We start from the raw sequence: 57671 nt of genomic DNA on the forward strand, positions 1-57671 counted from the left end.
GCAAAGATGTTACGGTTTCAGATTTAATTATATTTTGCTTAAGTAATGTATGCATCCATTTCTGGAAACGGAAATGGTAGCTCAGCTGTTCTTCTTCGCTCTCAGGATGCTTCAGGGCAATTAGCTTGCGCAGCACTGCAAGTGTACGAACAAAAGGAGCAATGGTAATTTTGCTATTCGCGAAAGGATGCCGCATATCTTTGTCAGGCAGAGCAGAAATGATGTCAAAGGTTACACCAAAATAATGCATGTCTTTCTTTTCTACAGCTGAACTGACGATAAGCTTATCGCCAGGAGAGACTGCATAACAATCACCAGTGACAGCATGGTAACAATTGTCGTCTATATATATGCTGCCTGAACCTTTAGATACAACAATCAGCCTGTAACTCAGACTAACGTCGGGAAGTAGCTGATGCGTAGTGTTAATTGTTACGGATTCAATATCAACAAACCTAAAAAAATAGGAATGAAAGGCAGTAGGAGGGTGGGGGGAGTTGCTATGCGCAGTACGATTGTTCATGAAGTCACAGATTCCTCCTGCATACAATGAGAATTATTATCATTATATTAAATGACAAAGAAGAAGCTAGTCAACCATCAGGTGAGCTAGCTTCTTCTTTGTCATTGGTTATTAGTCAGGAATGATCGCCTTCATGACATCTTGCATTTTCTTCTCATAAGCGAGTGGACCATTTGTGATCCATACATCACCACGGACTTCATAGACATGACCTTGTTTAACCGCGGGGATTGTCTTCCATAACTTGCTTTCTTTAAGCTCCGTAGCCTGTTCTTCTCGTCCTTCATCTACAGCGAGGAAAATATAGTCTGCATCGATCTGTGGAATAGTTTCCATCGAGATGGCTTGAATATCCATATCCTCTCCCCATGCCAACTTGCGTACAATCGGGGCAGGCTCTAATCCAAAGTCGCCATATAATGCTGTGCCTACTTGACCTCCGGGACCTCCATATAATCGCATTTCTTTACTGGCATGAATGCGAATCATAGCTGCTGTTTTGCCTTTAGCGGCGACCTGTAATTGCTCCTTGGCAAGCTTCGTTTCTGCTTCACGCTTTTTGATTACGTCTTGTGCTCGTTCTGTCTTTCCGAGTAGATCAGCTACAGTAAGCAAGTTCTTTTTCCAGTTCTGCGGGTATTGAATTTCACTACCTGTAAATACATAGGTGGGAGCAATTTTAGACAATTTCTCATACGTACCGCCATCTGCCCAACCTTGGAAGCCCAGAATAATGAGATCTGGCTGCGCCGCCATGATTGCTTCAAAGTTAAATGCAGCTGTGTCGAGCTTCGGTACATCTTTTAAATAATCCTCAAGATAGGTCTGGTAATAGGTTCCGCTTGAGTATTGCATGATTGGTTTAACACCAAGAGCACTCATCTCGTCTTCGACGAATAATCCAAGAACGCGCTGAGGCTCAGCAGGTACTTCGATTTTCCCAAGGATATGCTCCACAGTACGCGGCCCCCTAGGTGTATCTTCAGATGATGCCGGTGTTTGTTCTGTCTGTACCGCCCCAGCCTCTTCCTTCACAGTTCCCCCGCCGCATGCAGTAAGTACGAAGATAAGCACAAAGATCATGCTAATTATAGAAAAGCCTTTTCTAGTAAATGTCATTCATCTGCCACTCCTTCTACTGATATCTATTCTCATTTAGGTGCTTTGCTTATCTTAAGTAGCAGGACGGATTAATTCAATGGACTTTTGAGTAAAAATGATCCTTTTTCGAAATATGTCTTAAATGTACATTTAACAAGAGACGGTTCGTTAATGAATTAAAAAAGCATATTTCCTTTAGTTTAAACTCGATAAAATGGTACTATTAACCAATGATCGTTGTGCTGACATTCTCATAGTGGAAGACTGAGAGAGCTCAAGAGGCAAAATAGGAGGGAATGTAGTGAAGATTAGCACCTTAGAAACCAAATTAGCTTCAAGATACAATGAGTTCGATCCTGAACAGGATGGGAATAAAAATACGAAGTTCTCTGACATTATTATTGATGGTACATCGCTCTATCAAAGGCTTCTTATTGATTATTTTTTACTTAAGAAATCACATGAATCCATGTATTATAGATATCCCATTTTAGTGTGTCCTTGGTGTGGGGATGAAGAGTGTGGATTTATTTCTGTAAAGATTGATAGGGAAGAGGATATTGTGATCTGGAGAGATTTCATATTGAACGACAAGAACCTACAGGTAGGCCCGTTTTATTTTGGTTGGGAAAATTATAAACAGGCCATCGAAAATACTTTTGGTACGGCAGGAATTCAGTAAGGAAAAAGGAGGATGAAGGAAATAGAGATGGAATGGACCACCAGTACGTTTGGTTATTTATCTACTCCCGTATTTGTCGTGGGCTTTGCATGTTACTTCTTTCCTGATTTTCTATACAAAATATTTGTCCTGATGAGATATCGAGAAATTAAACCGAATTACGAGTTTGAAGATAACCCACCTAATAGTGATATCCCTAAACATATCGAAATAATATTAAAAGTACTAGGCACCATAATGGTTATATTAGGGATGATATGGTTTTGGTTTTCGAAAGAGTTTTATGACTTATTATTTTGACAGCAAGGAGTTGGACACCATTTTTGAATTTATCTGGACTGTAGTGATCTCAATTATAAGTTTAATTGTCGTTCTTATCTTTGCTGCAATTGTACGTTATGCGATAGATTCATCCAAGACATCGCAAAAGCTGGATGTATTAATCAAAGAAGTACACTATCTGAAAACTGAAATTAAAAAATTGCAACACCATAAGCAGCAAGATGGTAGCAAGCATATTATTGACGAGAAAGTATAGATGAACGACAAGACTTGAAATTTTTCTGAGAAGGGAACGGACCTTGATGAAACCACAGGGGAACGTACAAGCTGTTTTTATAGACAGAGATGGAACAATTGGTGGTACAGGTCATTTTATTCATCCGAGAGTTTTCAGATTATACCCCAATGCTCAAGAAGCAATTATGCATTTAAAGCGAGAAGGAATTATGGTACTGGCTTTTACGAATCAATATCGAATCTCACGTGGAGAAGCAAGTGTTGAGGATTTTGAAGAGCAATTTCGTGAGTATGGATTCGATCACTCCTATATATGTCCGCATGAGCAAGAATGCAGTTGCAGAAAGCCTAAACCCGGAATGTTATTACAGGCCTCCGAGGAACACGGTCTGGATTTATCCAAATGCATAGTTATTGGAGATGTAGGAGATACAGACATGCTTGCTGCCCATGCCGTAGGAGCGACCAAGATTATGGTGAGAACAGGGTGGGGGGAATCTTCACTAACCAAATTCAGAGACAAATGGACGGAGACCGAACCTGATTATATCGCAGAGGATATTTGGGATGCCGTACAATGGATCATTCATGGAAGAGAATTCAGAGAATAATTTTTAGCTCCAACCAAGAAGAACGAGCCCATTTTGAAAGATAATTCAACCCACTGTGCAACTGGAATTCAAACACATCTTATGTTCACCAAATGAATTCAGATCCTAGTTATTATGAGGAGAACCATATGTTAATTAATCCAACGATTAATGAGATCAATGACTTATTCAAGATGCATTCTATCAACGAAGAAATATCTGAAATTCAAAGTTTGTCAGGTACCACAGCTGGACGTATTTATCGGTTGAGTACAAGTCTGAATAAGCACTATATTTTGAAATCAGATGAACCCGAACAGATTCACATCGCCCAGAAGTTTTTGGATACGTATAAGAATTCTTCGTTACTGCCTGAAGTTTTGTTGACGGATCCGGATAACACTTATTTCATTTATACGTATATGGAAGGTACGACCCATTTCAACCGGGGCCTGAAGAGAGACTGGTTAACTCGTCTGGTGAAAGAGTTATTCAATACATATGTGCGTTCTACAGATACGAAATCATGGGGCAGAATAGAGTTCCCACAGAGGACATGGAAAGAATTCAATCAGATTAGTATTCATGAAGCAAAGATGAATATCGGAAGTGTTTTAACGACAGATGATTATAATCTGGTTCAATCCAAAGTGGATCGTCTTTTTCATGAGGAAGAAGAAAAGTTTCTTTTACATGGCGATACGGGGGTTCATAATTTTGTATATGATCAAAATGAACTCATCGGCGTTATTGACCCATCTCCAATGGTTGGACCTATCCTCTATGATTTCTTGTATGCTTTTAGCTCTTCGCCGGATGATATCAACACCGAAACATTATTTGCTACGTTCGAACTTTTAGAGCAAGTAGATATGGATAAATCCAGATTGATAGAGGAAGCTCTGGTCCATCTATATTGCCGAATTGGGCTGAGTAACAAGCATCATCCTGATGATCTGCCTGAGTATTTGAAGGCTTGGCATGAATGGAAGCGATTATGTCAGGAACTTTGAACTAACAAACTTTTTACAGCTATCGCAAGTGCCTTAGTTCAGACTATACAAGACAGGAGAGATATCACAAGTTGGATAACAAAAGGTTTTTGAATCGTCCGAATTCTTGGACGACCTCCGAGATGCTTCATGGCGACTTACTTGCCAGTAAAGAACTTATCTATGACAAGTGTGGCTTTGTATGCTCACAACCACATGAAGAAACACAAAATGCTGAATATGGTGCATATGTGTTCACCATAAATGCTCTCTCCATTCGATTTCGCGTCGCCAAAACCACGCCAACCAAGATCGGACAATTTGTTACCCTATGGCAGCGGAGTGAGGATGGAACGACACAGCCATATGATGGATCAGATCCAGCAGATGTGTATGTCATTAGTACGCACACAGGCAGCCACTTTGGGCAATTTGTATTTCCGAAGCATGTATTGTTACAGCGAGATATCCTATCGGATCAAGGCAAAGGTGGCAAGCGCGCAATACGTGTATATCCGCCTTGGGACAAACCAACAAGTAAACAGGCTCTAAAAACGCAGCAATGGCAGCTGGAATACTTCGTGGAAGTACCTTTTACCGAACCATTGAACTGTGATCAAGCCCGGGTACTTTATGGCACCAAACGATTGAAGTAAGTGATAAAGTAGCCCAGCATCTCCAAACTCTTCTCCTCTGAATATCAGCTTGTCACCGATCTTTTCGTCATATCTCCTCTAATCGTTATTTCCCAGTACTGAAGCATGTGTTATGTCCTCCATTTGTTAGAATAGTGAACGTCAGTTCAGTTGATTTTTTTGAAATTTGTGCTTGCCTTAATGTGAACATTAAGCCTTAGGATGTAAAAAAACCGGCCAAATGCATCCAAAAATGAATATAAAGGTGGAGTCAGCAGTATGGCTTTCTCGATAAAAGAAGCTTCGGAGCAGCTGGGTTGTCCTGCACATAAAATTCGTTACTACGAGAAGGAGGGAATGCTCCCTTACATTCAACGGGATCAACATAGAAATCGGATGTTCGAGGAAGAACATCTGGATTGGATGAGACTGATGTCCTGTTTCAGGGCAACGGGTATGAAAGTATCTACACTGAAACAGATGGTTAGTCTGGCACTGGACGGGGATTCAACGATTCCACAACGGAAAGCGATCCTTCACGAATATAAGCGCCATAATTATGAATTGTATGGCGTTTTTTGGCATTTTCGGCTGGGAAAACAAAAAACGCATGTTCAGAATCGGTTCAGAATCGTTTGTTATAATTCACGTGAAGTTTCAAATTTTAAATGTAAATGAGGAGGAACATGATTTGAAGGGGAGCATAGGGGGCAAAAAGATGGCATCTTTCAAACGAGGGCTAGTGATTATGCTGGCATTTTTGATAATGGTGGCATTCATGACACAAAATTCTGCGCAAGCTGTTTCTGGCGAATGGGAACAGGTGAGTCCATTCCCTACGGCTAATTCGATTAGTGCTGTAGCCTATGGCAACAATAAATTTGTCGCTGTGGGACGAAATCAAGTAATTATCACTTCCACTGATAGTAAGAATTGGATAGTCTCGGACCATCCACAAGCAGTGAATTCCAATCTAGCAAGTATCATCTACGGTAATGGCAGATTTGTCGCAGTTGGATCAAGTGGTTTGATAGTAACCCTAGTAGACGGTGAAACTCAATGGAAAATTCAGAGACAGAATATCACCTCTTACGCTATAACTAGCGTTGTATTTGCCAACGGGAAGTTCGTAGCAGTAGGGGCCAATGGAATTGTTATGACATCCACAGACGGGATAACTTGGACGGGGCAGCCAGTAACCAGTACATATCATATGGGTGTTACTTACGGCAAGAATAAGTTTGTTGGTGTCGGGCAAAGAGGATCTGTGATCCAATCTGCCGATGGAACTACTTGGAGCACAGCAACAGTCAACAATACCTATATGTTTAATGGAGTAACTTATGGCAATAACAAATTTGTAGCTGTTGGTCAAGGTGGTTTGATTGCCACATCCAGTGATGGTAACAGTTGGACAACCGCAATCAGCAATTCCACGGTCACGTTTAACACAGTGACTTATGACAACCTTAATAACTTATATGTAGCAGTCGGTGGAGGAGGCACCATTGTGACCTCAGCTAACGGAACGAACTGGACAGTTCAAACCACAGGTACTATAAAGGATCTTAATGGTGTTTTTGCTAGGGATGGTCTCATTTTTGCTGTTGGTTACAGTGGTGTGATCTTAACCTCTAATAATGGAATGACTTGGACAGATCAGTTGAGGGGAACAGCTGCAGGTCTTGAAAGCCTGACTTATGGCAATGGCATATTTGTTGCAGCTGGTTATGAAATGATAGGATCGACGAGTCTGATAGGTGCAATTTACACATCTGAAGATGGACAAAATTGGGTAAACCGAAAAAAGGCAGTTTTTCCGTATAAACGAGATTATATCAGTAGTGTTAGCTATGGTAACGGCAAATTCATAGCCGTAGGGTATAAAGAACTTTCCGGACTCTCCAATACTGGGCTTATTATGACCTCATCTAACGGAGTATCTTGGACAGAGCAATTATTAGATGAAGGGACACTCTTGGATAGCGTATATGGTGATCATCAATATGTGACTGTAGGGGCTTTTGGCAAAATAATGACTTCACCGGATGGTGAAACTTGGACGAGCCGAACAAGTGGAGTGTCAGTTCCGCTTACTGACATTAGTTATGGAAATGGTTTATATGTTGCCGTAGGCGGGAGTACAGTTGTGACATCGCCTGATGGGGTTACATGGAAGGAACAACCGAGTGACTCTTCAAGGTATATATATGATATCGCATACGGTAACGGTTTGTTTATTGCCGTTGGACCAAGTGGAAAAATCATCACTTCTTCCAACGGGGAAAACTGGAGTACTGTAACGAGTACGGTAAATAATGTGCTTCAAGGTATACATTATGACATGAATGGATTTAAGGCTACTGGTAACTCTGGAGTCCTGCTTACTTCACCGGATGGTATCACTTGGACCAAGCAAATAAGCGGGACAAAGGTTGATCTGCGCGGCAGCATCTCAAGCGGAAGCGAGGATGTAGTGATAGGTTTGGATGGACTTATTTTGCGGAAATCGGTTATGAACAGCACGATCGATCCTACAACCGCTTCTTTTGACAAAAACAGTTCATCTGCAGATTACAAGGATATTGAAACAGAAGTCGTCTTAAATGGGAATGAATTCACTGGAATTGAAAATGGAGCCGAGAAGCTCGTATTGGACAGCGATTACAAGATGGTTGCGGGTACTGTGACGATCCGTAAGGAGTATTTGGTCAAACAAGCAGAAGGAACAATAGACCTGAACTTTACCTTTAGTACAGGGGCTACACAGAAGCTGGTAGTTACAATTAATAACACTACACCAAAGGTCGTGACGGTTAGCTACTTACAAGGAGAGCATGGGACAATCGACGGCACGAGCGAGCAGGTAGAGATTGGCGGACATCCAGTAAACGTGCCTACAGTCACGCCTGCTAAGGGGTACCATTTTGCAGGATGGAGCAGCGATGGTGGCATCACTAAGCTTAGTAGTCATGAAGTAGGTACATCCACAGTAACAGCTAATGTAACGTATACTGCACAATACACGGTGTTTGTCATGGGAGATGCAGATGGCGACGGTAAAGTGACTGCTGCTGATGCACTTTTGTTAACCAAATACATGAAAGGCAAGATTACACTTACGCCGGAGCAATTGCACGCGCTTGATATGAATGGTGATGGGAAATGGGACGATGAGGATGTCAAAGCGATTCTTGCCATCGCCATAGGAAAGGGTTGATATGATGGCTTGGAAAAAATGGATTTCAATAATGATGGCGGTCGTTGTATTTTTAACTTTTGGAACAATGGGTTATGCCGAATCTAGTTCAGATGTAGCTTCAAACTCGATTAAGGTAAGCAGCGAACAAGGATATCCTGGAGATTTCGTTGACATTTCGGTACATTTGACACCGGAGGATCTGATCAATCACTATGACATTTCGATTGGATTTGATGAATCTACGTTGGCGTTGGTACCTGGAAATGAAGTGACAGATGAGTTGGGGGTCATTTCTGATGAAGGGGGTTTTGAATCGGATTTTTCTAGTAATGGGACGATCAATATCAAGGCTAATCCAGTATTCATTACAGAAGCAGATACAAAGGCATTCACTCTTCATTTCAAAATCACGGACTCTGCAGAGCCTGGAGACTGGGATTTTAATGTGATAAAACATGACCTCTACGAGGGTGATGAACTCGCTTCCACCTCAGTTGAGTCTGGGAAGGTAACGGTAAAGACAAAAAGTACGATTAAGCATACTGTGACATTCGACTCACAGGGAGGCAGTGTTGTAGAGAGTGTGACCAACGTGGACAGCGGCAAGACGATCAGTGCTCCTCCAGCGCCGACGAAGGCGGGCTACTCGTTTGCAGGCTGGTACAAGGATGCGTCCGTTGCGGATGCATGGAACTTTGAAGAAGACGCGGTAACGTCTGATATGATGTTGTATGCGAAATGGACGCGGCACGCGGTGCAGATTCAGGTTGGCTCGGTGAGCGGAATGCCTGGCTCCACGGTGGACGTACCAGTCACAGTGACCGACTTAACTTATGGAATAGCAGCCTATAGCGTACAGCTTGATTTTGACACAGAAGATTTGGAAGTAACGGGAGTTACGGGAAACGTTGGAGATTACTTCGACTCCAATTACGATAACGATGCAGGCTGGCTCAAAACAGTATGGGTAGATAATGATGGGGGAGATACACCGATCCTTGCCGGAGAGAGAATGTTTACTGTTAGCTTCAAAGTGAAGAGCGAGGCAGTGTTAGGCGAGAAGGCGCTGACAGTGCAGACAGAAGATTCCGCTCTATTCTCCATCATGGATGAATCAGGGATAGAGATGAACAAAACGCTTACCCCTGGCAAGGTAACCGTAATCGAGGGACCAGTGCAACATATGGTTACATTTAACTCGCAGGGAGGTAGCGAGGTTTCCAGTATCTCCAATGTGAATAGTGGCACGACAATCAGTGCTCCGACAGCACCGACGAGAGCCGGTTACACATTTGCAGGTTGGTACCAAGAAGCAGCGGGTACAAATGCTTGGAACTATGCAACGGATATAGTCACCTCGGATATGACATTGTATGCGAAGTGGACAAGCAATGGTTCGAACAATTCGAACAACTCAAATAACTCAAATAACTCAAATAACTCAAATAACTCAAATAACTCTGGCATGCTATCCGTTCCAAGTACGTCGTCCGACGATAAACCAGTCGGTTTTCAAGTCATTGTTGACGGTATTGTGAAAGACCAAATTGCTACAGGATCGACGGCTATAGAGAACGGAAAATCGGTGCTGAAGGCTACAATTGATTCATTCAAACTAGCTGATCAACTTAAGAAGGCTGCTGACAAATCCACCGTGGTCATTCCTGTGACCGCCAAAACAGACAAAGTATTAGTGGTTTTGACCGGTGAAGCAGTGAAAAGTATGGAAATTAAACAATCGATCTTGGAGGTACAAACGACAAACGGTACCTATAAGCTGCCTGCTGGGCAAATTAACATCGATGATATTTCCTCTAAACTGGGCGAACAAGTTAAACTTTCTGACATTGTCGTTCAGGTGGAGATTGCTAAGAGCGATGAGGATACAGCTGTTCTCGCCAAGACTGCTTCTGCGCAAGGAGGCTTTGAGGTTGCAGCCCCGCCGGTCACTTTTAATGTAACAGCTTCTTACAATGGTAAAATAGTAGCTGTTGAGCAGTTTAGCAGCTACGTGGAACGTGAAATTCCGCTTCCCGCTGGTATCGATGTGAGCAAGGTGACGACGGCAGCCGTGCTGAATTCAGATGGCCGTGTACGCCACGTACCAACCTATCTCACGACTCGTGAAGGGAAGAATTATGCGACCGTGAACAGTCTCACCAACAGCGATTACTTCCTGATCTGGAATCCAAAGACCTTTGCGGATGTGGAAAGTCACTGGTCAAAGCAGGCCGTTAATGATATGGCTTCCCGATTGATTATCAAAGGTAAAGATGAGAATCATTATGAACCGAATGCTGTCATCACTAGAGCAGAACTTACAGCCATTATGGTTCGTGCGTTGGGCTTGTCTGACACTGGCACCGAGAGTGCATTCAATGATGTCTTGTCCAGTGATTGGTACGCAGGCTCTATCGCTAAGGCTGTGGAGTATGGCTTGATTGAAGGCTATGAGAACCGGACCTTTGCTCCTAACCAAGCTATTACTCGGCAGGAAGCATTGGTGATCATAAACCGGGCGATGAGACTGGCGGGTATAGCAGCTGACGGAGCCTCTCCAGACTCTCTGCTTTCTCCATTCGCAGACCAAACAATGGTTGCATTATGGGCAAAGCAGGCCATGGCTGCAGCTGTGAAGAACAGACTTGTAGAAGGATCGAATGAAGGCTTGATGCCTACAAAGAACCTTACCCGAGGTGAAACTGCAGCAATAGTGCAAAGGTTTTTGATAGAGACCAATCTAATTGATAACCCGAATGACTGATGGGATAATTTACTGATGTACAAAACTAGGCTCTATGTTTTTAATAGAGCCTGGTTTTTTTGTTGTTAATTGATGATGAGCAGGGAACATACATGCTAGGGCTCTTTAAAATATCGGTATTGTTATATATACTAATGATAGTTTAACCCTACATAGAGAAGATCACGGAGAGGAGCGGTTTTTATTATGCCGACCTACTACTACCTTGCAGCAGTTTTATTAGTTGTAACAGCCTATTTGGTTCGACGTAAGCTCAAGATTTTCCGTCCAGCAGCAGGAAGACGCAGAAAACAGATGAAAGTTACGTACAGACGAAAAAAAGCACCATTGAATCTTGGACTTCGAGAAGAAGTCTCCTATCAGCAAACCATTCTTCAATTGGAGAAGAGTTACAATAAGCATTTTGCCAACAAACTCAAGATCCGAATTCAACAGGAATATCCTCACATGAAAACGCTGGAGTATCGGTGGAAATTGATAGAACTTAAGCGATATTTCATTATGGCTTCATTACTTAAGCAGGTGCCCATGTTCAGTGATGAAGTTGATGATTTGTGGCATGAGATGCTGATGTTTACGAAATCTTACGCTGATTTTTGTGCAGAATTAATGGGTTCCACGGTACACCATGAGCCGGCAATCACCCGCCGCGAAACGCCAGGAGCACGTGCATGGTTTGACTGGGTGTACTGTCAATTATTTGAGTTCACCCCCTACAGTGCTGCAATCTGGGGTGATTTTTTCACTTACCCATTATCCAGTGATGTACAGAAGCTGATCGCACAGGGAGATCAATTCGAACTGGTAAATGAACTGTTTCATGCCAGACGCATGCAGGAGGATCCTGAAGCTGCTCAGGTGATTATCTACTTGATTGATCAACTACGTAGATGCGCAACTCTAAGTAAAGACGAGCTATCTCCAGCGTCTTCCGGAAGTAGCGATGTAGCTCTCGTCATGGCTAGCGCCATGGTGTATTACTCCATGCATAACGTGGCGACATATGGGCTACACATGGGCCGGCTGGAGCAGGAAATTCTTCCACAGGAAAAGGCAGCCTATGGTTCCTCGTCAAGCAGTGGCTGCACGAGCAGTTCCAGCTGTTATGCGGATCAATGTACCGACAGCAGTAGTTCCTCGGGAGGATCTGGATCATCCTCGGGATCATCTTCCGATTCTTCTTGCAGCTCATCCAGCTGTTCATCTTGTGGTGGTGGCGGAGATTAATGAGATTGAGTATTTGGGCTACAGTGAATTTGCAATCTTGAATGAAACAGTCACTAGACAAATGGAGATTGCCGGAAGGGAAGAGCACATGCGAAGCAACAAATTCACACCGTATTTAAGTTTTATAGGTTTTGGTTTAGTCGTTTTGACCTTGAGTGTGAATGTAAGCTTTAAGCTAGGAATTGAGAAAGGCTTGGATGAAGTCCAAGCTGGAACGCGGAAAAATGAACAAAGAAGATTTCTTGGATCAGATCAAGAAAGTTAAGACCAGTTTGGGAATCAACATCATTTATATTGTTATCCTGCTGTTTCAACTTGGATACGTCATAGTGAACTGGGACGAGGTTAATATTTAGTGTTCTGACCTGCCTTTCCTGATTTTGATAGAAACATACATAACCTTTAGGAGGAATAATCTTGAAAGCATTATCGATCGTCAGTCTTATTTGGTACGTACTTAATTTTTTGTTAATAGCAGTTTTTTTAGATGGTTCGCAAGAAGGTGCGGAGGTAGCGGCAGTTTTGGGACTTCTGGGTGGACTGTATGGTCTGCTTTTCTCAATCCTAGCTTTGATCGTATCAAGCAAGAGAAAAAAGACCCCTGTAAATGTTCATGAACAACTGCTTCAGCTAGGTGACTTAAAAGAGAAAAATATCATATCAGAATATGAATTCGATCAGAAGAAAGAGAAGTTACTCTCCAGATACAAGTAGTCCAGAGGCCGCTACGGTTAGGTAAAGGCTATTCTGTTTTCTACTCATACCAAAAAGCTGGACTTAGGAAAATAAAAACAGGGCGTTCCCTTCACCGGAGAATCTGCCCTGTTTTCATTTAGAAGCAACTAATATTTGTTACCCATCTCAATGGTGATGATGCGCATGGGCATCTGGTGCGTCGCCTTTGACGGTACATAACACCGAGGTGTCATGCAGATGTTTTTCGGACTCCACTTGGAGCGTCACATGTTTGATTTCTTTATGTTCCAGCATATGTTCAATCTTCTGAACCAGGATCTCGGATGCATAGACATCCATCGTTCCATCCACCACGATATGAGCGGTCAGCGCGTTCAAGTTACTGGTAATGGACCAGACATGCACATCATGAACGCCTTTGACGCCATCGACTTGTTTGATGGTCTGCACCAGTTCATTCACATCGACATTGGCTGGGGTGCCTTCCATCAAGATATGCAGGGATGATTTGGTGACATAGAACCCACTACGCAATACCAGTGCCGCGACAATTACACTCGCCAGTGGATCGGCCCAACCCCAGCCAAAGAACATCATGAGCAGTGCTGCCGCAATGGCCCCAACCGATCCCAGCATGTCGCTAATGACATGGAGATAAGCACCGCGCATATTCAGATTATTTTCCGTATCACTACCTCGCATCATGATCCAGGCCACCAGAATATTGATGAGCAACCCAATGACGCTGATGATCAACATGCCTACGGTTGCAACTTCCGGGGGATTGATGAAACGCCCAATCGCTTCGTAGAAAATGTAGAGTGCAATGGCGATTAACGTAATTCCGTTTAACGTAGCGGCCAAAATTTCAAATCTTCTGTATCCGTACGTTTTGCCAGTATTCACCGCTTTTTCACCAAAGGTGAACGCCAGCAAAGCGATCCCGAGCGCAATGGAATCGGACAACATATGACCTGCATCCGAGATAAGCGCGAGACTGTTGGTGATGAATCCACCAACGGCTTCAACGATCATATAGATGGTAATAATAATGAAGGAAAATAACAGCACTTTCTTATTATTGGTTGTGTGAGCGTGGTTGTGTCCATGATCGTGCCCATGGTTCTGATCGTGATGATGTCCGGACATTTAAATCCTCTCCTTTGGAGCCTTGCTCCGTTATGTAATATGATTTCTAGTGTGGAATATAGATGATTCTTGGCAATGGTTGATCGTCTACAAATGAATATATGAGCGATTGTTCATATGTTATGATTTTATTATAGTTGCGCCTCATAGTAGTGTCAACCAGATTTAAGGAAATATAAACATGACCGGTGTGTCTCAGCGCGTATGTACTAGCTAATGCGTTTGTTTTTATGCTACCATCTGTGCAGAATCAAAGTGAGATGTACTTGTTACATAGAAGGGCGGACAACGATATGAAACATCTGCTGCTGGCAGACGATGATGCCAATATTCGAGCACTCCTGCGGCATGTCATGACCAAGGAAGGGTATCGGGTACATGAAGCGCAGGATGGATTGGAAGCGGTCAAACTGATGCAAGAAACACCGATCGATCTGGCAATCCTCGATGTGATGATGCCCGGCATGGACGGACTGGAGTTATGTGATTTCATTCGGCAGCATTACGACATTCCAATCATGTTGCTGACGGCTCGAGATCAGCTATCTGACAAAAGAGATGGTTATTTGAAAGGAACAGATGAATATGTGACCAAGCCATTTGAACCGGAAGAGTTAGTCTATCGGGTAAAGGCATTGTTTCGTCGGTACCATCGCACATCCAGCGATATTATCCGTATGAACCGGATCGTCATTGACCGTAACAATGTGGAGGTTACCGATGGGCAATCCATTCTCTTTTTGCCAATGAAAGAATTTGAATTACTTTCACAGCTGGCCCAGTTTCCGGGCCGTTTGTTCTCGCGGGATGAACTCATTCGGCTCGTCTGGGGAGCAGATTACGAAGGAGATGACCGTACCGTTGATGTGCACATCAAGCGATTGCGTGATCGATTTGCCGATTATACGGAAGATTTTGTCATTCAGACTGTGCGGGGTATTGGTTACAAGATGGAGGTGAAAGCACCTTGAGGACCTTGTACGTCCGGGTATTCCTCATTACAATTGCCGTGATTATGGTCAGCGGCATGCTCGGTTTTCTTTTGTCCAACATCTACTATCATACAAAACTCAAGGATTTCAATGATGAGAAGCTGGTGGGCATCGCGACCCATATGAAGCAATTTGTGGAGCAGCAACCCGGCACGATGGAGCAGTATTTGAACAATGCCGCCGCACTTGGGTACGAAATCTATGTGACGGATGGAAAAGGCAACGACCTATTCTACGGCCGCGAATTCCGTGAAAAAGATCTGGACAAGCAAGCTGTAGAACTGGTGTTGAATGGTGAGGTATACCATGGCGTCGCGCAGTTCCCAAGCAAACCGTTCATTACCGGATTCTTCGATAATCAATTAAGCAATACCGTGGGTGTTCATCTACAGCTAGGCAATGCGAATTACGCCCTCTTTATGCGTCCGGATGTAATTCTGCAATTCGGTGAGCTGCGGATCTTTTTTGCGCTGATTGGAGCATTGACGATAGGTATTAGTATCCTGATCTTTCTGATCAGTACCCGCTATCTGGTCAATCCGATTGAACGTCTGTCCGAGGCAACCAAACGGATTGCGCAAGGAAAATATAATCTGAAATTGCCTACCGCAAGGCGGGATGAGATTGGACAGCTGGCCCAGCATTTCATGACCATGAGTCGTGAATTGGAAAGGGTAGATCAGGCGCGACAGCAGTTTGTATCGAATGTATCGCATGAGATTCAATCACCGCTGACCTCGATTCAGGGTTTTGCCCAATTGGTGGCGGATCGGGATCTGCCTGAACAGGAACGGGAGCACTATGCATCAATCATAGAGGAGGAGAGTCGTCATCTCTCTTTGCTCAGCAAACAACTGCTTCTCCTGTCTTCCCTTGAACAAGGCAACGAAGATCTGTCCAAAGTAAAGTTCTCTCTGCGAGATCAATTCCGGCAAGCCGTTCAGGTGCTGCAATGGCAATTGGAAGAAAAAGAACTGTTGCTTCGGATTTCGGTACCCGAATCCATCCAGCTGGTTGGCAATGAAGTGCTGCTCATGCAAGTTTGGATGAATCTACTGGGCAATGCGGTGAACCATCTACCACAGGGAAGAAGCATTGAGATTCATGCCGAGCAGACAGATAACCAGTGTGTGATTCAGATTCGGGATACAGGAGACGGAATTGCTGCGGAGCATCTGCCTTTCCTGTTCGATCGATTCTATCGGGTGGATCGTGCGCGGGAACGTTCTTCTGGACGAACCGGGCTTGGACTTGCCATTGTGCAGAAAATTATCCGAATTCATGACGGTACAATCGAGGTTTTCAGTTCGCCTGAGGGTACGGTCTTTATCGTGACACTTCCGCAGATGTAATCTGTTATTCATTTGCCGTTCATTTTCGCCTCCTATACTTGGATTATCAAGAGGGAGGTCACAGAACATGTACTTGGCTATTCGGGAAATGAGGTATGCCAAAGGGCGCTATGCCTTAATTGCTACAATCATGGTACTGGTTTCATTTCTGGTACTGTTTGTTACAGGTCTTGCACAGGGGCTGGCGTATGATAACGCAGCTTCGGTCAAAAATATGGCAGCAACCCACTTTGTGCTGGAGCAGGATTCGAATCATCGGTTCACCCGGTCACAAGTGGATCAGGATCAACTTAATCAAGCTCGCTCCGTGGTGGGGCAAGAGAACGCTGAGCCACTCGGTGTGAAAATGACAACCGTCAGTCCAACCGGCGACACAAAAAAGATCGATGTCACGCTGTTCATGGTTAATCCGGAGGGCTGGCTTGCTCCAACGGTGACTGAAGGGTCTCTGATTACGGATCAGACAAAAGGGCAGGTTGTGGTGGACCAAAAGTTGTCTGAATCTGGTGTCACGATTGGTACCGTTCTGGTCGATCAAGCTTCGGGAACGGAGTGGACCGTTGGTGGATTTGTACAAAATGAGTCCTTCAGTCACTCCCCAGTGGTGTTCCTGAATGAACAGGAATGGCTTACGCTTCAAGGAGGTTCACGAACTTTGCAAGGTTCAGCAGACACCAATGCTAATGCTCCGATATACAATGCTATTGCGATTAAGGATGGGGGCGATCAGGTAGACCGCCTGAGTGCTGCAATGCCTAATATGGAAGTCATCACAAAGTCGGATGCCGTATCGGCCATTCCTGGATATAAGGAAGAGCAGGGATCGTTGCTCATGATGATCGCTTTTCTATATGTCATCTCAGCGTTTGTACTTGCGGTATTTTTCTATGTCATCACGATTCAGAAAACAAGTCAGTTCGGCATATTGAAAGCGATCGGAACGCGGAATGGTTATCTGGCGGGGAGTGTTTCGTTACAAGTCTTGGTCTTGTCAGTTGGTAGTCTGGTCATTAGCGTACTGTTGGTTCGACTATTCGAGTCCATCTTGCCAGCATCGATGCCATTTCAATTAGGTTTATCCACCCTTGCACTGACCTGTGTATTATTCATACTCATGTCTGTGGCGGGTTCGTTATTCTCGGTGTGGAAGGTTACCAAAATTGATGCACTTGATGCGATTGGGAGGACAGCAGCATGAGAAACCGATTGGTATTGCAGGGAATTACACAGACCTTTGAAGATGGCGGCAGGAAACGCACGATTCTGGACAAGCTGGATCTTGAGGTTGCTGAAGGGGAACTTGTAGCTGTGATGGGGCCTTCCGGCTCGGGCAAAAGTACATTCCTGTCCATTGCTGGCGCACTTCTTGAACCAACGGAAGGAACGGTTTTGCTGGACGGGTCTTCTATTATGGGCAAAAGCAAACAAGATATATCCGATGTACGGCTCCAGCAACTCGGTTTTATCTTTCAAAGTGCCAACCTCATTCCGTATCTGAAAGTAGAAGAACAACTGATGGTGGTCGCAAAGCTCGCCGGAACGGATAAAAATAAGGCGGAGAAGCGAGTGGATGAGCTGCTGGGTACGGTGGGGTTGACCCATCGGAGGAAGGCATATGCAGAGAAGCTGTCTGGCGGAGAACGTCAGCGGGTCGCCATTGCACGGGCGTTGATGAACGATCCGGCTGTCCTGCTCGCGGATGAACCAACAGCCAGTCTGGATGCGGAACGTGGGCTGGATATTGTAGGCATGATTGCACGGCTCGTGAAAGAGCAGGGCAAGAGTGCAGTGATGGTTACGCATGATGAGCGGATCTTGCCGCTCTGTAGCCGGGTTCTTTTTTTGGAAAATGGAAAGCTGGTGCAGCATTAGAAGGAGAATGGTCTGAGAGTCTGGAGAGAACACTGATTCAAGGCTTAAGGGCAGAGAGCGTAAGAAGAGGGTCACGTATTCCCCGGTGGGAAGGTGGCCTTCTTTCTGTGTTTTCGACTATAATTGGAAGAATAGTGGAATTAGATAGAGAGGATCGGGTGCGGATGAGTAGCTTGAGTGCGGAACTATTTCCGGCGCTGAGTACGTCAATTCATTGGGGAATTATTGAGGCGGAGTTCAGATTGAACGACATCGTGGATGAAAAGCTGGTGAGTAATATTAGCATCATTCCGTTTGTCGGGGATCAATGTGTCGTCTTTCAACTGGATAATGGAGATTGGGAGCTGCCTGGAGGGACGCTTGAAGCAGGTGAGCAGTATATGGATGGACTGAAGCGCGAACTGATGGAGGAACTTGGGGCAGAAATGCGGTCCTATCAGATCTTTGGTCAATTCTATTGCACATCCAGTGCGTTGGAACCGTATCGACCGTATATCCCGCATCCCCATTTCGTACGAATCATCGGTTATGGAGATGTTGAACTTGTCGGTGATCCGCTGAATCCGGAGGATGGTGAGCAGGTGGTTGCAGTGGAAGTGGTAGAGATTGATGAAGCGATCCAAAGATTCCAGAAACAGAACAGACATGACATTGCGGAGATGTACAAACTGGCTTATGTACTGCGAGAAGACGCTAAATAGTATTTTTATAAAATGGAACAAGCATGATTCTGGACAAAAAAGGGTAACAACGAATTAAATAAACTTTGCCTTGGGAGTGATATCTAATGCAGGAACTTTTTAAGAAGATCATCAGTACAGAAGTCAAACCCGTATTTGCCAAACACGGCTATTCCAAGAAAAATCTGAATTTCTACAAAGCGGATGGAAACCTCGCATATAAGTTCAACATTCAAAGAGCAAAGTATAACACCAGTAGACAAGTCCAGTTTTATGTTAATTGTGGTGTTCATTCCACCGAACTTGCGGAGTTGCATTCCGTTGGATTGAATGGAGACATATTGGAGTTCACATCTCATTTTACCTGCCGAATCAGAGAAATAGCCCCTTCCGCTCCGGCCCACTATACCTTAACGCCTGATATCGATCCAGACGCTTTATCGAAAGAACTGGTGTCACATTTGGAAGAGGGTATGTCATTCTTACACTCGCTAACAGGGGCCAAAGATATAGTCCATTATTATATGGACAAGACAGCGCTATATTTAAGCGAAGTAACCTTCCGTTTCCTGCTAAAAGCCGGCGATACGGAAGAAGCCAAGCATTATTTACAGCAACTGCACGCCAAATACGGAGCCGAAAAGCGCTGGACGATATTAGAAAAGAAATATGCAGCTGTTTTTGCCGAGTACGGAATGTAAGTTATATGGTAAGAAAACAAGCCGAATTCATAACCTAATTTTAATTTGTTTGGAGCTGAATTTAACAATAATTAAAATTGCGATTCCTTCCAATAATATGTCTGAGATAAGGGTGTTAATTTGGAAGGACTGATAATCATGAGTAATATACGGGTTCTACTTTATATAATGTGTGCTCAATAGTTGGACCGAGATCAGCATCCAATTGGTGAAATTTAATCCTGAAGTATAGACTCTTTAGAAAGTTTTTTATGTTATTCTTTTGCCTAAACGAGGGAAGAAATTCTGCATTTTTCTCTACATCACCAAAACGTTGAATCCATTGCTTTATGTAAGTCTCACTAAGTATCCTTCTATTTAAGACACTAATGATGGATTTCACCATTCTTTCATCTTCCCCATCGGAGTATACGCAGTCTGTAACGGTTATCTTTTGATAAACTAGGTCGAGGATAGTTAAGAGATCCGTCTCATCTAGTTCGGTACATTGAGCTAAATCATCCAAAACATCTGCTGCGTGTGCTATGGCATGAGCCCAGCCTTTTACTTCGTCATGTCCACGGTAATCACGCTCTTTTTGTACATTGTAGAATACGTTCCCTTTGATCTGATGAATGTGTTCTTTTGAGAGAAATGGTGATTCTCTATGCCTGGATAAAAAGAGTGATATAACCAACATAGAGAAAGATCGAGTGAATACAGCGTCTGAATTTGTTTCTCCAAGTCTAAAATGCAAATGGTTTTCATCCAAGACTACGGGTAAGATTTGCTCTAGTTCGTACACAGTCAGAGCATGACCAGGAATCCAATTCGATAAGGTTGTGTAAATTAATTCATCACGTAGCTGGGCATCCAAAGAACCGATGTTATGTATCATTTCTTGTACTAATGGAAATATATCTGAAGGTGCTTGGTAGTCATTCTCTTTTATTAATAACAACTTATCTTTTAATTCCATTCTACACACTCCTAAGAGTAAACTATCATTCAGGTTGCCTTGGTTATATTATACAATTTATAAGGAGTGATGCCCACATGGCAAACGATAAAGGAACACTCAGAACATGCGAACAAGGACATTTGTATTATAAAAAAAGTGATTGCCCAACCTGTCCGACGTGCGAAGCTGAACGTAAACCGACAGAGGGATTTCTAGCCTTATTGTCAGCTCCCGCCAGACGGGCCTTGGAGAATGAAGGCATCACAACACTACTGCAACTTGCGGAGTACACGGAGAAAGAGATCCTGAAACTTCACGGAATCGGGCCATCTGCCATGCCCAAACTGCGAAGCGCTTTGGAAGAAGAGGGATTGTCTTTTAAGAAATAACTCTCATTACTCCTTTCCTTTAATCCACAACGGAAGTAATCTCCTTCATCGTTACCTGATAAAATAAGTAACCTGTGCCTTGACACTCGTAGTACAATAAGGAAGTTGTGTAAAATTCTATATAAGAGGAGGGCGGAGAGATCGCTATAAGGAGAGTGTGAAAATACATACAACGGACGTGAAGTAAAGGGATAGAAGCACCCGTAGATTCGATTTGCATTATGACTATTACGAGGAAGACTCATCTCAGAAAAACAAAACTGCATAAGGAAGTGTTACGAGGTGGAACCACATATTGAAGAGCAAAAAACAGACTACCGTCCACTAGGTGTGTCGGGATTGGGTGGTTGGCTGATTCTCATCCAGATTGGATTATTTGTTACGGTAATTCTACTTGCAGTGCAATTATTTCAGCAGATAATACCCACATTCACAACTGAGACTTGGGAAATGCTAACTTCCAAACAATCAGACTATTATCACCCATTATGGGGTCCAGTACTTATTTTTGAGATGGTGTACAATACGCTGTTTTTATTATTCAGTGTATATACAATTTTTGTGTTTTATAGCAAGAAAGCAATATTACCCCGTCTGATGATCATCTTCTATGGTCTCAGTCTGATTGTAGGTATTATTGATTACCTATTATTGCTCCAGATTCCGTTAGCAAAAGAATTGGAAGATGGAAGCTCGATCAGAGAAATTGCTAAATCTGTCATCACTTGTGCCATTTGGATTCCTTATTTTATCAAATCCGAGCGAGTTCATAACACATTTGTAAGATAAATGGTAAGCAGGAAATGCCCGATCTTGGATAGAAGCTATCTGAGGTCGGGTTTATTGTATATATGCCGGGCTAGTCATACAGTGTAAAGGTACATTGTTCATTATAGAAGTGAAAAGGAGGAGAGATCTTGAAGATTTATCTGGTAAGGCATGGGATGGATGAGGAAGGGTATCGAGGCGGATGGAGTGATCGTGGACTTACGGAACAGGGAATCAATCAATCCAGGAAACTGGGAGAGCATTTGCATCATCATGCTGAGGAGTACAACATACAGACGATTATTAGCAGTGATCTTCCTCGTGCAGTACAGACTACACGGGAAATTGAGAAACAATTAAACATGCAGGCTAGCTTAATGAAAGATTGGCGGGAGATGAATAACGGAGATTTGGCAGGCATGCTCCAAAAGGATGCTGAAGAACATTACCCAGGGGTTTATTTCAACACCCTTGAAATGGATTCACCTTTTCCGGGAGGAGAAAGTCCAAGGGATTTTTATAACCGGATAAGCATATCTTTCGAGAATCTTCTTAGAGATATAGAGGGACAAACAGTCAAGTCCAATGTTCTATTAATTACTCACGGCGGAGTGATTAATATTCTGTATTATCTGCTTGAGAAGAAGGAATGGAGCAATAAGTCCAGCTTTTATCCCATGGACAACACCAGTGTACATACCGTTGAAAAGGGAAGGCATGGTTGGAAACTTAGCAGCGTAAATGTGTTAAGTCATCTAGATTAGTTGTTTTTCCATGTTAAATAGAAGACGGAGGCGATGACATGAGCGATAAACCAATTGAACTGTTGCAACGTTTAAAATCTTTATCCGGCCCATTTCCAACGTGGGATACGGGGCAGTTGCCGGAGCGGCCGGGGAAGCTATTTTTGGAGTGGTTGAGATTGGCGGTTGAGAACAAAGTGAAAGAACCTCACGCTATGACAATCTCCACCGTGGATCAAGATGGTTATCCTGATGCGCGGGTGTTGATTTTGAAAAACGTAATTGATGAAACGTTCTATTTTGCCTCCAGTTCGGAGAGTCGAAAAGGGCAGCAGTTGAAGGAGAATCCTCATGTCGCTCTGACATTCTACTGGCCTTCCCTTGGAAGACAGATTCGGATAAGGGGAATTGCCGAGGATCGGGGAGATGAAGCGGGCGCTGATGATTTCCGCAAACGTTCAGCTGGAGCAAGAGCAGTTGCCATGACAGGACATCAGAGTGAGGTTTTGGATAGCGAGGAAGTGCTGGATAGTTCCATTGAAGCTCAGAAGGAAAAGATAAGACTTGACCCCAGTGTTGTTACACCTCATTGGCGTCTATATGCCGTGAATGCACAAGAGGTGGAGTTTTGGCAGGGAGATTCGGAGCGCAAGCATGTACGAGTCCAATATGTAAAGCAAGATGGGCAGTGGAAGACACTCAGATTGTGGCCTTGATATTACAACAGGTGAGTTAGGCAACACGGACCGAACTGCTGTGTGTTTCTTTTTTCTAACAATATGAGGGAGGATAAATCTATGAAAACGATTGAAAGTTTCTTCGAACCATTTCCCGTGTTGGAAACCGAACGGACGTTACTGCGACCTCTTACTTATGATGATCTGGAGGATATGTACGGTTACTGCGTTGTACCTGCTGTATCGGAGTTCACGACCTGGGACGCGCATCAGAGCAAAGAAGACACCAAAGCTTTTTTAGATTTTGTCATGAGTCGCTATGAGACGGATCTAATAGGCCCGTGGGGGATCGAAGATAAACACACCAAGGGGCTGATTGGTAGTTGTAACTATCTAGGGTGTGATAGCGATAACAGGAGAGTTGAACTGGGATACGTGTTATCTGATCAATTTTGGAATCAAGGTTACATGACTGAGGTAGTGAAACGAATCATCCAATTTGGATTTGACGAAATGGGGCTCGAGCGAATTCAGGCCAGATGTTTGGTGAAGAACACGGGTTCCGCCAAGGTTATGGAGAAGGCAGGCATGCATTTCGAAGGTGTGCTGAGGAAATACATGAAGGTAAAAAATGAGCTTCAAGATCTGAAGATGTATGCTATCGTAAAAGAAGACTTCTATACTCGTGTTAAATAAAGAACGTATTTTTGAAAGGGCGATCGAGGTTGAACAAAGGAATTCTGTATCTTATGTTATTCATGACTTTTTTAAGTAGCTCAGAAGTGACATACAATCGTAATGCCGTTTCAAAAGAACCTCCTGCATCTCATGTAACAAAGATATTTACTGAGGATGAATTCCAATTTCAGATTAAATCCAAAGATATTACGATTAAATTAGGAAGTACTCGTGAAGAGGTTGAGCAGCAACTTGGACTCCACGTGGATTATTACTACTACACGAATGTCTATCAGTACAAAGATATGAGAATTCATTACAAAGATGGAATTGTGGATGGCATTATGATTGATGGCCCGGCAAAGTTCAAAACGTACAAAACGCCAAGCGGGATAGGTTATGGAAGTACAGTTCAGGAGGTCTTCCAAAAATATGGCAAAAAAGCTTTTATAGATACTAAAACAGGAAAAGTAAAAAGTATTACATATGTCATGGAGGAAAATAAACAAGGTAATTACCATGTCATACCGTCCTTTGATCATGCAATATTGGAAGGAGGATTTGAGAACATGAAAGGGTTGTCCATGAATTTTGATCAAAAGGGTCGTGTGTCATTCATTATGCTGGCGAGCCATGAGTTTGCCTATAATCCTGAGTTCAACAAGGATGACATACAATAGAGGATTATGGGATTACCTTACATCACTCCCGATCATTGAGGAAATGGGTTTTATTTTTGTTTTCAGCAAGCAACGTACATAATGTCATATCTTGAACCTGGTGCCTTCCGCTATAATCTTCAAGTTATCCAAATGTGGATTGAATGAAGGAACCAGGAGGTACAACGAATTGACGACCAAAAACAAATATAAATCACTCGAATTGGAAACCCCCGGCGTATATGAGCTAGAAGGGCTTGAAGTGGGAGTGACATCGAACTGCAATTATAAATGTGACTACTGCTGCGCCTACAATCGGGATGATGGAGCGTGCATCAATAGTCAGGAAGTCATCCGTATTATTAGTGAGCTTCCTCGTCTCAAGAGAGTGCGATTGTCAGGGGGAGAAGTTACTCTGAAATATCAGGATTGCCTGGAGATTGTGACGTACTGTGCGGCACATGGCATCGATACACAATTGAACAGTAATGCCAGTCTGCTGACTGAAGAACGAATCATCGCGTTGCGAGATGCAGGCTTGTCCAACATTCATATCTCGTTTAATTATACGGATGCGGAGGCCTATGCTGCGTACTACCGTGTGCATCCTCGCATGTATGAAAGGTTGGAGCAGAATATCCGTTTGTGTACGGAAGCCGGTCTGGAGACGGTGCTGGAAACGTTACTGTTTGAAGGGAACCAAGCGAACATGCAGGCCATTAGCGATAAGGTGTATGACCTGGGGGTGCGCATCCATGAGATCCAGAACAGTATTAAGATGCCGCATACCGACTGGACCCAGATTGTATCCAAAGAGTCCCTTGTTCGATCTGTTACGGAATTAATTAAACATAAAAAGCCAGATACAACGCTCTATTTCACCTGTATGGATCGGTTCGCTGAACAGTTGAATTTGCGTGAACAACCCGGTGTGTATTTCTCTAATTGTGTGGATGGCACGAAACAGCTACATTTGCACGGTAACGGGGATATTCTCATCTGTGAGTTATGCCATCCTGTTGTGATTGGCAACATCTACACTGGAACGTCGTTGAAGGATATTTATGCCCAACAGCCACCGGCGTTAACGGAATTTTTGGAAAAGCGGCCTTGTCCCGCGTACGATGCTCTTTTTGCAGACGCATAACAGGAAGACCTGATGAAGATATGTGATATGAATGTTGAACGAAATATGTACACGATATTAGTGACCTTTAGGGTTCTATAGAATGAAAATCAAGGTGATCTGATTTCCTCAATGGGAAAACGGATGGCCTTTTTTGATTGAACTATTCATTTACACAATAACGGAGAGGACAGAAAAAACCTGAAAAAGCGAAGCGTTCGCCTTTATCCCCGGATTTTCCCCTTTAGAAAAGGGAATTAAAAAAATTTGGGGGTAACAGCGATTGGAAGGTTGTTCTGTCATCGTAGTGTCAGTGTGATAATCTCTAGTCCAATTCGTGTGGTTTCAGATTCATTTAAGCTACCCGGCCTAATATGGCCTTAAGAACTTAGATGAAGAGGTGAGCTTCACATGATGAAGATTGATGAGAAACCAACCCGGAAAGAACCACATAAAAGGCCGATCTCTCCAAGAAAGCGCAGATGGCTTATCATCACACTTGTCATCGTGCTTGCGGTAGGTGGAATCCTATACAGCCTGGCTGACCGTTACCTGATAAGGCATGTGCAGGTAGTTGTAGCAGATGAGAACACAGGAACGCCAATAACAGGCAACACCAATGATTCCAACAATACTTCGACCACCACAACTGAAGTGAGTGTAACGTCAGATGATTGGAATTATTCGAGTGATGATATGAAAGTCAGTATTGAAAAGGTACAGACTGGTTCAGGCTCGGATCAGATTACGTATTATGTCGCTGATGTTCAGCTAACGGATGCAAGCAGCCTGCGAACTGCGCTGGCGGACAACAGCTTTGGAACGAACATTACCGAAAATACGTCAGAGATTGCTGCTGCCAATAATGCGATCTTTGCCATTAACGGTGATTATTACGGATTCCGCGACGATGGTGTCATTATCCGAAATGGAACGTTGTACCGGGACAGCCCAACGCGGGATGCACTTGCCCTGTTCAACGATGGTACGATGAAAACATATAACGAGAACGAGATTACTTCCTCGGAATTGCTGGCCGAAGGTGCAACCAACACACTATCTTTTGGGCCAATTCTGATTCAGGATGGCGAGATCGTCAGTGATTTTAGCAGTGTAAAAATCGATAACAACTTCGGTAACCGCTCCATCCAGGATACCAATCCAAGAACAGCGATCGGCATGATTGCTCCGAATCATTACGTCTTTGTGGTGGTGGACGGACGGCAGGACAACAGCCGTGGCATGACCTTGGCAGAACTGGCTGATGTCATGAAAGGTCTGGGAGCAACCGAAGCCTACAACTTGGACGGCGGGGGTTCATCCACGATGTATTTTATGGGCAGAGTTGTCAATAATCCGCTGGGGCGTAATCAGGAACGTGGCGTAAGTGACATTTTATATCTGACGGAGGGACAAGGATCATGACGATATTAATTCCATCATATGAACCAGATGTGCGTTTACTGAATCTCGTTTTGCAACTGCAAACCTTTAAACTTGGACCCATTGTGATTGTGGATGATGGCAGTGGCCCCGGTTACCGTGGAATTTTTGAAACGGCAGAAGCGTATGGCTGTACGGTCCTGACACATCCCGTCAATCTGGGTAAGGGCAGGGCCTTGAAGACTGGCTTTCAGTATATTAAGGAGTATGGACCTCAGGGCGGTATAGTGTGCGCAGATAGTGACGGACAGCATCTGCCACATGATATTAAGCGTATCTTCGAAGTGCTACTCGCACAAAGCACACCAGGAATTGTACTCGGCAGCCGTCGCTTCAGTGGTAAAATTCCAGCACGTAGCCGGTTTGGCAATACAGTCACAAGGGCGGTCTTTTCCCTCACAACAGGTACCAAAGTATATGACACGCAGACCGGTCTACGCGGTTTTCCCTACTCCATGCTGGACTGGCTGAACCAGATTCCCGGGGATCGGTTTGAATATGAGATGAACATGTTGTTAACGGCACACAAGGAAGGGTATGAGATTACGGAGGAGTTTATTGATACGGTGTATCTGGATCACAATGAGTCCTCCCATTTCCGCCCACTGGTAGATTCGTTCCGGATCTATATGCCAATCCTGATGTTCAGCACATCTTCGGTGCTATCGGCACTGATTGATTTTGGATTACTGTTCGTTATTCAGTATTTCACGCATAATCTGTTTCTGTCGGTTGTTGCAGCAAGACTGTGCAGCTCCATCTTCAACTATACGATTAATCGGAAGTACGTGTTCTCCGCAGGGCGAACCTCTAAGGTTCGGCAGTCTTTGCCCAAATATTTCTCACTTGTCCTACTGGTGCTGTTATTAAACTACACTTTATTGTATTTTTATAATGAAAAACTAATAATCCCGCTGCTCGCAGCTAAGCTGCTGACCGAGGTATCCATCTTTGTATTCAGCTATTGGGCACAGCGCAGATTTGTCTATTAACTTTGAAGAGAGAGTAAGCCTATGGCTTGCTCTTTTTTGGTTGAAACGGTTTCATATGTACCCTGAAATAGGTTACGATGGAGTGGGAAATAAGGAGCCTTATTTTATGTGAAATGGATGTGGGCTGATGTTGAATCGTGTGCGCAAGGACTTGCGTTATTACCTTCAGGAGCATCAGGATCGGAAAAACCGCATTTTGCATTACTTCGCGTTTTTGTCGGCGTTTGTGGCATGGATTTTTTTGTTTATTGATATCAAAGTCACGCTCCTACTCGCTGTAACCCATTACGCTTTATCCTGGATGGGGCACTTCTATTATGAAGGCAATAAACCCGCAGCTTTTCGTTATCCTCATAATTGTAAATATTCTTTAGTTGAACTTATATAAAATAAATATGGGAGGATGATTATGTATCTTCGAAGTGTGGAACTCCTGTCGGCCAAGATCGAGAATCGGAACCAATATCCTTTTGACATCCCCGCGATCCGGTCCTTGGAACGATTGGAGCTCACGAATAACGTTACTTTTTTTGTAGGTGAAAATGGTTCAGGGAAATCTACGCTGCTCGAAGGCATCGCTCATCAATGTGGATTCAATACCGCAGGGGGCGGCAGGAATAATACCTATGAGACACATGCTTCAGAATCCTCGCTCGGGAATTATCTCAGGCTGGCCTGGTTGCCCAAAATAACGAATGGCTTCTTCATGCGCTCAGAATCATTCTATCAATTCGCATCACATGTCGATGAGATGCCGGCATCGCTTCAATATTATGGCGGGCGTTCATTACATGAACAATCACATGGAGAGTCTTTTCTCAGTCTGTTCGTCAATCGCTTCAGTTCCAAAGGCATCTATCTGCTTGATGAGCCCGAAGCCGCTTTATCTCCAGCTAGGCAGCTCTCCTTATTGCGTATCCTTCATGATCTGTCGGGCACTTCACAATTCATTATTGCGACCCACTCACCCATTTTGCTGGGATATCCGGGGGCAGAGATTTTAAGTTTTGACGATAGCCATATTCAAGAGGTAGCCTACGAGGAGACCGATCATTATCAGATTACTCGCAGCTTTCTGGAGAACCGCGACCGGATGCTGAATGAATTATTTAAAGATTAAGTTCTCAGTTTAACAAGGGAAGTTACTCAACCATGCGGCGTGAAATTTATTTATGAGGAGAGATTGGATGAAAGTAGGTTTGCTGATTGTTGATATGCAAGAGAGTATTGTGCGGAAAAAGATGGATCAGACTTCGATAGACCATGCCTGTGAGTACATTAACCATGTGGCTAATGTGCTGCGCTCGAATGATCATACGGTCGTTCACGTGCAGGATGTGGAGGGCATGGAGGAGGCAGCGTCAGATGAGTATCGCATCATTCCCGAGGTGGATGTGAATGAGAAGGATCTCACCGTTACCAAGGAAGCCTCCAATGCCTTCTGGCAAACTGACTTGGAGCAGGTGTTGAAGAGTCATGGAATTGAATTGGTGATCATCGCCGGGTTTGCCGCAGAGGAATGTGTTCTATTCACCTACAACGGAGCGATGGAGCGAGGTTTCCGGCCGGTGATGTTGCAAAATGGAATTCTTAGCACCCATCCCGAAGCGGTGGCTTCAATGTACAGAGATCGCAATGTGATCTCATATCCTGTGGTTGATTATCTATATAAGTTCAACTAAAGAGGTTTACACTGAGCACTCCAATGACAGAACAACCTTCCGATCGCTGTTATCCCCAGATTTTTTTGATTCCCTTTTTAAAGGGGGAAATCCGGTGCTAAAGGCGAACGCTCCGCTTCTTCAGGTTATTTCTGTCCTCTCCGTTTTTATGTAAAAAGTTTAGTTGAACCTATATAATTCGATAATTATTAGCTAAGTGCTAATGGATATCTGGTGAAAAATAAAGACAAGACCAATAATCGGACTCTTTAGGGAGTCTTTTTTTGTCCAAATGTTCATGTCCACTGTGAAAGTAAGGTTACTCCATGGTTTAAACCAAACTTTGCCTATATCTGCTGTGGTTGAAAGAATATATTGAGAACAGGGCACAGCAAACTCGTTGTGGAGATCGGTAATGTCATGTATGGACCACTAGCCAACTCATTAACTAAGGGAGATGTGCAATGAAGATGAATGTACAAATTACGAGTATTTTGGCAGAACAAAAGGAATTGTTCCTCAACCTGTACAACTTGTACTTATATGATCTGTCCGAATTTTCTGGCGAGGATCTACTAGAAGAGGGGAAATATGATCCAACGAACACCTATCTATATCTGGAACGCGATGAATTACATCCGTTTTTGATTCAGTATGAAGGAAAGGTTATTGGATTCGTACTGGTCTGCTCACCTCCATATGTGCCGGAAGGTGTGGATTATACCGTGCAAGAGCTGTTCTTGGTCAAAAAATATCGCGGACAGGGGCTGGCAGCACAAACGGTTGACTTGGTTTTTGCTCAATTTGAGGGTACATTCAAAGTAGAACAGCTCGCTAACAATGCGACAGCAGTTTCATTCTGGAAAAAATATTATGAGCAACATCAGATTGAATACACTGAGTCTGAATATAACATTGAGATTGACAATATCGCTGGCAGTCACCGGATTTTGTCTCAGACTTTTGTGCGTGAAAGAGAGAAATAATATTTAAATTAGAAGGTGATTAGTTTGTTCATTATCGTAGCAACCAAGGGGAGTTTGAAGTGGATTTCAGGTGTATTTCAGGCAGAAGATGTAGCTAGACAGTACATGGATCTCATACCTGATGAGCTTAAGGCATACCAGAAATTCATTCAGATAGAAAACCTCACATATCCATTTTATATTATAGAGCGTCAGGATTCTCCATTTAGGTATCTTGGTAAAGATGAAGTGATTTCACTTTTTGATAAAACAGATGTGTCAGAGGATGAAGATGAGGTGCACTTCAATATTTACACGATTGATTCAGATTATAGATCGAACAAACCTGGAACAGATTATATGGGAGCACTGAGGCATGATCATGTGACCAATGAATCTATAGAGATGTACCGAGAAGAAGGAACAGCGTTTCTGAGTAGACGAAGGATTTTATGAATGTGAGAATTGAGGAAACTAGTGATTCAGCATTTTAGTTTACTACCTAATTTAATAAACGAGGATACCTATGGATACGACAACGAGGTGTCCTTTTTTTTGTTATATTTCAGTTCTGATGTGATAGGGAGGAGTAGAAAAAATGTATACTGTATGCACCGAAAGTTGGGCTCTAAACTCTTTAACAGACTGGGTTTTGTAGCCATATTTCATGGTCAGTATTTTATGTATACTATTGCTGATCTTTGTGATAAGTTGAGCGAGTAAGATCCAGTAATCATACTATGAGTGAGAGGACTAATATCATGAATTGTGCTAAAAAGCTTGTGACCACTCTATTGATTACAGTTATGTTGTTTTCATCGTTTAATGTAGTATTGGGTGCCGCCGAATCTTCGGCATCAGACATCGAGGGAAACTGGGCAGAAAGCCAAATTACGAAATGGATCGACAAAGGTTTTATTCATGGTTATGAAGATGGCAGCTTTAAACCGAACAATACCATAACAAGAGCAGAGTTTTTCTCATTGGTTAATCGTTCATATGGATTTACTGAAACAGCATCTGTATCCTTCAAGGATGTTACTTCATCTAACTGGGCATATGCTGAGGTTTCCAAGGCTGTAAAAGCTGGATACATAAAGGGTTATAGGGACGGTACAATCGGTGCCAATAAACCCATTACTAGACAAGAAGTTGCAGTTATTATCAATGATCTTCTGGATCTATCGAATGAAGCTAGTACTGGAAATCACTTTACGGATTCCAATATGATAGCCTTATGGGCTAAAAATTCGGTAGATGCTATAGTGGCTAAAGGGATTTTACAGGGCTACGATAATAACTTCAATCCGAATAAACCGATCACTCGTGCTGAAGCAGTCGTTGCGCTGGATCGTTCAGTGAATGCAAGAGCAACGGATTACAGCTTAGCTGGAACATATGGCCCTGAGGCGGGGACGCAGACCATTGATGGGGATGTGCTCATTAGCACGGCTGGGGTTACATTGAAGAATATGATCATCAAAGGAAACCTATTATTTAGTGAAGGTATCCAAGAAGGAGATGTACACCTTACGAATGTTACGATTAAAGGTGTGACACGGGTAGAGGGTGGGGGCGTTAGTACCATCTATTTAAAAAATACCGTAACATCTACCCTTATTGTTGATAAGAAAAAAGGACCCGTTCTCATTATTGTAGAAGGTTCAACGACAGTTGGAGAAGTAACCATTCACTCCCCTGCTACGCTACAAGAAACGGATATTACGGGGAATGGCTTCGGCAAGATTACATTATCCGAGCGGTTACCTGCGGGTTCAAAAGTAGGTTTGAAAGGAACATTTGATTCCTTAATCATTAAAGGCAGTGGGGTTCAGGTGGATATTCCTGAAGGCCGTATTAAGGACGTTATCGTAGCAGTTACAGCAACGGGGACGACTCTTAACTTAGGCACGGATGCAACGATTGTAAACCTTTTCTTAGATGCAGTCGCTAAAATTCTAGGCACGGGTACTATTGAAAAGGTGACGCTGAGTTCCGTTGCTAAAGGTGGTACGACTTTTGAAACTACAATTCGACTGTTGGATAAAGTCATAAATACAGTGACTCCAGCTACTCCAACTGCTCCTGTGACTTCACCTTCCACTGGAGGAACGGATACAACCGCTCCTACTCTGTCCAATGTAACGAGTGGTCATATTGCAGGTGGAGATCCTGTGGTGGGTAGAAGCAATGAAAATGGGTATCTGTATTTGGTTCCTTCCGCAACACCAAAAACAATCACTAGTCTAAACCAATCTGTTGCAGGGTTGTTTGGCAAGAAGCAGTCGGTGACAGCAAACGTAGATACGACAATGAGTACAGCGGGTTTAGTGTCAGGTACGTATGTCTTATATGCCGTTGATCTCGCGAACAATATATCGATGGCTTCGGCAGAGATCATTATTGGTACAAATCAGTTAACCGTTTCGGCTCCAGTACTCTCAACCGAGAAAATGTACGATGGAACGTCTTCGGCTACAGTAATAGCAGATTCACTAACCGGGGTTGCTGCTGGAGACCATGTAACCGTAAGTGCAGCAGCCACCTACAATGATGCAATAATAGGCACAGGTAAAACAATCACTGTAGTTTATACGTTAGGCGGAGCAGATGCAGCCAAGTATATTGCGCCTTCAAACTATACAACCCAGACAGGGGCCATTACAGCCGCACAGTTGACGATCGGGGAGCCGATGTTGACTGTTATTGAGAAGACAGATGGAGATTCATCGGTAGTCGTATCTTCAGGTTCCTTAGTTGGGGTTGTTCCAGGTGAGGATGTGACCGTGAGTGCAGATGCGGTATATGATACAACTTCCCGGCCTAATTCGGCGCTTGTAACTGTGGCTTACACAATAGCTGGTACGGATAGTGGCAAATATATTGCTCCAGCTAATAATACGAACTACACTGTTTATGTACAATTTAGTGTGGATACGGGAACGATTATAGATTTGATCACCACTTCCAAAGTGTATGATGGAACCTTAGCAACAACTGCACTAGCGGGTTCTAGAGTAGGATCTTGTGGAGAAAATAAACAAGGTATTTGTCCTGGGGATGACGTAACGGTAAGTGCTTCAGGAGTCTATGATAATGAAAATGTAGGAACAAATAAAAAGATAACCGTATCGTATATTTTATCTGGTAATGATGGAACAAACTATACTGCACCAGATGAAATTGCAGTGAATGGTGTAATAACTAGAAAGCAATTGATGATCTCGTCTCCGACATTAATACTCTCCAAAGTGTATGACGGAACTCTTATTGCAAATGTAACACCAGGTGCATTATCTAACATTATCCCTGGGGATGACGTACAGGTAATCGCCGTAGCCACTTACAACAATGCAGCTGTAGGAACCAATAAAGTAATAACGATTAATTACACTCTTACAGGAAATGATGCAGGAAATTATGTTGCCCCAGCAATGCAGATAGTTGGTACAGGGGAGATTACTGCTACACCGTGATGTTTATGTTTGAAGACCATTTTCATTAGTGACTTTTCTGATGAAAGTGTAGAAGCAAATAGAGTCTCCACTGTCGAATAAGACTGTGGAGGCTTTTTGATTTTTAGATTCAAAACAACTTCGCATTTACCAATACATGGGTTATGATGAATTAAGAGGATTGAATGAAAGTGAGCGTGTAAAGGGGACAAATGTAGGCATGCCAAAGCATCATTTTGTTATTGAAAACAAATCGCAAGTAGACGGGAATATTCATACCTCCTACTCATGGGATTCACAAGGGAGAATACATGGAAGTGGATTAACCACAAAGAATCATGCGACCTTGGAAGACGAATTCATTGCGTACATCTATGATTCCCTTTGCTGGTTGGATACATGGAATCCATCTACGTGTATGAGATGTAGTGGACTGAACAACTATGGAATAACCGTGATTAAAGAGCAGGATGTTTTGTTGAAGTTTCATCAACTGCTTCAGGCCTGGATTGATCTATTCAGCCATGCGGCGGATCCGATTGTTCTGACAGGGAGTTACTGTTTTGATGGAGAAGAACGGAAGGGCTACTACGAGAAACTCGTGTACAACAAAGTTGAATTAATCAACGAATTACATAAGCTTGCGAACATGGCAAAGTATGCTGAGATAAATGGGAAAAGCATTGTGCATTTTGGGATATGAAATTTAACTCTTTTAAGACCAATTGACTAAAGAAAGGAGTTTTTACATTGCCTTGGCCGATGGTACATTTTGCAATTGCATCCGAATTGATATCCGAGCCATCCCCTGAATTGTTATTGGGAAGCCTTGCTCCTGATTCGATCCATGTAAGAACTAATCTTCGTACAGAAAAGGCAAGAACCCACCTCATGCCAGAGGCAGGAAGATTCGCAACAGACGAAGAACTTAAAGGATTTTTTGAATCCAACAAGAAGTTAGCTTATAGTGATCCCAAATTCCTGCAATATCTGTGCGGTTACATCGCCCATATCTATACGGATCGCGCGTGGACATTCGATATCTATCCTGCATATGAAGTCCATCCCAACGGAAGAAGTGTGTATACACAGGATGTCACAAAGCTGGAGTTTATGATTTTACGGAATTGGAATAGGGCCAACGATTGGTTAAATGAGCTGAATGTGGGAAGAGCATTTGATTTAGGCGGATTGCTGGAATCTGAGGTGTACCAGTATAGAGAAGAGAAACTTGAGTTTTTAGTTAACCCTGACAACGAACCTTTGGGTGATTTAAATATGTTATCCATGGAAGCTATGGAAGAGTTCATACATAAAACGGCGTTAGCGCTAAAAGAATTGTATACAAGTTGGAATGTGTATGAAGATTTACGCAGCAATGAAGGCACTGCACAAATGCGTTTGTGAGTTGCATCCCAAGATTAATGAGATTATTTTAGCTGTAAATGAAGGGAATATTGCGGCACAGCGGTTATATCTGAAAATGGGTTTCCAATTATTCTGCTTCACAGAATTGCATAAAGGAGGATGACTATGGACATCGTTATGACGCTTGAACCGCACGGATGGCTGGATATCCTGGTTCAACCTGATCAGGGAGAACAGATTGAGATTCCGGTTTCTTTTTTGTCGGATGCGGTGGATGAGATAACACGTCAATTCGTTGCATTGCACAAAGGAGCCACGGAGGTAACCATGACCATGCAGACCGAACCTGGAGAATATCGCTTCTGGATCAAGAAACGTTCGCAGGTAATCGTTCAATTCATGATGTATGAGATGAGTGATAACTTTAGCACGGAAGCCGTTACAGAGGGGCGATTGCTTATGTCTGAGGAGTTATCCTTGGTCAAGTTGACTAAGCTATTTTACAGAGAATTAAGCAAATTGAAGGAAATGGGACTGGAGGAATATCACAAACGGTGGAGTTTTGAGTTTCCCTTGAATGCCTATGAGCGGATAGGCAGGGTCGTCCAGATCCGATGAAATCGAATGTTTTGAGAGAAGGAGAGATTACGTGGCGAACATACATAAGGGAAGATACTCCGCTGAGATTGAGGGAGAATTTGTTGTTTTTATCATCGGAATGAGGATTAATCGTCTGTGGGCTATACACAAATGGTTGCCTGTCTTTAAGTCCATGGGCCCGATGATTAAAGAGCTGTATATGAATCCGGAGACCGGATTTCTGAGTACAGAGTATTTTATAAGCAGGCGTGGGGTGACGCTACTACAATACTGGCGCTCTTACGATGAATTGGAGAAATACGCACGAGGTGGACTACACTTGGAAGCTTGGAAAAAATTCAACCGATCCATTGGTACTGACGGAACAGTAGGGATATATCATGAAACATACAAGGCTCAGTCGGGTTCCTTCGAGACCATATACGCCAACATGCCCAAATTCGGATTAGCTAAAGCTTCTGACCATGTGCCTTCGACAGGGAAAATGGAGACATCCAGACGCAGAATGGGCGGAGAGAATGACCCGGCCGTGGAAGTACCAGAGAATCCTTAAATAGGTAAAAAGAAAGGAGCATGTTATGAAGGCTAAACTTCGACCAGAAGATATATATTCAAAGCAACTGAGCTGGCTGTGTATTGAACCAATGCTTGTATCAGTACGGGGCAGAGATATGGCAGCCAAATCAGAGATATACCGAATGTTACACGAAGGGCAACAAGCTTTATTTCTGTTCTATTCCTATCATAATCACACGAAAAGTCTGGCAGAATTTTATTGGTTTTCGGCATATAACATCATTGAGATCAAAAGCTGGAATGGAATAAAAAATGGGATGCACTTTTTTCATTTAGATGAGATGGTTAATGTACTTGAACAGATTGAAAGTCTCATTACGGACAAAAATAAAGTGGGTGAAGAGTGGCTTGAGGTGCTGGCAACAGATCTGGATAAGGACCCAATCTTGCTTCAGAGAACAGAGGTGTTATATGACACCTATCAGACCGTGGCGCAAGCAGCTATTAAACATATGAATGAGATGATCCTGCAAAATCGGGATATGTATCTGGAGATTGAGTAAGGTTAACGTAGCACCTCCTTATAAAAAGAACTGCTCCCATGGAGTGGTTCTTTTTAGTATCTATGCAGTACCGATGCAACAAACTTGCAAAATCATGCAACAAAACGCAATACAGTGGGATTGCCGTAACTATGCTTGTAATATGAGTTGTGAGAGGAGGGGCAACACATGAAAGTCATTTTTGAAGAGGACACAGCAATTGATAAAAGGGTAGCCAAGGTCATAACCCATCCTGCGGAGAAGTCGAAGTGGGACCGTATTCAGAAGGCAATCTGTGAATCGGAAACTCAATTAACGGTCATCCATGCCAAGAATAATCGCAATATACAGATCCAGTTGAGCTCGGTGGTTGCCTTTGAATCAGAGGATCGGATGTGCTGTGTCCGGGTGATCTCAGGTGAGAGGTACTTGCTTCATAAACGTCTGAAATTTGTAGAAGAGGATCTGGATGACCTTCATTTTGTAAAAATAAATAATCAAACGATCATCAATACGCGGTACATCACCGCATTCTCTGCAACAGACCAAGCTCGAATTAAGGTAGACCTGAGCGATAGCTCCAGTTACTTCGTCAGCCGATTTTATATTAAAAACTTTAGGGGGAAATTATCATGATTACTCAACTTAGAAATTCTTTTTTTCAAGTATTCACTATAATGACGCTATGGATCACACTCTTGGCTACAATATTCTTTGGTGATCTGCCCATTCAGATGTCCTATTTATGGAACATAGCGGGTATTGCTTTTATTGCAGCTTTGTTGTTTGGAATGATGTATAACATACTGTGGAACTATTTTACGTTAAAACCGGTATGGAATATCGTCATTTCTTCCACATTCAATATTGCAGGAGGCATGGCGATGGTATGGTTATTCTCGGTAGACATGTTCCAATTCATCGCTCCCTGGTTCCCCGGCATGTGGTTATTATCTATCGTGCTACACGTCATCGCTTTTTATTTTTATGCTAGAATAGATAGCAGGAAAAAAGCGGAAGAGTTAAATAACATTCTCAAGTAGGTAGGGAGTACACGTATGAACGAGGAAGAACTGTTGCAGTTGTACGGATTGGAACCTGATGAGGTACACCGGGAGGCCATCCGACAGCTGCTTCAGCAAGAGATTGAGAACCGGAAGTCAGAGGATAACGAGGTTCTGAGACTATTGTGCATCATGTTATTCTGTATTGGAAATGTGGAGGACACCACGCTGATCTGGAAAGCCAAACGAAAGAATCAGGATACGGGCAGTTATATTGATGTGCAGTTATTATGTGGTGCGGGACATGAGCAGACTTTATTTTATCTGGAAAATATGGATGGGGAACAGGCGCACAAGGAGTTGCTTTACCTTAAACAGTGCGAGCCGTATGACTTTGTTGATTTCTCCAACGCGGAATGGGTCTCACACTATAAACAATATTATGGTGTTTGATTCGGATTTATAAGGTATGGAAGGAGGGGGACTATGCCAAGTTTGCATGACAACATCATATTAAGTTACGAAGTTGATTTAGAGAACAAAAGAATTAGGATGCGTACTCGTTCAAGTCATGATGTGCCGAAAAATATGGATGTTTTATTCTCTGGTGTAATGGCCCATGCGTTTGATACACCGCTGCATGGCAGCATTATTTTGGATCTGGATGAGTGGGAAATAGAGCATTTTATCCCTTATAATCGAGAGTTGTTAGAGTCAGGGAAGGGTCAAGCTTGGCCTGTCAGTTATGATTCCTATGACGAATTGCAAATCCGGCTGATCGAGGAGAAATACAAGTATATGGTGATCTCATCCTCGTATGGATTGAGTGGTTGGGTTTTGGCAAAGAACGTAGAGATTTCTGTTCAAGAAACGGGGTGAACGGGATGGAGCGTGAATACACACAGCATGGTGGCAAGAAGGGCGCAGGACTAAGAAAGGGCATTGTTGTTCTTGTTGTTCTGCTCGTTATTCTAGTAATGACCAATCCAAACGAAGAAGATTTTGTTGCGTGGCTCGCAAGTGAACATGACATCCATTCTTCGTATGATGTGAATGAAGGCAGGACGTTTACGCAGACGATCGACGGTGAGGAAAAGACGCTTCATTATAAAGGTGGACATATACTGCATATGGGAATCTTTTCAACATATAGTTACCTTTTCTTGGATAATGAAGAAAAAGAGATCCAGATTGAAGCGGTCGGCATAATGAATATGCTATTTAGTAGGTAGCTAGATTGATTGTGGACAGTTACAAAAGTTGAATGAAAGTTCTGCTGATAACCACGCGCTTTGCATGATATAACTCGTGCAGAGAAGCGTGGTTTTTTGCGCGAAATGCTATAGAAACAGAGATGGTTAACTTCGTTTATTCGCAAATTCCACATTATGGGTTATGATGTACCTTGAGAGAGAATTTTACATACATAGGAAGTCTCTATTTTAAATTAAAGGCATTTAAGGTCTTTACGAGGGGAGTATTATCCATGATTGAATGGAGGGCTGACTATGAAAAAGTTAAACGTAGTTTCATTATTATTACTACTTCTGGTGGCCTGTCAGAACCAGGAAAACACTGAAGATGCACAACAATCAATAGATTCCTTGGCTCAAAGTGTCACAGCAAAAGAGACACAACAGGATGAAGAAATATCGACATCCCATGAGAAGGAAGACATCCCACCAGAGTATCTCGATGAAACAAACTATACCGGTGACAAATTGGAAATCGTCAAACTTATGAATGCCCGTATACGTTATTTATACGAAAAGGATGAAATAGCATATATGAGTTTGATTGATCCTGAATCTCCTATATCAGGTATGGGAAGATACAAAGTTCTCAAGGTTACTTCCATGAGCGATATCACTATACAGGAGCAAAGGAAACTCTATCAGGCAGTGGTGATAGTTAATGAGTTAAATGAGAACGACGAAGAGTATAGCAATACGATGGTGTTTTGGAAAAAGAAAGAAGATGGCGATAACGCGCAATGGATTTTTGCAGACATTGATTAAGCACAGTAGAACACTGTCTTGATCATGGAGCTGAAAATTTTATACAACCTAAAGGATGATGTAATGATGGATAGGCGATTAATACTCATTGAAGGATTACCGGGTTCAGGCAAGTCAACGGTTGCCAAAATGGTATCCGAAATTTTGATAGGATAAGGCAAGGAGGTACAACTATTTCAAGAAGGGAACCTGGATCACCCTGCTGATTACGAGGGCGTATCTTTTTATTATGCTGGAGACTTCGAGGCTTTATTGAAAACACATGAAGAATACAGAGAGATTCTGGAAAGCAATGCGACTGCTCATGATCCAGGTTTCCTGATTCCATACCGTAAGATGAAAGAGCAATGGGGAATAGAGCTTCCCGATCACATTGTACAGGATATTTTCAGCCGAGATATTTACGAAATTCCTTTTGAGCAAAATGTTAAGCTGATCACCGGGAAGTGGCAAGATTTCACCCAAAACGTGTTAAGCACGAATGATGACTGCATCACGATATTTGAGTGTTGTTTTATCCAGAATCCACTAACCATGGGTCTCGTAAAATGCAATCAATCCAAAGAGCAGAACGTGCAGTATGTATTGGAACTGGGGCGTATCATTCATGCTCTGAACCCGCTTCTCATCTATATCGACCAGAAAGATATATCCTATACATTTGATAAGGCAGTCAGTGAAAGACCAAAAGAATGGTCAGAGGGATTCATTAATTATTATACGAACCAGGGTTTGGGGCAGGCACAGGGTTATCAGGGTGTTAAGGGTACGTTACAGGTTTTGCAGGAAAGAAAGAAGCTGGAGTCCAAAATCTATGGGTTACTTCAGATGGATAAGGTATGGCTGGATAATTCGGATTATGACCGCGAGGCTTGTAGGCACAAACTAGAAAAGATTCTGCAGTAACCTTAATGAAATACGAATACATACCGGAGGTCAGTTTTATGACATTTTATGGAGTAGCCTTAATTGCAATAACCGCAATCTTAATTATTATAGGTGTTCGAAGCAAACGGAAAGTAATTCTTAGATGGGGCATAGCCAGTTTAATTTTATTGCTCGTACTCATCATTCCCTCATTCATCATGGGATTCATGGACGGATTTGCTGATGGATGGTCAGCGAGATGACCACTGCAGATAATAATAATGTATCGTATGAACAAAATAACAACAAATTCAACTTCCGTGTGGCAGGTATTGTGATGGATGCGGGAAGAGTTCTTTTGCATACGACTGAACAGGATGATTTCTGGAATCTGCCCGGAGGTCGGGTGAAATTAAACGAGACAACAGAAGCGGCTATTGTACGAGAAATGATGGAGGAACTGGGTGTTCATGTAGGTGCGGAAAGGCTCGCATATGTTAGTGAAGATTTCTTTTAATATGATGGCCTGAAGTATCATGAAGTTGGCTTTTATTATCTCATCAAATTGCCGGAAGCCCATAAGCTATATAGTGAAACTGAATTCAAAGGTTTAGAAGATAACGGTAAGTTAACTTTCCAATGGTTTTCCTTGGACGAACTGGAGCGGATGGAAGTATATCCTGTGTTTTTGAAAAAGGAACTGACTAACTTCTTGATGCAAAAGGCATCAAACACTTCATTCAGAAATAGAGGAATAGGTGCCTATGGACATTACATTTATTCGTCATGGTCATGGCGAACACTTGATGGATTACCCAAATCAATTAAATTGTCAGCATCCGGGCCTCACTGAATTGGGGAAAAGTCAGGTTATAGCGTTGCGTAAACAAGTGGTTTTTGCGCCTGAAGACGTCATTTTGGTTAGTCCAACGAAACGTACTATTGAAACAGCACAACTCCTAACCCCTAACAAAAATCTTGCGTTCTTCAGCCCACTGGTTGGCCCAAGAATGTTTCCTCAGAATCCAGAGTTTGTTCCTTTCGTCTGTGATCAGATCTATTCCAAGGAAGAACTCAGCCATCAGTATACTGACATAAGAATGCTTGATTTGGGTTTGGATTGTTGGGAAGAGAGTATTAATCAGATGGATGCACATCGATTCAAGAAATTAGCTGAACAGCTTCTTGAATGGTGCAGGCAACAGAGCGGCAATACGTTTATCATTTCCCATGATGGTACGATATCGAACTACAGGATGTTACTCGGAGAAGAAGGGTTAACCAAAAGTGATTTTCTTGGTGAAGCAGGGCAGTACACAATCCGAAACGTTTAACGATTAAAGGTGATTCCGTCAATCTCTTCTATTACACATTGCACAAGGAGTCTGTTTTGTAGGTGGTCTATAACTGTACTTAGGGGGACTTTCAAATGAAGTTATCGGATTATGAATATTTAACTTTGGCTCTGGAAGAAGCAGAACAATCACTTATTGAAGGAACGTATCCGATTGGTGCGATAATCGTGGATGTGGATGGGATTGTCGTGAGTAAAGGCAGGAACCGAGTTTTCTCGGATTGCGACCCCACCGCACATGCTGAGGTGGATGCCATTCGTCGGGCAGGAAAACATTTGCTGGATGTAGAGAAGAAGAAATTCTCGAAGAAGAAAGACTTGACGCTTTATACTACCTGTGAACCTTGTCCTATGTGCTCTTGTACCATATTAATGTCGGGTATTAAAAAGATTGTATGGGCAGCGGATGATGAAGAATATGGCGGGCTTCGACGTTTCAAGGAAGGGCCTCATTTTATCCATATGTTTGACACGTTATCCTGTGTTGCAGCACCCTATCTTGATCTGGAAAACAGACAGAGAGCTTTGCTCGCCAAATGGAATATTGGTAGAGGTGTGCTTAATACAGAGTGGGAGATTCCGAAGCAATGATCTTTTTTATAAAGGGGATGAATACACATGGAATTCGTGGGAGAGAAGGTAAGAATAACAACAGTCACAGAGCAGGACCTCGACTTCATATGTCAACTTGAATGTGACACAAATATATGGAGCTTTGAGGAAACTGTTGAAACGGATGAGGAAAAGGTCCGTGAGAAATATGGCAGCCATTTTGCTGTCGCAGATGAGAAACCGTATGCCTATGATTTTGTTATACGCCGCTTGAATGATCCGGAAGATACACCCATTGGTATTGTTCAGATGTGGAGTTATGTGGATTACCGAAAAAGCTGGGAACTTGGATACGGTGTGCTTTCGGAATACGCAGGCAACGGGTATGGGAGCGAGGCTACACATCTTTTGTTACAATTTGCGTTTCAAGAGTTACAAGCTCATAAGGTCGTCGGTATGTGCAATTCACAAAACGTTCGCTCAGCAGCACTGATGCAGCATGTGGGTATGACACGGGAGGCCGTCTACCAGGAAGAACTATGGTGGAACAATCAGTGGACAGACCAGTATTTTTACTCCATTTTGGATAGAGAGTTTAAGCAAGTCTAATAGGTACGGGAGGAAATAAGATGACTACGTTGGTTCTGTTAAGTGATTTGCTCTTCGAGTCTAATGATAAATTGGATCAGAGAATACGAAGCTTATTCGAAAGTGCACAGCCTTCCATCGGATATATCCCTTCGTGCTCCGACCCGGAGCGGAAGTATTTTGAACACACTAGACGTTACTATAATCAAATAGGAATAGATAACATTCAATATTATGATCTTGATCTGGAGTATGAGGAGAGCACATTTGGCGCTATTTTCGAATGTGATGCGATTCATCTATCCGGCGGAAATACGTTTTATTTTCTAAGTTTATTACAGAAGAGAAATGTGCTTGGTTTGCTGCGTTCCTATGTGAAGAGTGGTGGCATTCTGATTGGGGTCAGCGCAGGCAGTATTCTGACTACACCTACGATAAAGATAGCTGGGTATGGGGAAGATGCAGATGAGAACGAAGTGGGTTTGAATGATATGAAAGCACTGGAGCTTGTTGATTTTGAATTTGCACCGCACTGGGATGGTTCGGAAGAGACTCTGGATTCATTAAGAGAGTATAGCCGTGTTAATCGTACGGCGGTTTATGCGTGCCAAGATGGTGGCGGGCTTGTAATGGATGGTGCAAGCGTAGAGTTATATGGAAATGTGCGCCTCATAGATTACAGAGAGAGTGGGTCTGTTGATGAGTAATATTACGGTCTATCATTATGATGCTTTCTCTACCGTTCCCGGTCAAGGTAACCCGGCAGGAGTGGTTTTTGATGCTGATCATTTCAGTGAGACGGAGATGCAGCAGATCGCTTATAAGGTTGGTTTTAATGAGACGGTATTTGTGTTGAACTCTGAAGTAGCTGACGTCAGACTACGTTATTTTACACCGGGGCATGAGATTAATCTGTGTGGTCATGCCACAATGGCATCACTGTATGGTTTGAAGACGCGTGGGATGTTAAGTGACAAAGAGTTGATCACAATTGAAACCAATGTAGGTACATTACCCATACGATTTGAGCGCAATGCCGACACCATTTACATGGAAATGAAACAGGATCAGCCGCAGTTTATACCATTCCAGGGGGATATCGAGAAGCTGGTAAGCGCCATCAATCTCACTCTGGATGATGTTGACCTTTCTGCGCCAATCGTTTATGGAAGTACAGGAGCCTGGACGTTATTAATCCCGATTCGTGAACTGAACTCCTTTATGAAAATGAGACCGGATTCTTCCCTGTTCCCAGGAATTTTAATTGAGAATCCCAAAGCTTCCCTGCATCCCTTTTGTTTCGAAACCCGTGATTTCGATGCGATGATGCATGCCAGACATTTTTCATCACCATACTCTGGTACGACGGAAGATCCAGTGACTGGAACAGCCTCCGGGGTGATGGGTGCTTATTATTTAACCTATGTGAAACCGGAGATTGATGAGGTACAGTTTGTGGTAGAGCAAGGGCATGAGATTGGTAGAGATGGAAAGGTTCAAGTGAGTGTGATTCGGGATGGTGAGGATATGGATGTCAGAATGAAGGGGACAGCTGCTTTTGTGCGTGAACTGAATGTTGAATTGGACATTTGATCATATACGAAAGCAAAAAGCGCGAAGGGAGATTAACATTTTGCAAATTATTGATATTCGGCAGAAGCCGGACGTGATGCAAGAAGCAGTACAGTATTTCTGGAAACAATGGGGCTCGGAATCAAGCTTCCATTTCTATCGGGATTGTATAGAGCGTTCTGTGGATACAGAGAGTGATGTGCCAAGATTTTATGTGATGTTGGACGGAGACCGAATTATCGGTGGGTGCGCTTTGTTGCGAAGTGATCTGAATAGCAGGCAGGATCTCTTTCCCTGGTTTGCATGTCTTCATGTTGATCCAGAATATCGGGGCCGAAATCTGGGTGGACAACTTCAGACCCATGCATTAAATGAGGTGAAAGCAAAAGGGTATGACAAGCTGTATTTATGTACTGATCTGACTGATTATTATGAAAAAAATAACTGGGCCTATATCGGCAAAGGATATCTGCTCGATGATGAAGAGACGAGAATCTATGAATATACGATTTGATAGAGGTTACACACGCTTTATGGCTTTCGTCTTGAATTCGGGAGGAATGAACCTATGATTACCGAGATTAATAAACATGATTTCCACAAAGTAAAACATCTCACGGACTCGTGTCAGAATATTGAAGTCAAGGCGGTGGCGTCTGGCTTGAACCCGGGACGGATCTATGTAGATGATGCAGAGAATATCACAGCAGCTCTAATTTGGGTACATGGACAATCTGGTTTTCAGTTGATCGGCGACTCTCGAAGTGAGCCCTTTCTGAATGAATTGAAAGAGTACATGCGGGAACGTATTGAACCTGAGTTATTGGACTTACATATGCATGCTGTTGAAATTGGTGTGGTGGACGAAGCCTGGGAAGATTTTCTTCGGCACATCTCCGGGAAAAGAGATATCTCCAGTGATATTCAGCATGTATTCAAGTTGAATCCAAATTCGATAAGTCAGCAAGCACCTCTCGACATATGTGCTTCACAGGACGAGAAAGTCAGAATTCTCAGGATAGATGAAGTACTATTAGGAGAGAAAAGATATAACAATTCTCCATTCCTGAAAGATAAAATATCTCACTTTTGAAAGAAAATAGATTATTTTTTACAACATGGCTTTGGCTATATTGCAGTGCATAACGATGATATCGCGAGTGTTTGCTTTTCGGCATTTATCGCAGATCAGACACATGCGGTTGATATTGAAACGGTTGGAGTCTACAGAAGAAGAAATTATGGTGCGATGGTGGCAAAAGCTTTTGTAGATGAATGCAGTCGTGCAGGCATACATCCGTATTGGGATTGTTCACCGGACAATGCGGGCTCAATTCGTCTGGCACAGGGTGTGGGAATGTCACTGGATTTTAACTATAGAGTTTACTGGTACGATCTATCCACGTAGATGGGTATCTGATATGAAGGAGGATGTGCTGTGAGCGAATCATTACAGGATCAGATTCACTTTCTCATTGAGATTGATAAACTCAAAACGATTGAACGAAAGACGAGAATTATGCACGGTGAGAGACTTGAAAATGATGCGGAGCATTCCTGGCATCTGGCGATGATGGCCTTGGTTTTGCAGAGTCATGCCAACAAGGATGTGGATATCCTCAAAGTCATTAAGATGCTTCTCGTTCATGATCTGGTCGAGATTGATGCCGGAGATACGTTCGCTTATAATACGGTGGGACACACGGATAAATATGATCGTGAACTCAAAGCAGCTCATCGGCTGTTTGGTATATTGCCTAAGGAACAGGCGGAAGAACTATTCCAATTATGGTTAGAGTTTGAAGCAAAGCAGACGCCTGAAGCACAATTTGCCTCATCTCTTGATCGGTTGCAGCCTCTGATCCACAATCATCAGAATGAGGGAGATACGTGGCAGAAATATAACATTACAAGTGATCAGGTATTAAACAGAAACCGTGAGATTGCGAACGGTTCCGAAACATTGTGGGAGTATGCGCAGCAGCTTATTCAGAAATCCGTAGATCAGGGAATCTTGACCAAATCATAAGGGTAGGTTTCACGTATGCACTTTGAAGATGGGGGAGAAGCATGGATGGGATATATCATGGAGCTAAGAAAACTGGTAGGCCCGCGTCCTCTAATTATGGCGGGCTCATGTGTACTCGTGTTCAACGAGGAAGGTCACCTGTTGCTACAAAAACGTACAGATAGCTTGGATTGGGGGACACTTGGGGGATCCATGGAACCCGGGGAGTCTTTGGAGGAAACAGCTGCGCGGGAATTGTATGAAGAGGCCGGACTGAGAGCGGAATCGTTCAAACTCATTAGCATTTTTTCAGGTGAGGACATGTACTATCAGTACCCACATGGTGATGAAGTTTACAACGTCATGGCTGTTTATGAAGCTTCAGGTATCAAGGGCAGCCCAACCATTATGGATGATGAAGGGCTGGAACTCCGATATTTTGATCTGAATCAGCCGATCCCTGAGATCAATCCGTTTACGGAATATGTGTTGAAGAAGGCAGGATATATTAGAACTAACTAGTAAGAGGAGGGTATGTTATGACGCAGGACTTCTATTGTGATGAGGTGCTGAGTGGTAAAACGCAAGTCAAAGTTGTCATGGAAACAAATAACGTTATGGCTTATCACCATACCCGACCATACTACGAACACCATATCGTGGTGATTCCCAAGATTCATATTCAGTCCTTCATTTCAGAAGAGGAAGAGAATAATGATGAACTACTCTTAGAAATGATGCGTGTCATTAAAAAGATTGCTGCTGACTTGTTAGCTCAGACAGGCTCGTCGAAGATTATAACTAACTTGGGCAGTTATCAAGACTCGAAGCATCAGCATTGGCATATAGTCAGTGGTGAGCGAACTTAGGAAACTGTATACCGGATTACAAAACTTCCACCTTTCACATACGGATGTGGAAGTTTTTTCGTTTTGAGCCACTAAACATACCAAACAACTCTTACATCTACCCAAAAATGAACTAAGGAAAAATATGCTAGAATAGGGAGTGAACATTTAAAAGGGTCAATTAGGAGGAATAATAATGATGGTTGGTTCTATAGTTACGATATTTGCAATGTTGATTAATGTGTTGTTATATGGACTGGGCGTGTATGCGCTGATCCTGTTTATTAAGCTAGCCCGGCGTGGGATTCAGGCACTGGATATCTACCTTTATGAGAAACGGGGAGAGCGTTTTTAACGTTCACCATCTCACACTCGAACAGAATTATCATTTTTCTCTCAGTGTTTTATCTTTCCTGATCTAGTATGATTAACGCATCAATCCAGTAAAGAGAGGGTTAATGACATGGATGCTTTTTTAGAGCAAATTAACGAGTTAAACGAGCTTCAGAAAGACTTGGTTAGCCTACATCCTTTGTTTGCAGAACATTATCCAGTGGTTGTAGCCTATGAAGCTTTATTATATATCTATGATTATTCGTCCAAGACGCAACAATACGAGTGGGTGAAGACGGTACCGGACGATTTATATATTCCAGATGAATGCCTTGCTGCGATGCCGGTGCATCATATGAACGGACGAATGTGTGCGATTGTAACGGATACAGCGTTCAAAGATCTGGAGCAGAAAGTTTATCTGTTCCACGAATATGTTCATTGTTATGTATATGAGAAATATGATGAGCGGATCGTCAACCGTCTTCAAATTAAGCATAAAATGGACCAGCTGAAGCGCGTAACATGGGAACTGGATTATGAATTTCCGTATGAAGATGAAATCGTTGTGGAGCGGATTAACTCATTGTTGTCTGCTTTGAAGAGTAAAGACCTGACACAAGTACAGACAGCTAGAAAGGCGTTATTTACTTCATTAAATGAAGAACAAGCCGAGTACTGGAGCTGGTTAGAGTGGAACGAGGGTTACGCGCGTTATATTGAGAATCTGATTCGGGCAAAATTCGGGCAGGAGAGCAATCATTTTGGAGATACAGCTCCGTTTAATCGTCTAGTATTCTATGAATGTGGGTCGGAATACATTAGTCTGCTTGTGAAGGAGCACCCGGAGTACCATACGGATCTGGAGCAGCTGTTTGACCGCATGCAAGTGGAGAGAATTCAGGGATAATCACGCATCTACGGTGAAAAAAAGGTGGAACCTAGCGAATTCTTACTATTCCAGTGATCTGCGTTGCACCAGTAGGTTATATCGTTTCTTTTTACTAAGTATAGTAGAATACTTCCCGATAAAAGGAGATCAACTCTATGCCTTTACCTATGGTTCATCTCAATATTGCTAATCGAATTGCAGACTCGCTGCAAATGCAGGCTGATCGAGGTTCATTCTATCTGGGGAATATCGCCCCAGATTCCATACATATGCGCGAAGGTACAACTAGAGATGATAAGGAATACACCCATTTTAACCAGAAAGATGATGGAGATCACGTTGGTGAACTGAAGGATCTTTACTCATTCTATATGCAACAACTTACCGATGAAGGATGGAAGTGGTTTGTGCGAGGATACTTTATGCATGTGCTGACAGACTATTACTGGTTCCGGAGTGTGCATCCTGAATTCGTCGAACGGGTCAACAAGGTAGATCAACATACAGACAGTAGCAGATCGAAGGATGAACTGGCGCGTTTATATTACCAGGAGACGGACCAGATCGATTTTAATCTCTATCAAGGTTCAAGTTGGAGCGAAGAGGTATGGCAGGTGCTCAACAGTTCACCGGGTTATGACATGACGGATCGGTTAACTGCCGATGAGATTGTACGCTGGCGGGACCACACGTTTTTTTTTCTTAATGGGGAAGAACCAGGAATTACTCCTGAGTTCATCACGGGTGAGAGAGTTCAGGTATTTGTGGAAGAGACCATAGAGCGACTGATCTCTATGTTGTCTTCATGGGACCCGGAGTTACGTAACTTGATATGAATATAGATAGTTAGTGCAGTTGAGTCATTTCATTATATACTGTATTTATTACTTCTCTACTCATTACTAGTTTATTTAATACTAAGTCAGGGAGGCACGCAGTATGGTGAAATATGTAGGAATGTTGCTCGTATTTGTCATTGCCACGTTCATTGCAGGGTGTAGCAAACCGAATGAATCGAACGCGGAAGAAGGGCTTCCTGTACTGATCACTTTAACGTGTAATCCCAACCTTGCCTTGGAACCATGCCAAGATGTTGTGTTTGATCGATCTGACGAGATTCGAATCATGATGGAGGCCATACATAAGGCAGAGCGTATGCCAGGTATTATTGATTATGGTACGCAGTACAAGATGAGCATAACAAATGCGGACAGCTCCATAACAAGGTATGATTTTTCACTAGGAATGGATCCCAAGATGCAAGGCTTGTTAGTAAACGAGGAAGACACGCATACTGGATATAGCATTCCTCTTGAGGATTCGAATCAACTAAGAAGACTGATTCAGCGACGTACAGATTAAGAAGGTATATGGGACGGAGAAGAACCTGTGGATGACAAAATTACCATTGAACCTTTGACGCGATCGGATGCAGATGGAGTGTATCAGGTGTTCGAGACAACCATTCCCGCAGCATTTGATCAGGAGGGAATAGGCTCGCTTCTGGATGATATTCAGGATGAGATAACACACAAAAAAGCGATGATTCACAAGGCATTGCAAGCAAAGGACAACATCAAAGCAAGTGTATTTTTCCTCGTCGCCAAAATGGGGGATGTTATTGTAGGCACAATCTCGTATGGACCGTGTGGTAAGGAGATTCGAGAATGTACAGAGGGCCGGCTGAACGATATCGGAGAACTGGGTAGCCTGTATGTGTTGCCCGAGGTTCAAGGACAGGGGGTTGGTTCGGCGCTCATTCTCGCACTGGTTACTGAACTGCAACGGCTGGGAATTCAGCAATTTTGTCTGGATAGCGGTTACCAGATCGCACAGAAGAAGTGGCAACGCAAATTCGGTGAAGCCTATGTGGTGGCGAACAACTACTGGGGCGAAGGAACAGATCATATGGTATGGCTGTGTGAAGTACAGGATTTTATAGTAAAATGAAATGAACAAAAGAGATGACGACCTGTATTGTATAGGGGTCATCTCTTTATCTTTTTGCATCGATCGTGGACGATTGTTCGTACATTGTATCATGTGTGTTTTTATGTACCCGAGGAAAAAAGGAGTGAACATATGTCTATACAGTGGAATACACCCGAGCAACGGTTATCTCCTAATGCAGTAAACCTGTGGAGAATTAGCGCCATCATATGGAATGTAATAGGTTTCCTGATCCTTGCCGTACTGTTAATACTCGACTCCATCTATGGATGGAAGACGTGGATTGGTTGGGTTTTGTGGGGCGTTACGGCCATATCAGTGCTTTATGCGGTGTGGGATATTTTCATCCAGCCTTCATGGTTATACAAGCATTGGTTCTATGATGTGAATGAGGAGTTCCTGCAACTGAAGCGTGGGGCGCTAACCAAGGTACATCAGATCATCCCCATGGCGAAAGTGCAATCGGTTACAACAAATCAGGGACCTTTAATGCGAAAATATGGACTCTATTCCGTATCGGTTGGCACGATGGGTTCATCGCATGAAATCCCGGCATTGCCAGAGGAAGTCGCGCTTGCACTCCGTCATCAGATTGCGTCCTATGCGCGGATTAATGAGGTGGATGAATGATCGATATGAAGCGACATCATCCATTAACCATGCTGTGGAGCTTGTGGAAACGGGTAAAGAATTGGTTCGCTATCGTCCTTTTTTTGTTTGTTTTCCGTCAGGGCTCGGAGTCCCAATGGATATTCTATGGAAGAATCGCTTTTTATGTAGGGGTCTCCATTAGCATCCTGTCCATGATCCTGAAGTGGTTCACCTCGCGTTATGCAGCAGACGATACAGCCTTTCATATCTACAGTGGTGTGTTTAATCGTACCCGAAGAACGATACCTTATACGAAGGTCCAGAATGTGAATCGTCATACAACGCTGTTTCATCGTTTGTTCAGGGTGACGTCGATTCGATTCGAGACCGGAATTAAGGGAGAAGATGCTACCTTTCAGCTACACGTTGTTTCACTTTCCGAAGCGGAACAGCTGGAGAAAATTGTAGCAGGTCATATGGCTGAAGAAGCAGAAACAGCAGGAGCAACAGAGGAACATGATACGTTGGATGCAGTTCAGGTTATGGAAGAGGGAGAGGCGCAATCCAAACCTTTTATAACTGATGAAGTCATGTCTCTGCCTGCAAAAGAAAAACAGGAACGGGTTGTTCATTATCATTCCACCCGCAAGGACATATTCAAAGCATCCTTTACCTCGCTCAGCTTTCTCGTACTGATTCCGGTCCTGGCTACGCTCTATTCCTGGGTGAAGGACTTCTTCCCTGATGAAGAAGTAACGGAAAGTTTGTTATTAACCTGGCTTGATTCCTGGTGGATTGCCGGTTTGATGATTTTAGTTTTATTGATCATATCTATTGCTCTGGGCATAGTCAGAACCTTCGTAAAGTATGGCAATTTCCAGATCACCTCGGATGCCAAGCGGATCTATATCTCGAAGGGCGTGATGGAGCAAACGTCATTTTCAATCCTGAAAGAGCGAGTCCAGGCCGTCAAAATTACACAGTCGCCGATGAAAAGGTTACTTGGATTAGCGGAAGTAGAACTGACCACTGCAGGTAGTCTGGGGGAATCCGAGCAGGAGGTGAACTCGCTCTATCCTTTCTTGCCTGTGAAGCAAGCCTATACCCTGATTGAGGAGATCCTGCCATCCTATCGGGTTACGCAGGAGATGGAAAAACTTCCACGAATATCACTATGGCTGCGCCTGCTCAAACCAAGCTGGGGGTGGATCATGATCACGGGTTTATTGTGGTATTTCAAACCATTGGTGTTTGGGCAGAAACATGCCTGGTGGATGATTTCCGCGATTCTGCTCGTGTGGATTGCAACATGCAGAGTGATGGACTTTTTCCATACCCGATACATTCTGCATCAGAATTTCATTCAACTTCGAACCGGGGCGCTCACTTCAACCCTCTTCATCTCCAAACGTGAGAAAGTCATCGAAGTGCAGATCACCCGTAATGTGTTACAGCGTTGGTTCGGTGTGGCTTCCATTCATACGGTAAACCGCGCCAAACCAGTACTGCATCATCGGGCACATGACATTTCCCTGGATACGGCGAAATCATTTCAATCATGGTACATGGGACGTACCCAAGATGTTCAGACCCGTTAATCACAAGAGCAAGTGCAGGAAGACCAAACAAAGTTATTCTGTACTTACTCTTTTTAATTGAAGACAGAGGAGGAAGAACAATTTGATTAAAGCTGTGTTCTTTGATGTGGACGGTACATTGCTGAGCGAAATAGATCGGAGTTTATCACCGCGTACTGCTGAGTCGATCCGGGAATCGATTCGTAAAGGCGTTCAAGTTGTACTCGTCACAGGCAGGCCCTATAATTTATGCGAAGAATTCAGAAATCTCGGAATCGATACAATCATTTCGGCTAATGGGGCATTGATCAAAGCAGGTGATGAAGTGATACATAAGTCTGTACTTTCAGCACAGATGGTGAGAGCATTCAGTGAGTTTGCCGAGTTGCAGGGGCACAGTATTTCATATTTTACAGAATCATTTGAGACGAACGGGTTGTGTACAACAGATGGTCGTGTTACTGAGGCCTTAAGAGATACGCTTGGACTCATGAATTCCCCGCAGAAAATCAGCACGTTGGAACAGGACGTATATTGCATTTGTTTATATGCGGATGAAGCGGAGACGGAGAAATTCCAGTCCAGATTTCCTTCCTTACGATTCGTGAGATTCCATCCGTATATAGTGAATGTGCTGGAAGCGAGCGAAGTCAGCAAATCTATAGCCGCAGAGAAAGTTCTCGACTACCTGAAGATATCCAGAGAGGATACAATGGCCTTTGGCGATGGGGAGAATGACGTGGATATGCTAGTGTATGCGGGAATCGGAATTGCGATGGGAAATGGCGGAGAACGGATTAAACAAAGCGCTGATTATGTCACCCTGCGGGCAAGTGAAGATGGGGTCTTCCATGCATTGAAGCAATTTAAGATTTTATGAGAATGGATCGGCTAAAAAGATGAAGGATATCCAAATTGTGGATTTTCATGTAGAATGATATAGCACGTATTAAGCCCTAAAGCATAGGGTGTTGATCGAAGGGGGACTTATGAAAAAGGTTGTTATCGTAATCCTGTCTCTTGTCGTACTTGTTGGTGTATCCTCTTCCGCTTATGCTCATCCAGGCAGACTGGATAAGAACGGGGGACATAACTGTTCAGCCAAATCCAAACAAAAGGGTCTGTGCACAGGTTATCACTATCACAAAAAGAAAAAATGATAATGAGCTGTACAAGATAAACCCGGCCATCATTCAATGTATGGTTGGGTTTGCATGTGTACCATTGATTTAAAATGATGGAGGCGGTTACACCATGCAGATACAGGAGATATCGGTGTGGAATCATGACGATTTAGTGGCGATGCTGGTCGAAAGCTCCAGTGAGGGGTTCAGACATATCGAGCGATTAATCCATGAATATGAGACAGGAATCAATACATTCGAGCAAGAAGATGAAGCGCTTTTTGAATGCAGAATGCACGATAAGGTGGTTGGGATTTGCGGTCTGAACAGAGATCCTTATTCTGAAGTGACTGATACCGGAAGAATTCGCAGGCTTTATGTGATGAGAGAATTTCGAAGACATGGGGTTGGGCGCAGGCTGATGGATGCGGTTATTCAAAAAGCGGAAAATCATTACGCTCGACTGGTTCTGTACACGGATCAACCGGTTGCCGGCTCTTTTTATCGCGACTTGGGATTTAGAGAAGTGACGAGTATGGAGAAGATAACGCATGTACTGGAATTGGGGGAGAAGGAAGATGGATCATATTAAAGCCGTTATTTTTGATTTGGACAATACAATTCTGAACAGAACGATGACCTTTGACGGCTTCGCTCGGAGTTTGATTAAAACCTATTTTGCCCATCTTGAGTCCACGGAGGATATTCTCAAAAGAATCATTGAACTCGATGAAGATGGTTATAAGGACAAACCCTTTCTGTTCAACGAGTTGTTGCATGAACTGCCCTGGGCAGAGCATCCGCCACATGCAGAACTGATGGAGTTCTATGGCAGAGAGTATGTGCGAAGTTCAGTTCTGATGGAACAGGCGCGAGAAGTCGTTCAGCATCTTCGGGGGAAATATCGAACCGGGTTAATTACCAATGGGCAGACCGATATTCAGTATGGGAAGATCGATCAACTCGGTATCCGGGATGATTACGACCATATTATTGTTTCAGAGGAGGCTGGAGTCAAAAAGCCCGATCCACGCATATTTCAGCTTGCGCTAGATCATTTCGGTCTAAGCCCTGAGCAATGTATCTACATTGGCGATCATCCGGTGAACGATATTGAGGGAGCGGCAAGCGTAGGCATGAGCACCATCTGGATGAAGGTCAACCAGCCGTGGCAGGACAGGATTACGACTAGTCCTTTACATACGATTGAGCATCTAAGTGAGCTAAAGGAATTGCTGTAGAAGGCGGTTATATAAATTGAATATAACATTTACACAAAACGTAGAGGACAGAAATAACCTGAAGAAGCGGAGCGGTCGCCTTTATCCCCGGATTTACCCTTTAGGAAAGGAATCAAAAAATCTGGGGATAACAGCGATCGGAAGGTTGTTCTGTCATCGGAGTGGCTAGTGTAAATATTCTTTAGTTCAGTTTAAATAGATAAGGACTACTATAACCCCAGTTTGGAAAGCGAGGAACATATGGAAATTAGACAGATGGCTACAGCGTTTTTGAGCAATGGCTCAGACATGCTGATGATGAAGAAGGCGGGTAGCAGATTGTTTGATTTTGAATTCTGGGGTGGCATTGGCGGACATCTGGAACAAGGGGAACTGAACGTACCCATGAGCGCCAGCTATCGGGAGATTGAAGAAGAGACCGGGTTCAAGCAAGAGGATGTCGAACACTTTCGGCTTCGATATATTCTGTTGGAAGTTAACGGTGGTGAGATTTGGCAGCAGTTTGTATATTTCGGAGAGACCACGCATCGACATTTTGTGCCCTCGGATGAAGGCGAGTTATTCTGGATACCACTGGATGAGGTGTTGGACTTACATTCGTCTATTCTGATCAAAGCAACGCTCAGGCACTATTTACAACACCCGGGAGCAGAAGACATCTGGATTGGCAACGTTCAGAGCGGAACAGACCTAAAGGGTACTCCACAGGTAATATGGAACAGAATGCAGGAAACGATATCATTTGAGCCAAAGGGGGTTAATCGATAATGTTGAAATATAGAATGGAAAGAAAAAAATTGAGATGGATAAATTACCTGTTGATCACTGTACTGATTGCTATCATTCTTCCGAGTAGTCATGTGGAGGCAGGCAGCACGATTACAGTGAAAACGAAGGTCCAATATTACAAAGGACAGCCATACATACATCTAACAGGTGGTAATAAATCTGTGACGGATAAACTGAACAAGACATTTAAAATCCACGCAGTGAAAGCGGCTCGCCTGGACAAAGAAGAAAAGAAATCAAACAAAAATTATTTCTACATTACCATGGCCAGTGTAAAATACAATGCAAAAGAAAAGTTATCTGTGGTATATGAAGATCATGTGTACACTGGCGGAGCACATGGAATGGATGCGACAAAATCATATAACTATGATTTAAGAACGGGGAAAGAACTGAAGCTAAGCGAGTATGTTAAAGACGATACTCAGATGGAGAAGGTAGAGAAATCAATCTCCAACAGTCTATTAGCCATGTATAATGCAGGAGTCTCTATTTTTGAAGAAAATATTTATGATTTTCAGCTTGATCAGACATCTGAATTCTTTTTATATGACAAAGGGATCGTCATCCGATTCCATCCGTATGAGGTTGCACCCTACGCTAAAGGATTTGTAGATATCAAAGTCCCGTACAGTAAATTCAACCAATAGATTGTTTGCAATAAAAGGCATGATCCAGTTCAATGAGGTCATGTCTTTATCTATATATACAATCATTCAAAATACTCTAAATAATTTCAATAACTTCGGCTTCTATGTTTCTACATACCGTGTAAATAGCTTAACCCATTCCAAGAAGGAGGTTTTGTTATGAAACGTATTGGAAACATGCTTCAGGCTGACCGTAGCAACGTACGCATGCTATGGCAGCCTGAACGGGCGAGCCGGTTTAACTCTGCATAGGACAGAGGCGGTAGTTATGGGTTGTTGGAAGAAGATAATTTCATCAGACTACGCTGTAATAATTCGATCTTTCGTTTGTCTGTTCCGATGTTCTATAGCTTCCTCATAATCTCCGATCAGTGTATCAAAAATATGCTCCCACGACCGCTGCTCAGCCAGCTTTCTGCCTTCCAGTCCCATCATCCTCAATTGGTTCACGTGATTTCCCCAGAGACATATCTCCCGAATCAGTGCATCAGCCTGACCTGGCTCGAATAATACA

Annotated in this window: 72 protein-coding genes and 2 pseudogenes (2 of these 74 only partly in view); 69 read left to right on the forward strand and 5 right to left on the reverse strand. The window is 43.1% G+C overall.

From position 1 onward, the window contains the following. Positions 1-523: the start of an AraC family transcriptional regulator gene (locus tag NSQ20_RS08180; protein WP_340032239.1), read on the reverse strand. The gene continues 1094 nt to the left of window position 1, outside the view; the window shows 523 of its 1617 coding nt (coding positions 1-523); the start codon lies at positions 521-523; the stop codon falls past the left edge of the window. A gap of 111 nt (positions 524-634) precedes the next feature. Continuing rightward, complete coding sequence (locus NSQ20_RS08185) at positions 635-1642, reverse strand: ABC transporter substrate-binding protein (protein ID WP_340032240.1); 1008 nt, start codon at positions 1640-1642, stop codon at positions 635-637. A 283-nt stretch (positions 1643-1925) separates the two neighbouring features. Here NSQ20_RS08185 and NSQ20_RS08190 point away from each other — a divergent pair, with 283 nt between their 5' ends. From NSQ20_RS08190 to NSQ20_RS08240, 11 genes are all read left to right on the forward strand, one after another. Then, entirely contained in the window at positions 1926-2306 is a 381-nt protein-coding gene (locus tag NSQ20_RS08190) for an oxidoreductase (RefSeq protein WP_340032241.1), read from the forward strand. A gap of 12 nt (positions 2307-2318) precedes the next feature. Then, positions 2319-2606: a hypothetical protein gene (locus tag NSQ20_RS08195; protein ID WP_340032242.1), complete on the forward strand. Its 288-nt coding sequence runs from the start codon at positions 2319-2321 to the stop codon at positions 2604-2606. Between the two features lie 284 nt (positions 2607-2890). Then, positions 2891-3436, forward strand: a complete 546-nt coding sequence (locus tag NSQ20_RS08200) for an HAD-IIIA family hydrolase (RefSeq protein WP_340033009.1) — start codon at positions 2891-2893, stop codon at positions 3434-3436. A gap of 128 nt (positions 3437-3564) precedes the next feature. Continuing rightward, positions 3565-4428: a phosphotransferase gene (locus tag NSQ20_RS08205; protein WP_340032243.1), complete on the forward strand. Its 864-nt coding sequence runs from the start codon at positions 3565-3567 to the stop codon at positions 4426-4428. 71 nt (positions 4429-4499) lie between these two features. Further along, complete coding sequence (locus NSQ20_RS08210) at positions 4500-5063, forward strand: MepB family protein (protein WP_340032244.1); 564 nt, start codon at positions 4500-4502, stop codon at positions 5061-5063. 258 nt (positions 5064-5321) lie between these two features. Further along, on the forward strand, positions 5322-5720 hold the full coding sequence (locus NSQ20_RS08215) for a MerR family transcriptional regulator (RefSeq protein WP_083684648.1): 399 nt from the start codon (positions 5322-5324) through the stop codon (positions 5718-5720). Between the two features lie 40 nt (positions 5721-5760). Beyond that, on the forward strand, positions 5761-8262 hold the full coding sequence (locus tag NSQ20_RS08220) for a X2-like carbohydrate binding domain-containing protein (protein ID WP_257468239.1): 2502 nt from the start codon (positions 5761-5763) through the stop codon (positions 8260-8262). 1 nt (position 8263) lies between these two features. After that, entirely contained in the window at positions 8264-11008 is a 2745-nt protein-coding gene (locus tag NSQ20_RS08225) for an InlB B-repeat-containing protein (RefSeq protein ID WP_340032246.1), read from the forward strand. A gap of 186 nt (positions 11009-11194) precedes the next feature. After that, the gene (locus NSQ20_RS08230; protein ID WP_340032247.1) at positions 11195-12235 is read left to right on the forward strand and encodes a hypothetical protein; all 1041 of its coding nucleotides are present in this window, start codon (positions 11195-11197) and stop codon (positions 12233-12235) included. Between the two features lie 13 nt (positions 12236-12248). Beyond that, a complete protein-coding gene (locus NSQ20_RS08235; protein ID WP_340032249.1) occupies positions 12249-12500 on the forward strand; it encodes a hypothetical protein in 252 nt (83 codons plus the stop codon). Between the two features lie 152 nt (positions 12501-12652). Beyond that, positions 12653-12949: an SHOCT domain-containing protein gene (locus tag NSQ20_RS08240; RefSeq protein ID WP_340032250.1), complete on the forward strand. Its 297-nt coding sequence runs from the start codon at positions 12653-12655 to the stop codon at positions 12947-12949. 147 nt (positions 12950-13096) lie between these two features. Here the strand turns inward: NSQ20_RS08240 and NSQ20_RS08245 are convergent, their stop codons facing one another. Continuing rightward, a complete protein-coding gene (locus tag NSQ20_RS08245; RefSeq protein WP_340032252.1) occupies positions 13097-14080 on the reverse strand; it encodes a cation diffusion facilitator family transporter in 984 nt (327 codons plus the stop codon). Between the two features lie 293 nt (positions 14081-14373). Between NSQ20_RS08245 and NSQ20_RS08250 the strand changes: the two genes are divergently transcribed. From NSQ20_RS08250 to NSQ20_RS08275, 6 genes are all read left to right on the forward strand, one after another. After that, positions 14374-15051, forward strand: coding sequence for a response regulator transcription factor (locus tag NSQ20_RS08250; protein WP_222216041.1), 678 nt, complete (start codon positions 14374-14376; stop codon positions 15049-15051). Beyond that, positions 15048-16424 carry a HAMP domain-containing sensor histidine kinase gene (locus NSQ20_RS08255; RefSeq protein WP_340032254.1) on the forward strand — a complete coding sequence of 459 codons (1377 nt, stop codon included), beginning with the start codon at positions 15048-15050 and terminating at the stop codon, positions 16422-16424. The genes NSQ20_RS08250 and NSQ20_RS08255 overlap by 4 nt, the downstream gene beginning before the upstream one ends. Positions 16425-16491: 67 nt before the next feature. Next, the gene (locus NSQ20_RS08260; protein ID WP_340032255.1) at positions 16492-17622 is read left to right on the forward strand and encodes an ABC transporter permease; all 1131 of its coding nucleotides are present in this window, start codon (positions 16492-16494) and stop codon (positions 17620-17622) included. Continuing rightward, positions 17619-18296, forward strand: coding sequence for an ABC transporter ATP-binding protein (locus NSQ20_RS08265; RefSeq protein ID WP_340032256.1), 678 nt, complete (start codon positions 17619-17621; stop codon positions 18294-18296). The genes NSQ20_RS08260 and NSQ20_RS08265 overlap by 4 nt, the downstream gene beginning before the upstream one ends. 164 nt (positions 18297-18460) lie before the next feature. Further along, positions 18461-18997 (forward strand): NUDIX domain-containing protein, encoded by a 537-nt coding sequence (locus NSQ20_RS08270; RefSeq protein WP_340032257.1) that lies wholly within the window; start codon positions 18461-18463, stop codon positions 18995-18997. An 86-nt stretch (positions 18998-19083) separates the two neighbouring features. Further along, complete coding sequence (locus NSQ20_RS08275) at positions 19084-19677, forward strand: DUF4304 domain-containing protein (RefSeq protein WP_340032258.1); 594 nt, start codon at positions 19084-19086, stop codon at positions 19675-19677. Between the two features lie 136 nt (positions 19678-19813). On the opposite strand, the gene NSQ20_RS08280 is transcribed toward NSQ20_RS08275, so the two are convergent. After that, positions 19814-20635 carry a DUF2785 domain-containing protein gene (locus tag NSQ20_RS08280; protein WP_036610460.1) on the reverse strand — a complete coding sequence of 274 codons (822 nt, stop codon included), beginning with the start codon at positions 20633-20635 and terminating at the stop codon, positions 19814-19816. A gap of 77 nt (positions 20636-20712) precedes the next feature. Here NSQ20_RS08280 and NSQ20_RS08285 point away from each other — a divergent pair, with 77 nt between their 5' ends. From NSQ20_RS08285 to NSQ20_RS08540, 52 genes and pseudogenes are all read left to right on the forward strand, one after another. Next, positions 20713-21006 carry an RNA polymerase alpha subunit C-terminal domain-containing protein gene (locus tag NSQ20_RS08285; protein ID WP_036610457.1) on the forward strand — a complete coding sequence of 98 codons (294 nt, stop codon included), beginning with the start codon at positions 20713-20715 and terminating at the stop codon, positions 21004-21006. 282 nt (positions 21007-21288) lie between these two features. Then, positions 21289-21795, forward strand: a complete 507-nt coding sequence (locus NSQ20_RS08290) for a DUF2569 domain-containing protein (RefSeq protein WP_036610454.1) — start codon at positions 21289-21291, stop codon at positions 21793-21795. 128 nt (positions 21796-21923) lie between these two features. Beyond that, a complete protein-coding gene (locus NSQ20_RS08295; protein ID WP_036610451.1) occupies positions 21924-22538 on the forward strand; it encodes a histidine phosphatase family protein in 615 nt (204 codons plus the stop codon). A 38-nt stretch (positions 22539-22576) separates the two neighbouring features. Continuing rightward, on the forward strand, positions 22577-23233 hold the full coding sequence (locus NSQ20_RS08300) for a pyridoxal 5'-phosphate synthase (protein ID WP_340032259.1): 657 nt from the start codon (positions 22577-22579) through the stop codon (positions 23231-23233). 81 nt (positions 23234-23314) lie between these two features. Further along, on the forward strand, positions 23315-23890 hold the full coding sequence (locus NSQ20_RS08305) for a GNAT family protein (protein WP_036610445.1): 576 nt from the start codon (positions 23315-23317) through the stop codon (positions 23888-23890). A 29-nt stretch (positions 23891-23919) separates the two neighbouring features. Next, positions 23920-24552, forward strand: coding sequence for a hypothetical protein (locus tag NSQ20_RS08310; RefSeq protein ID WP_036610442.1), 633 nt, complete (start codon positions 23920-23922; stop codon positions 24550-24552). A 169-nt stretch (positions 24553-24721) separates the two neighbouring features. Next, on the forward strand, positions 24722-25678 hold the full coding sequence (locus tag NSQ20_RS08315; protein ID WP_036610439.1) for a radical SAM protein: 957 nt from the start codon (positions 24722-24724) through the stop codon (positions 25676-25678). A gap of 390 nt (positions 25679-26068) precedes the next feature. Continuing rightward, positions 26069-27082 (forward strand): phosphodiester glycosidase family protein, encoded by a 1014-nt coding sequence (locus NSQ20_RS08320; RefSeq protein WP_340032260.1) that lies wholly within the window; start codon positions 26069-26071, stop codon positions 27080-27082. After that, complete coding sequence (locus tag NSQ20_RS08325) at positions 27079-28092, forward strand: bifunctional glycosyltransferase family 2/GtrA family protein (RefSeq protein WP_340032261.1); 1014 nt, start codon at positions 27079-27081, stop codon at positions 28090-28092. The genes NSQ20_RS08320 and NSQ20_RS08325 overlap by 4 nt, the downstream gene beginning before the upstream one ends. 108 nt (positions 28093-28200) lie before the next feature. Further along, positions 28201-28344, forward strand: a complete 144-nt coding sequence (locus NSQ20_RS08330) for a hypothetical protein (RefSeq protein ID WP_253509539.1) — start codon at positions 28201-28203, stop codon at positions 28342-28344. After that, on the forward strand, positions 28289-28480 hold the full coding sequence (locus NSQ20_RS08335; RefSeq protein WP_340033010.1) for an Mpo1-like protein: 192 nt from the start codon (positions 28289-28291) through the stop codon (positions 28478-28480). The genes NSQ20_RS08330 and NSQ20_RS08335 overlap by 56 nt, the downstream gene beginning before the upstream one ends. Positions 28481-28501: 21 nt before the next feature. Beyond that, positions 28502-29212, forward strand: coding sequence for an AAA family ATPase (locus tag NSQ20_RS08340; protein WP_036611058.1), 711 nt, complete (start codon positions 28502-28504; stop codon positions 29210-29212). 67 nt (positions 29213-29279) lie between these two features. Continuing rightward, positions 29280-29774, forward strand: a complete 495-nt coding sequence (locus NSQ20_RS08345) for an isochorismatase family cysteine hydrolase (RefSeq protein WP_036610433.1) — start codon at positions 29280-29282, stop codon at positions 29772-29774. 443 nt (positions 29775-30217) lie between these two features. After that, positions 30218-30739 (forward strand): GNAT family N-acetyltransferase, encoded by a 522-nt coding sequence (locus NSQ20_RS08350; RefSeq protein ID WP_235200763.1) that lies wholly within the window; start codon positions 30218-30220, stop codon positions 30737-30739. Between the two features lie 24 nt (positions 30740-30763). Next, complete coding sequence (locus NSQ20_RS08355) at positions 30764-31174, forward strand: hypothetical protein (RefSeq protein ID WP_340032262.1); 411 nt, start codon at positions 30764-30766, stop codon at positions 31172-31174. A gap of 305 nt (positions 31175-31479) precedes the next feature. Beyond that, positions 31480-34194: a YDG domain-containing protein gene (locus NSQ20_RS08360; RefSeq protein WP_340032263.1), complete on the forward strand. Its 2715-nt coding sequence runs from the start codon at positions 31480-31482 to the stop codon at positions 34192-34194. 199 nt (positions 34195-34393) lie between these two features. Next, the gene (locus NSQ20_RS08365; RefSeq protein WP_076318226.1) at positions 34394-34876 is read left to right on the forward strand and encodes a hypothetical protein; all 483 of its coding nucleotides are present in this window, start codon (positions 34394-34396) and stop codon (positions 34874-34876) included. A 47-nt stretch (positions 34877-34923) separates the two neighbouring features. Continuing rightward, on the forward strand, positions 34924-35580 hold the full coding sequence (locus NSQ20_RS08370) for a hypothetical protein (RefSeq protein WP_076318227.1): 657 nt from the start codon (positions 34924-34926) through the stop codon (positions 35578-35580). Between the two features lie 126 nt (positions 35581-35706). Continuing rightward, positions 35707-36159, forward strand: a complete 453-nt coding sequence (locus NSQ20_RS08375; protein ID WP_076327141.1) for a hypothetical protein — start codon at positions 35707-35709, stop codon at positions 36157-36159. Positions 36160-36190: 31 nt separating this feature from the next. After that, positions 36191-36694: a DUF4188 domain-containing protein gene (locus tag NSQ20_RS08380; RefSeq protein ID WP_076327140.1), complete on the forward strand. Its 504-nt coding sequence runs from the start codon at positions 36191-36193 to the stop codon at positions 36692-36694. A gap of 25 nt (positions 36695-36719) precedes the next feature. Beyond that, entirely contained in the window at positions 36720-37220 is a 501-nt protein-coding gene (locus NSQ20_RS08385) for a hypothetical protein (protein ID WP_076318230.1), read from the forward strand. A 168-nt stretch (positions 37221-37388) separates the two neighbouring features. Next, positions 37389-37835 (forward strand): LytTR family DNA-binding domain-containing protein, encoded by a 447-nt coding sequence (locus NSQ20_RS08390; RefSeq protein ID WP_340032264.1) that lies wholly within the window; start codon positions 37389-37391, stop codon positions 37833-37835. Further along, positions 37832-38242, forward strand: coding sequence for a hypothetical protein (locus NSQ20_RS08395; RefSeq protein WP_282318870.1), 411 nt, complete (start codon positions 37832-37834; stop codon positions 38240-38242). Before NSQ20_RS08390 ends, NSQ20_RS08395 begins: the two co-directional genes overlap by 4 nt. Before the next feature lie 15 nt (positions 38243-38257). Continuing rightward, positions 38258-38656: a hypothetical protein gene (locus tag NSQ20_RS08400; RefSeq protein ID WP_076318232.1), complete on the forward strand. Its 399-nt coding sequence runs from the start codon at positions 38258-38260 to the stop codon at positions 38654-38656. 33 nt (positions 38657-38689) lie between these two features. Beyond that, entirely contained in the window at positions 38690-39082 is a 393-nt protein-coding gene (locus NSQ20_RS08405; protein WP_036610400.1) for a hypothetical protein, read from the forward strand. A 5-nt stretch (positions 39083-39087) separates the two neighbouring features. Beyond that, positions 39088-39435 (forward strand): hypothetical protein, encoded by a 348-nt coding sequence (locus NSQ20_RS08410; protein WP_036610397.1) that lies wholly within the window; start codon positions 39088-39090, stop codon positions 39433-39435. 276 nt (positions 39436-39711) lie between these two features. Continuing rightward, positions 39712-40221, forward strand: coding sequence for a hypothetical protein (locus NSQ20_RS08415; RefSeq protein WP_036610394.1), 510 nt, complete (start codon positions 39712-39714; stop codon positions 40219-40221). 171 nt (positions 40222-40392) lie between these two features. Continuing rightward, positions 40393-41127 (forward strand): annotated as a pseudogene (locus NSQ20_RS08420) (hypothetical protein); the annotation flags it as partial. A gap of 220 nt (positions 41128-41347) precedes the next feature. Then, on the forward strand, positions 41348-41605 hold the full coding sequence (locus tag NSQ20_RS08425; protein ID WP_340032265.1) for an NUDIX domain-containing protein: 258 nt from the start codon (positions 41348-41350) through the stop codon (positions 41603-41605). Between the two features lie 247 nt (positions 41606-41852). Further along, complete coding sequence (locus NSQ20_RS08430) at positions 41853-42422, forward strand: histidine phosphatase family protein (RefSeq protein ID WP_340032266.1); 570 nt, start codon at positions 41853-41855, stop codon at positions 42420-42422. A gap of 95 nt (positions 42423-42517) precedes the next feature. Continuing rightward, positions 42518-43033: a nucleoside deaminase gene (locus tag NSQ20_RS08435; protein WP_036610381.1), complete on the forward strand. Its 516-nt coding sequence runs from the start codon at positions 42518-42520 to the stop codon at positions 43031-43033. Positions 43034-43060: 27 nt separating this feature from the next. Continuing rightward, positions 43061-43603, forward strand: a complete 543-nt coding sequence (locus NSQ20_RS08440) for a GNAT family protein (RefSeq protein WP_340032267.1) — start codon at positions 43061-43063, stop codon at positions 43601-43603. 20 nt (positions 43604-43623) lie between these two features. Beyond that, positions 43624-44289, forward strand: a complete 666-nt coding sequence (locus NSQ20_RS08445; protein WP_076318237.1) for a Type 1 glutamine amidotransferase-like domain-containing protein — start codon at positions 43624-43626, stop codon at positions 44287-44289. Further along, positions 44282-45175, forward strand: a complete 894-nt coding sequence (locus NSQ20_RS08450; RefSeq protein WP_340032268.1) for a PhzF family phenazine biosynthesis protein — start codon at positions 44282-44284, stop codon at positions 45173-45175. Before NSQ20_RS08445 ends, NSQ20_RS08450 begins: the two co-directional genes overlap by 8 nt. Before the next feature lie 40 nt (positions 45176-45215). Then, the gene (locus NSQ20_RS08455; protein ID WP_339198225.1) at positions 45216-45668 is read left to right on the forward strand and encodes a GNAT family N-acetyltransferase; all 453 of its coding nucleotides are present in this window, start codon (positions 45216-45218) and stop codon (positions 45666-45668) included. A 54-nt stretch (positions 45669-45722) separates the two neighbouring features. Continuing rightward, positions 45723-46562: pseudogene (locus NSQ20_RS08460) on the forward strand (GNAT family N-acetyltransferase). Positions 46563-46592: 30 nt separating this feature from the next. Next, on the forward strand, positions 46593-47183 hold the full coding sequence (locus NSQ20_RS08465; protein WP_076318240.1) for an HD domain-containing protein: 591 nt from the start codon (positions 46593-46595) through the stop codon (positions 47181-47183). A 45-nt stretch (positions 47184-47228) separates the two neighbouring features. Next, positions 47229-47684 carry an NUDIX hydrolase gene (locus NSQ20_RS08470; protein ID WP_076318241.1) on the forward strand — a complete coding sequence of 152 codons (456 nt, stop codon included), beginning with the start codon at positions 47229-47231 and terminating at the stop codon, positions 47682-47684. A gap of 17 nt (positions 47685-47701) precedes the next feature. Further along, positions 47702-48031: an HIT domain-containing protein gene (locus tag NSQ20_RS08475; protein WP_127544653.1), complete on the forward strand. Its 330-nt coding sequence runs from the start codon at positions 47702-47704 to the stop codon at positions 48029-48031. A 175-nt stretch (positions 48032-48206) separates the two neighbouring features. Continuing rightward, positions 48207-48365, forward strand: coding sequence for a hypothetical protein (locus NSQ20_RS08480; protein ID WP_162158967.1), 159 nt, complete (start codon positions 48207-48209; stop codon positions 48363-48365). A 108-nt stretch (positions 48366-48473) separates the two neighbouring features. Then, a complete protein-coding gene (locus NSQ20_RS08485) occupies positions 48474-49253 on the forward strand; it encodes a hypothetical protein (protein WP_340032269.1) in 780 nt (259 codons plus the stop codon). A 137-nt stretch (positions 49254-49390) separates the two neighbouring features. Then, the gene (locus NSQ20_RS08490; protein ID WP_340032270.1) at positions 49391-50071 is read left to right on the forward strand and encodes a zinc dependent phospholipase C family protein; all 681 of its coding nucleotides are present in this window, start codon (positions 49391-49393) and stop codon (positions 50069-50071) included. A 103-nt stretch (positions 50072-50174) separates the two neighbouring features. Continuing rightward, positions 50175-50597, forward strand: a complete 423-nt coding sequence (locus NSQ20_RS08495; protein ID WP_340032271.1) for a hypothetical protein — start codon at positions 50175-50177, stop codon at positions 50595-50597. Between the two features lie 27 nt (positions 50598-50624). Further along, positions 50625-51185 (forward strand): GNAT family N-acetyltransferase, encoded by a 561-nt coding sequence (locus NSQ20_RS08500; RefSeq protein ID WP_340032272.1) that lies wholly within the window; start codon positions 50625-50627, stop codon positions 51183-51185. A 132-nt stretch (positions 51186-51317) separates the two neighbouring features. After that, positions 51318-51815: a PH domain-containing protein gene (locus NSQ20_RS08505; protein ID WP_036669512.1), complete on the forward strand. Its 498-nt coding sequence runs from the start codon at positions 51318-51320 to the stop codon at positions 51813-51815. Further along, positions 51812-53374 (forward strand): PH domain-containing protein, encoded by a 1563-nt coding sequence (locus tag NSQ20_RS08510; protein WP_340032273.1) that lies wholly within the window; start codon positions 51812-51814, stop codon positions 53372-53374. Before NSQ20_RS08505 ends, NSQ20_RS08510 begins: the two co-directional genes overlap by 4 nt. 82 nt (positions 53375-53456) lie before the next feature. Next, positions 53457-54233 carry a Cof-type HAD-IIB family hydrolase gene (locus tag NSQ20_RS08515; RefSeq protein WP_340032274.1) on the forward strand — a complete coding sequence of 259 codons (777 nt, stop codon included), beginning with the start codon at positions 53457-53459 and terminating at the stop codon, positions 54231-54233. 109 nt (positions 54234-54342) lie between these two features. Next, on the forward strand, positions 54343-54513 hold the full coding sequence (locus NSQ20_RS08520) for a YHYH domain-containing protein (RefSeq protein WP_094030640.1): 171 nt from the start codon (positions 54343-54345) through the stop codon (positions 54511-54513). Positions 54514-54607: 94 nt separating this feature from the next. After that, positions 54608-55069, forward strand: a complete 462-nt coding sequence (locus NSQ20_RS08525; protein WP_340032275.1) for a GNAT family N-acetyltransferase — start codon at positions 54608-54610, stop codon at positions 55067-55069. Continuing rightward, positions 55056-55718: an HAD family hydrolase gene (locus tag NSQ20_RS08530; protein WP_340032276.1), complete on the forward strand. Its 663-nt coding sequence runs from the start codon at positions 55056-55058 to the stop codon at positions 55716-55718. Before NSQ20_RS08525 ends, NSQ20_RS08530 begins: the two co-directional genes overlap by 14 nt. Before the next feature lie 240 nt (positions 55719-55958). Beyond that, positions 55959-56486, forward strand: coding sequence for an NUDIX domain-containing protein (locus NSQ20_RS08535; RefSeq protein WP_036610339.1), 528 nt, complete (start codon positions 55959-55961; stop codon positions 56484-56486). Continuing rightward, on the forward strand, positions 56486-57157 hold the full coding sequence (locus tag NSQ20_RS08540; protein WP_340032277.1) for a DUF3298 domain-containing protein: 672 nt from the start codon (positions 56486-56488) through the stop codon (positions 57155-57157). The genes NSQ20_RS08535 and NSQ20_RS08540 overlap by 1 nt, the downstream gene beginning before the upstream one ends. A gap of 300 nt (positions 57158-57457) precedes the next feature. On the opposite strand, the gene NSQ20_RS08545 is transcribed toward NSQ20_RS08540, so the two are convergent. Further along, positions 57458-57671 carry the final stretch of a glycosyltransferase family 1 protein gene (locus NSQ20_RS08545; protein ID WP_340032278.1) on the reverse strand. Its footprint extends 947 nt past the window's final position, so only the last 214 of its 1161 coding nucleotides appear in the window; its start codon lies off the right edge, out of view; the stop codon is at positions 57458-57460.

The sequence above is a fragment of the Paenibacillus sp. FSL K6-1122 genome (assembly GCF_037977015.1).
In the GTDB taxonomy this organism is placed as follows: Bacteria; Bacillota; Bacilli; order Paenibacillales; family Paenibacillaceae; genus Paenibacillus; species Paenibacillus amylolyticus.

What these genes read in the sequence shown, in the direction of transcription:
- NSQ20_RS08435 (WP_036610381.1), top strand. Translation starts at nt 42,518, where the DNA reads ATGAAGTTATCGGATTATGAATATTTAACTTTGGCTCTGGAAGAAGCA.
- NSQ20_RS08490 (WP_340032270.1), top strand. Translation starts at nt 49,391, where the DNA reads ATGCCTTTACCTATGGTTCATCTCAATATTGCTAATCGAATTGCAGAC.
- NSQ20_RS08365 (WP_076318226.1), top strand. Translation starts at nt 34,394, where the DNA reads ATGCCAAAGCATCATTTTGTTATTGAAAACAAATCGCAAGTAGACGGG.
- NSQ20_RS08275 (WP_340032258.1), top strand. Translation starts at nt 19,084, where the DNA reads ATGCAGGAACTTTTTAAGAAGATCATCAGTACAGAAGTCAAACCCGTA.
- NSQ20_RS08360 (WP_340032263.1), top strand. Translation starts at nt 31,480, where the DNA reads ATGAATTGTGCTAAAAAGCTTGTGACCACTCTATTGATTACAGTTATG.
- NSQ20_RS08415 (WP_036610394.1), top strand. Translation starts at nt 39,712, where the DNA reads ATGAAAAAGTTAAACGTAGTTTCATTATTATTACTACTTCTGGTGGCC.
- NSQ20_RS08220 (WP_257468239.1), top strand. Translation starts at nt 5,761, where the DNA reads ATGGCATCTTTCAAACGAGGGCTAGTGATTATGCTGGCATTTTTGATA.
- NSQ20_RS08390 (WP_340032264.1), top strand. Translation starts at nt 37,389, where the DNA reads ATGAAAGTCATTTTTGAAGAGGACACAGCAATTGATAAAAGGGTAGCC.
- NSQ20_RS08400 (WP_076318232.1), top strand. Translation starts at nt 38,258, where the DNA reads ATGAACGAGGAAGAACTGTTGCAGTTGTACGGATTGGAACCTGATGAG.
- NSQ20_RS08265 (WP_340032256.1), top strand. Translation starts at nt 17,619, where the DNA reads ATGAGAAACCGATTGGTATTGCAGGGAATTACACAGACCTTTGAAGAT.
- NSQ20_RS08215 (WP_083684648.1), top strand. Translation starts at nt 5,322, where the DNA reads ATGGCTTTCTCGATAAAAGAAGCTTCGGAGCAGCTGGGTTGTCCTGCA.
- NSQ20_RS08510 (WP_340032273.1), top strand. Translation starts at nt 51,812, where the DNA reads ATGATCGATATGAAGCGACATCATCCATTAACCATGCTGTGGAGCTTG.
- NSQ20_RS08245 (WP_340032252.1), bottom strand. Translation starts at nt 14,080, where the DNA reads ATGTCCGGACATCATCACGATCAGAACCATGGGCACGATCATGGACAC.
- NSQ20_RS08385 (WP_076318230.1), top strand. Translation starts at nt 36,720, where the DNA reads ATGAAGGCTAAACTTCGACCAGAAGATATATATTCAAAGCAACTGAGC.
- NSQ20_RS08375 (WP_076327141.1), top strand. Translation starts at nt 35,707, where the DNA reads ATGGACATCGTTATGACGCTTGAACCGCACGGATGGCTGGATATCCTG.
- NSQ20_RS08540 (WP_340032277.1), top strand. Translation starts at nt 56,486, where the DNA reads ATGTTGAAATATAGAATGGAAAGAAAAAAATTGAGATGGATAAATTAC.
- NSQ20_RS08450 (WP_340032268.1), top strand. Translation starts at nt 44,282, where the DNA reads ATGAGTAATATTACGGTCTATCATTATGATGCTTTCTCTACCGTTCCC.
- NSQ20_RS08475 (WP_127544653.1), top strand. Translation starts at nt 47,702, where the DNA reads ATGACGCAGGACTTCTATTGTGATGAGGTGCTGAGTGGTAAAACGCAA.
- NSQ20_RS08425 (WP_340032265.1), top strand. Translation starts at nt 41,348, where the DNA reads ATGACCACTGCAGATAATAATAATGTATCGTATGAACAAAATAACAAC.
- NSQ20_RS08430 (WP_340032266.1), top strand. Translation starts at nt 41,853, where the DNA reads ATGGACATTACATTTATTCGTCATGGTCATGGCGAACACTTGATGGAT.
- NSQ20_RS08445 (WP_076318237.1), top strand. Translation starts at nt 43,624, where the DNA reads ATGACTACGTTGGTTCTGTTAAGTGATTTGCTCTTCGAGTCTAATGAT.
- NSQ20_RS08405 (WP_036610400.1), top strand. Translation starts at nt 38,690, where the DNA reads ATGCCAAGTTTGCATGACAACATCATATTAAGTTACGAAGTTGATTTA.
- NSQ20_RS08300 (WP_340032259.1), top strand. Translation starts at nt 22,577, where the DNA reads ATGAGCGATAAACCAATTGAACTGTTGCAACGTTTAAAATCTTTATCC.
- NSQ20_RS08530 (WP_340032276.1), top strand. Translation starts at nt 55,056, where the DNA reads ATGGATCATATTAAAGCCGTTATTTTTGATTTGGACAATACAATTCTG.
- NSQ20_RS08260 (WP_340032255.1), top strand. Translation starts at nt 16,492, where the DNA reads ATGTACTTGGCTATTCGGGAAATGAGGTATGCCAAAGGGCGCTATGCC.
- NSQ20_RS08195 (WP_340032242.1), top strand. Translation starts at nt 2,319, where the DNA reads ATGAAGGAAATAGAGATGGAATGGACCACCAGTACGTTTGGTTATTTA.
- NSQ20_RS08340 (WP_036611058.1), top strand. Translation starts at nt 28,502, where the DNA reads ATGTATCTTCGAAGTGTGGAACTCCTGTCGGCCAAGATCGAGAATCGG.
- NSQ20_RS08495 (WP_340032271.1), top strand. Translation starts at nt 50,175, where the DNA reads ATGGTGAAATATGTAGGAATGTTGCTCGTATTTGTCATTGCCACGTTC.
- NSQ20_RS08485 (WP_340032269.1), top strand. Translation starts at nt 48,474, where the DNA reads ATGGATGCTTTTTTAGAGCAAATTAACGAGTTAAACGAGCTTCAGAAA.
- NSQ20_RS08325 (WP_340032261.1), top strand. Translation starts at nt 27,079, where the DNA reads ATGACGATATTAATTCCATCATATGAACCAGATGTGCGTTTACTGAAT.
- NSQ20_RS08525 (WP_340032275.1), top strand. Translation starts at nt 54,608, where the DNA reads ATGCAGATACAGGAGATATCGGTGTGGAATCATGACGATTTAGTGGCG.
- NSQ20_RS08410 (WP_036610397.1), top strand. Translation starts at nt 39,088, where the DNA reads ATGGAGCGTGAATACACACAGCATGGTGGCAAGAAGGGCGCAGGACTA.
- NSQ20_RS08225 (WP_340032246.1), top strand. Translation starts at nt 8,264, where the DNA reads ATGATGGCTTGGAAAAAATGGATTTCAATAATGATGGCGGTCGTTGTA.
- NSQ20_RS08520 (WP_094030640.1), top strand. Translation starts at nt 54,343, where the DNA reads ATGAAAAAGGTTGTTATCGTAATCCTGTCTCTTGTCGTACTTGTTGGT.
- NSQ20_RS08320 (WP_340032260.1), top strand. Translation starts at nt 26,069, where the DNA reads ATGATGAAGATTGATGAGAAACCAACCCGGAAAGAACCACATAAAAGG.
- NSQ20_RS08250 (WP_222216041.1), top strand. Translation starts at nt 14,374, where the DNA reads ATGAAACATCTGCTGCTGGCAGACGATGATGCCAATATTCGAGCACTC.
- NSQ20_RS08200 (WP_340033009.1), top strand. Translation starts at nt 2,891, where the DNA reads ATGAAACCACAGGGGAACGTACAAGCTGTTTTTATAGACAGAGATGGA.
- NSQ20_RS08480 (WP_162158967.1), top strand. Translation starts at nt 48,207, where the DNA reads ATGATGGTTGGTTCTATAGTTACGATATTTGCAATGTTGATTAATGTG.
- NSQ20_RS08230 (WP_340032247.1), top strand. Translation starts at nt 11,195, where the DNA reads ATGCCGACCTACTACTACCTTGCAGCAGTTTTATTAGTTGTAACAGCC.
- NSQ20_RS08350 (WP_235200763.1), top strand. Translation starts at nt 30,218, where the DNA reads ATGAAGATGAATGTACAAATTACGAGTATTTTGGCAGAACAAAAGGAA.
- NSQ20_RS08345 (WP_036610433.1), top strand. Translation starts at nt 29,280, where the DNA reads ATGAAAGTAGGTTTGCTGATTGTTGATATGCAAGAGAGTATTGTGCGG.
- NSQ20_RS08305 (WP_036610445.1), top strand. Translation starts at nt 23,315, where the DNA reads ATGAAAACGATTGAAAGTTTCTTCGAACCATTTCCCGTGTTGGAAACC.
- NSQ20_RS08280 (WP_036610460.1), bottom strand. Translation starts at nt 20,635, where the DNA reads ATGGAATTAAAAGATAAGTTGTTATTAATAAAAGAGAATGACTACCAA.
- NSQ20_RS08285 (WP_036610457.1), top strand. Translation starts at nt 20,713, where the DNA reads ATGGCAAACGATAAAGGAACACTCAGAACATGCGAACAAGGACATTTG.
- NSQ20_RS08535 (WP_036610339.1), top strand. Translation starts at nt 55,959, where the DNA reads ATGGAAATTAGACAGATGGCTACAGCGTTTTTGAGCAATGGCTCAGAC.
- NSQ20_RS08395 (WP_282318870.1), top strand. Translation starts at nt 37,832, where the DNA reads ATGATTACTCAACTTAGAAATTCTTTTTTTCAAGTATTCACTATAATG.
- NSQ20_RS08505 (WP_036669512.1), top strand. Translation starts at nt 51,318, where the DNA reads ATGTCTATACAGTGGAATACACCCGAGCAACGGTTATCTCCTAATGCA.
- NSQ20_RS08440 (WP_340032267.1), top strand. Translation starts at nt 43,061, where the DNA reads ATGGAATTCGTGGGAGAGAAGGTAAGAATAACAACAGTCACAGAGCAG.
- NSQ20_RS08185 (WP_340032240.1), bottom strand. Translation starts at nt 1,642, where the DNA reads ATGACATTTACTAGAAAAGGCTTTTCTATAATTAGCATGATCTTTGTG.
- NSQ20_RS08470 (WP_076318241.1), top strand. Translation starts at nt 47,229, where the DNA reads ATGGGATATATCATGGAGCTAAGAAAACTGGTAGGCCCGCGTCCTCTA.
- NSQ20_RS08205 (WP_340032243.1), top strand. Translation starts at nt 3,565, where the DNA reads ATGTTAATTAATCCAACGATTAATGAGATCAATGACTTATTCAAGATG.
- NSQ20_RS08270 (WP_340032257.1), top strand. Translation starts at nt 18,461, where the DNA reads ATGAGTAGCTTGAGTGCGGAACTATTTCCGGCGCTGAGTACGTCAATT.